The organism is Kitasatospora sp. NPDC057015 (assembly GCF_042673745.1).
Lineage (GTDB): Bacteria > Actinomycetota > Actinomycetes > Streptomycetales > Streptomycetaceae > Kitasatospora.
Map to the genome: position 1 here is coordinate 43,091 of NZ_JBHUSG010000031.1, position 56,155 is coordinate 99,245.

A 56,155-nucleotide genomic window follows, 5' to 3' on the forward strand; every position below is an offset into this window, starting at 1 on the left:
GGGGGGGGGGTGCGCGCCCTGTGTTTTTTGTGTTTTTGTTTTTGTTGTGGCTGGGGCCGGGGGGCCCGCGTGGCGCCCCCCCGGCTCCGGACGACCGCCGTCAGGCGGGCTGGCGGGTCGCGGTGATCCGCTCCGCGCGCAGCGCGTCGTACCAGGTGGTGTCGGCCGGCGGCAGGGCGTTCACGTCCAGCGCCAGCTTGATCAGCATGTCCGCCACGGCGGGGTTGCGGGCCATCACCGGGCCGTGCAGGTAGGTGCCGAAGACGGTGTCCCGCCAGGCGCCCTCGGTGCCGTCGCCGGTGCCGTTGCCGCCGCCCACGCTCACCGTGGCGAGCGGCGAGACGCCCTCGCCGAGGTGGGTGATGCCCTGGTGGTTCTCGAAGCCGGTGAGCTGCGGCAGGGCGAGCCGCGGGTCGACGTCGGCGAGCACGTCGCCGACGTTGCGGGCGCCCTCGCCGCGGGTGCTCCAGACGTCGAGCAGGCCGAGGCCCGGCTCGCGCTCGCCGAGGTCGTTGATGAACTCGTGGCCGAGGATCTGGTAGCCGGCGCAGACCGAGAAGATGATCGCGCCGTTCTCGGAGGCCCGGACCAGGCCGGTGTCCTGGCGCAGGCGCTCGGCCGCCAGCCGCTGCGGACGGTCCTCACCGCCGCCGATCAGGTAGATGTCACCGCTGGTGGGCACCGACTGGTCGGACCGGACGTCGATCCGGGTCACGTTGAGGCCGCGCTGACGGGCCCGGCGCTCCACGACCAGGGCGTTGCCCCGGTCGCCGTAGGTGCTGAGGAGGTCCGGGTAGACCCAGACCAGCCGCAGGCTGCTCTCACTCATCCTCGAAGACCTTCCGTTGGGCGTTCCTGGAGTCGACATCAGCCCGCCACGACCTTCCTGAGCTGCTGGAAAGCGGTGTAGTTGGCGATCGCCTCGATCCGCCCGGGCGGCGCCATCCGGACGGCCTGCTCCAGCGACTCCACCACGTGGAACTGCACCCCGGCCACCTCCAGGCGCACCGCGAGGTCCAGCTTGCGCTGGCCCATCACGAACACCGGGTGCCCGGCGAGGCGCTCGTAGTCCACGTCCCACAGCCACGAGGTGTCGGTGCCGTCGGCGTCCATCGCGTTCACCGAGAGGATCACCGGTGCGGGCGGCGCGTCGATCAGCGAGAAGGTCTCCAGCCAGCCGGCCGGGTTCTTCGCCAGCAGCAGCCGGATGTCGCGGCCCTGGTACTGGACGACGTCGTAGCGCCCCGCCACCGCGGTCACCGACTGCATCCGCTCCAGCGCCACCTGCGGGGCGACCCCGAAGACGGCGGCCACGGCGGCCGAGCTGGTGGCGTTGGCCAGGTTGGCCCGGCCGGGCAGCTGCAGCTGGATCGGCCAGGCGCCGCGCTGCGGGTCCACCACGTGGGTGCCCTGCAGCGCCCAGTGCGGGTTGGGCCGGCGGAAGCCGCAGTCCTGGCAGAACCAGTCGTCCCCGGGGCGCTGCATCACGCCGCCGCAGGCGGGGCAGGACCAGGCGTCCTCCTTCCACGCCTGTCCGGCGGCCACCCAGACCACCTTCTTGCAGGAGGAGGCGGCCCAGGTCACCAGCGGGTCGTCCGCGTTGGCGATGATCACGGCCTCGGAGTCCTTGAGACCCTCGCGCCACTTCTCCGCCATCATCCGGGTCTCAGCCGCGCGGTCGAGCTGGTCGCGGGAGAGGTTGAGCAGGGCGATCGCCTTCGGCCGGGTGTCGCGGGCGACCCCGGCGAGGTACTTCTCGTCGACCTCGATCACGCCGAACCTGGCGTCCGAGCCGCCCGCGAGCGCGGAGGTGATGCCGGCGGGCATGTTGGCGCCGAGCGCGTTGGACACCACCGGGCCGGCGGCCCGCAGTGCCTCGGCGATCAGGCGGGTGGTGGTGGTCTTGCCGTTGGTCGCGCTGACCAGGATGACGTCGAGGTGGTCGGCGAGAGTGGCGAGCAGATCGGGGTCGAGCCTGAGGGCGATCTTGCCGCCGATCACCGAACCGCTGCCGCGTCCGGCCTTGCGCGAGACGGCGGCGGCCACGCGGCCGGCGGTGACGGCGATCTTGGCCCGGGCGGGCAGCGAGCCGTCGCGCGCGCCTGTGGCCTCCGTTTCGGTGCCTGCCATGCTCAGTGGTTCCTCCTTGCTGCGGCACCACCCGGGGCCGGTCAACGGACCGTCGGGCGGCGGGGACGGGGCCAGCCTACCGACTCCGCGCCCCGGGACCGAGTCGCGCACCCCGCGCTGCCTGCCGGGATTGTCGCGATGCGGCCCTGACGGGCCTTCGGAGGGTTCGGGCGGCGGGCGGCGGGACGCGCTGTCCGGTGGGCGGTACGGGGAGTTCCCCTCCCACACCAGGACGGCCCGCGCCCGGGGGCCGGTTCCCGCTCCGGCCCGCCCGGCCCGGGCGGTCGGGGCGCAGCGGTGATCTGCGTCACGGCCGGGGCAGCCCGGGGCGGAAGGCGGGCGGCCCGCCGCCCCGCCCCGGTACGGGGGCGTTGCGACGGGCCGACGGTCCGGTGCGGGCCGGGGAGCGGAGGTCAGCGGCCGGAGCGGCCGGGCCAGGGCGCCGGAAGCTCCGCGGTGGCCTCGGTGAGGTGCGCGGTGATCACCAGGGTGCCCTCCTCGACCTGGTAGTCCAGCGGTGCGGCCAGCTTGCGCATGGTCGCGATCAGCCCGGTGTTGGAGGCCTGGGTGATCGCGTACACGGAGTCGACACCGGCCTCCAGGGCCAGGGCGGACATCCGCCGCATCAGGTCGAGCCCGAGCCCCCGCCGCTGCCAGGCGTCCTCGACCAGGACGGCGACCTCGGCGCTGGCGTCGTCCCACATCAGGTGGCCGAGGGCGACGATCCGCCCGTCCGAGGCCTCCACCGTGAGGGTCTGGCCGTGCCGGGCGTCGAGCAGGTGGTCCAGGTAGCGCTCGGCGTCGCGGACCGGCCCGTGGTAGCGCTTGCGCAGGGTGTCCGTGGAGCAGCGCCGGTGCATGGCCAGCGCGGCCTCCTTGTCGGAGGCGTCGGCCCGGCGCACCGTGAGGTCGGCCCCGGCGGGCAGTGTCAGGTGGGCCTTGACCTGCGGCACGCGGGGGCCCAGCAGGGTGTCCAGCTCCACCAGGGCCTGGGCCCGGGCGAACTCGGTCGGGGTGAAGGGCAGGTGCGGGCGGGCCAGTTCGATGAGGTCGCCCGAGGGTGCGGGCAGCCGCATCACGTGGCCGTCCACCCCGGCGGTGGCGCGCTTGCCGGCGCCGGGGAACTGCCGGATGGTGCACTGCCCGAACAGCTGCCGCAGCGCGACGGGCAGCTCGGCGGCGTCCAGCGCGGTGCGGGTCGCCAGGGCGAGCACGTGGGTGGGGACGTCGACCAGGTCGTGCGCGTCCGCCGGATCGGTCCAGATGTCGTGGCCGCCGGCGGAGGCGACCGTCCGGGTCAGCTCGGCGCGGGTGAGGGAGAGCGGCGCGCGGACGAAGAACTCGTCGACGGTGGCGCCGGTGGGCAGCGGGTGGGACTGCATGGAGATGATGTTGATCCGCTGCCCGGCGAAGGCCGTGCACACCCGCGCCAGACTGCCCGGGGAGTCCTCGACGGTGGTGCGCACCCGCCAGAGCGTGGTCTCCTCGAAGTCGTGCATGGGGCCGGTCAGCTCGGGCGCGCCGGCGCCGGGCGGTGCGGGTGTGTCGGGTGACGGCGGCCCGTGCAGGTGCCGATGGGCCCACCAGGTGTGGAACAGCGCCGTGGCGAGCAGTGCGGTCGCCGAGGCGGCGAGCACCAGCGGCCCCTCGGGGCCGTGCACGACGATCTTGGCCACCAGATCGGCCGCGGTGACCGAGAGGAAGATCGCCGCGAGCTCGACGGTGTCACGGCGCCAGCGATGGATTCTGGCGCCGCGACGCTGTGCGCGGGAGGTCGAAGGGGTGAGGGATCGGCCGTTCGTCAGATCGTCCATGCCACGATGGTGCCGCGCCGGTGTTTCACGATCACGAATCCCCCGTGACCTGTGGGTTAATGTCTCGCCGAATCATTCGTACCCGCATTCCCCCCGCTCGGGCCCGCGCGGGCCCGAGCGGCACGGTCCGTCGGGCTCGCGCGACACGGTCCGTCGGGCCCGCGCGGAACGGTCCGTCAGGCCCGAGTGGCACGGTCCGTCAGCGCGGCGCCGACGGCCCGGACTTCGGCGAGCAGCAGGTCGAGGTCGGCCTCCGTGGTGGCGGCGTTGAGCAGACAGGCCCGCAGCATCTCCCGGCCCGCCAGCTGCGCCCCCGTGACGAAGACCCGGCCGCGCAGCTGGACGGCCACCGGCAGCTCGCGGTTCACGGCGTCCACCGCGGCCTCGTCCAGACCGGCCGCGCGGTGCCGGAACGCCACGATGGAGGTCTGCACCGGTGCGAGCAGCTCCAGCTCGGGGTCGGCCTCGACCAGTTCGCCGAGCCGGCGGGCCAGCGCGGTGCAGCGGGCGATGTCGTCCGAGATGCCCTGCCGGCCGCGGTGCGCGATGGTCGCCCAGACCTTCAGCGAGCGGAACGGGCGGGTCTGCTCGGTGCCGTACTCGGAGAACCAGCCGAGCGAGCCGGCGGCCTCGTCCCGCAGGTAGGAGGGGACGAGACTGAAGGTGCCGCGCAGCTCGTCGGTGTCGCGGACCAGGGCGCAGCCGCAGTCCACCGGGACGCCCAGCCACTTGTGCGGGTCCAGCGCGAGCGAGTCGGCGCGACCGAGGCCCGCGTAGCGGTGCGCGATCGCGGGGTCGAGCACGCCGAAGGCGCCGTACGCGCCGTCCACGTGCAGCCACAGCTCCTCCTCGGCGCAGAGGTCGGCGATCGGGTCGAAGGCGTCCACGGCGCCGGTGCCGACCGTGCCGGCGGAGGCGACCACCAGGAACGGCAGCAGGCCGTCCGCCCGGTCGCGGGCCACGGCGGCGCGCAGCGCGTCGATGTCGAGCTGTCCCTCGGGGCCGCTGGGGACGGTCCGCAGGTGCCTGCTGCCCAGGCCCAGCAGCTCGGCGGCCTTGCGGACGCAGGAGTGGGTCTCGCCGGTGGCGTACGCGACCAGTGGGGGCAGGCCGGCCAGGCCGTCCGCGCGGACGTCCCAGCCGGCGCGGCGGGCGGCGCGGCCCCGGGCGGCGGCCAGGCAGACGATGGTCGCCATCGAGGTGCCGGAGGTGAGCAGCCCGCCGCTGGCCGGGTGCGGGAACCCGACGAGCTCGGCGATCCAGCGCACCACCGCCCGCTCCAGGTGGACGTCCGCGTGGTCGCCGCCGGCCGAGCTGGGGTTCATCGCGGAGGCGGCGAGGGTGGCGAGCACCCCCGCGGGCGCGGGCGCGGAGTTCACCCAGCCGAAGAACCGGGGGTTGCCGTTGCCCATCGGCGCGGGCATCACCCGGGTGCCGACGAAGTCCAGCAGCTCGGCGAGCGGGACGCCGTCCTTCGGCAGCGGGGCCTCCAGCAGCGAGGTCCGGTCGGCGGGGTCCATCGGCTGCCAGACCGGGCGGCCGGGCAGCCCGCCGAGGTAGTCGGCGACCAGGTCGGCGGCGGCGTGGGCGGCGGCGCGGAAGTCGTCCGGAAGGGTGGGGGAGGAGTCCGGGACGGCGGGGGAGGAGTGGGGGCTCATGGTGCGGCTCCAGCAGGTGGGGGGCCTGACGGCGCGGCGTCCTCGGCGCACCTGGATGATCAGATCCTACGGTGCGTATGCTGAGGGGCCCGCGCCGCCCCGGTGCGGTCCGGATCTGCGGGAGGCGCAGGTCGGGACCACGGGCGGCGGGGCCCCGGGCGGGCCGGTGAGGGCCGTCAGTCGAGGGTGGCGGAGAGCCCGGCGGCGGAGCGGCAGTAGCCCTGCATCTCCTTGTTGGTGATCTTGGCGCAGAGCCGGCCGGCCGCGCCGCCGTCGGTGTAGTTGACGGTGTAGTAACTGACCAGACCCTCCGCGCAGGACTTGCGCTGCGAGGCGTCGGCCGCGGTGGCGCACTGCTGGGCGGCCCAGTCCTCCCGGTCCAGGTTGTACTTCATGGTGCGTGAGCCGACCCCCCGGCTGCAGTCGGTCGTCCCGCCGCTGGCCTTGGCGTTGAGGCACCACTTCAGGGCGTCGGCGAAGGCCTCGGGGTGGTTGGCGTAGTCGTGCGAGGAGAGGTAGAAGGTCGGCGCGTAGAAGAAGCACGCGGACTGGAACAGCGCCGGCTGCTCGGGGCACGGGTAGAGCGGCTCGGCGGCGATCTTGTCGGCGGGCAGGTTGGCCTTGGCCTTCTCGTCCTCCTCGTCCGGGCCGAAGAGCTGCATGAACAGGCCCTCGGAGCAGCGGATCTTGTTGGTGTCCCCGGAGAACTTGTTGCACAGCGTGCGGGCCGCGGCCACGTCCTGCTTGGCGACGAACATGGTGCCGTGGCCGACGCCGTGGATGCAGGCGCCCTTGTTGGCCGGCGCGCACAGCTTGAGCAGGTCCACCTCGGGCTGCTTGGAGGCGTTCAGCATCTCCTCGACCGCGCCGTGCAGGTAGCCGGCCGCACAGGTCTCGTGCGGGAAGGAGATGACCTTCTGGAAGTCCTCGTTGTAGCGCTTGACGGCCGCGTGGCCCAGCTCGTGCGCGATCGGGTGGCAGAACCGTACGGTGTACGGCTTCTCCTTGGTGATCTTGTCGAGGTCCGCCAGGGCGACACCGGGGTCGCTCTGCTCCATCTCCGCCATCATCTTGTTCCGCAGCGTGCTGCGGGTCCAGACCGCGGGGTCGCCGGTCGGGGTCGCCGCGGCCGGGGTGCCCGCGGGCGGCGCCGCGCTGCCCGGGGTCGCCGCGCCCGGCAGGCCGGCGGCGACGGTGGCCGGGGTCGGCGTCCAGTCGGTGACGGCCACCGACCCCAGGCCCAGCACCCCGAGCAGGAAGGCGGTGAGAATCGCGAAGACTCGCGGCTGCATGACGAGGATCCCCCGGCGGATCGAGACGGACGGCTTTCGCTCTCCATCCTGGGGGCAGCAGGCGGATAATCCTGGTTTCTGACCACCATTCGGGAGATGTCGGCGACGCTATCGCACATCGCACCGGCTCAACGACGCGGCTCCCGCCCGGTCACCGCAAGGGCTGTCGGCCCGTGCGGGACCCCGCCCGACCGGGCGGCGGGGGCTGGTCCGAACGGCCCTGTCCGGGCGGTTCGCCCGGCCCGCCCGACGGGGCACCCCGGTGCCGGCCCCCCGGGCGTTGAGCTGAATGTCTGAAGATCTGCCCGAATTCGGGCAGGATCTTTGATCCCGGTCCCGGTGGCCGCCTAGGCTCCTCACTCGTGCCCAGCTCGCCTCACCCTCACCCGCACCACCCTCACTCGCCCCACCCGCACGAGGACCTGCTCGCCCACCTCACCCGCATCAGCCCGCTCGGGCCGCGGGAGGCCGCGCGGGTCGTCGCGGAGGTGCTGGCGTACTTCTCGGAGAGCACCGAGGAGTACGTGCGCCGCCGCCACGGCGAGCTCCAGGCACGCGGACTCACCAACGAGAAGATCTTCGCCCGGCTGGCCGAGGAGCTGCCCGCGCGCCGGGTCGCGGCCCCCGAGCTGTCCGCCCGGCAGCTGCGCCGCATCGTCTACGGCTGAGCCCGCGCCCCACCCTGCCCCGCGCAGACTTCCTGCCCACCCACCCACACCCAAGGAGCCGGCGACCCATGTGCGGAATCGTTGCCTACATCGGACCCAAGGACGCGACCCCCTTCCTGCTGGAGGGCCTGCAGCGGCTGGAGTACCGCGGCTACGACTCGGCCGGCGTCGCCGTCAGCGGCCGCACCGGCGGCCTGAAGACCCGCAAGGTCAAGGGCCGGGTCGCCGACCTGGCCGCCGCCGTGCCCGCCCGCTTCAAGGGCACCACCGGCATCGGCCACACCCGCTGGGCCACCCACGGCGTCCCCAGCGACGCCAACGCGCACCCGCACCTGGACAACGCCGAGCGCATCGCCGTCGTCCACAACGGCATCATCGAGAACGCCGACGAGCTGCGCGCCAAGCTCACCGCCGACGGCGCCGTCTTCCTCTCCGAGACCGACACCGAGGTGCTCGCGCACCTGATCGCCGCGCACGCCACCGAGGGCACCGACCTGGAGGACGCCGTCCGCGCGGCCCTCGGCAAGGTCGTCGGCACGTACGGCATCGCCGTCCTCGACGCCGAGCAGCCCGACCGGATCGTGGTCGCCCGCAACGGCAGCCCGATCGTGCTCGGCGTCGGCGAGAAGGAGATGTTCGTCGCCTCGGACGTCTCCGCCCTGGTCCGCTACACCCGCCAGGTCGTCCACCTGGAGGACGGCGAGCTCGCCACCGTGCGCGCCGACGGGTTCCGCACCTTCACCGAGGACGCCCGCACCACCCACCGCCAGCCGTCCACCGTCGACTGGGAGATCGACTCCTACGACACGGCCGGCTACGAGCACTTCCTGCTCAAGGAGATCCACGAGCAGCCCGGCTCGGTCGAGCGCACCCTCAGCGGCCGGCTCGACGAGCGCTTCGCCACCGCGCACCTCGGCGGGCTCAACCTGGACGCCCGCGAGCTGCGCGAGATCCGCCGGGTGAAGATCCTCGGCTGCGGCTCCGCCTACTACGCCGGCGAGATGGGCGCCCAGCTGATCGAGGAGCTCTCCCGGATCCCCGCGCACAGCGAGCCGGCCTCCGAGTTCCGCTACCGCAACCCGGTGATCGAGGCCGACACGCTGTACGTCGCGGTCAGCCAGTCCGGCGAGACCTACGACACGCTGGCCGCCGTCCAGGAGATCAAGCGCAAGGGCGGCCGGGTGCTCGGCGTCGTCAACACCGTCGGCAGCGCCATCGCGCGCGAGTGCGACGGCGGCATCTACCTGCACGCCGGGCCGGAGATCTCGGTCGCCTCCACCAAGGCCTTCACCTCCACCGTCGTCGCCTTCGCCCTGCTCGCCCTGCACTTCGGGCGCATCCACGACCTCTCGCCCGCCGACGGGCGCCGGATCGTGGCCGGCCTCAAGGCCCTGCCCGGCCAGATCCGGGAGATCCTGGAGAACGACGGGCAGATCGCCGAGCTCGCGGCCGAGTACGCCAAGTGCGAGGGGATGATGTTCATCGGTCGCGTCCGCGGCTTCCCGGTCGCCCGGGAGGGTGCCCAGAAGCTGAAGGAGATCAGCTACGTCCACGCCGAGGCGTACCCCGCCAGCGAGCTCAAGCACGGCCCGCTCGCGCTGATCAACCCCGAGCTGCCGACCGTCGCCCTCGTCCCCGACGACGAGCTGCTGGACAAGAACCTCACCACCCTCGGCGAGATCAAGGCCCGCTCCGGCCGGGTCCTGGCGATCGCCCACCGCACGCCCGAGACCAAGCTCGCCGACCACTGCGTGCTCGTCCCCAAGAGCGAGCCCGAGCTCGACCCGCTGCTCCTCAACATCCCGCTGCAGCTGTTCGCCTACCACGCCGCGGTGGCCCTCGGACGGGACGTGGACAAGCCGCGCAACCTGGCCAAGAGCGTCACGGTGGAGTAGCCGCCGGCCCGGCCGCGGGTTCCGCCGCCCGGCGGGACTCGCGGCCCGGTCGCCGGGTCGGTGGTCCTACCCGTTCCGCACTGACGTATCGTCACCCTGCTGTGAGGGACGACGGACGGACAGGAGACGCACGGTGAGATTCGGCATCATCGGTACGGGCACGGTAGGGCGCACGCTGGCGGGCAAGCTGCTCTCCCTCGGGCACGAGGTGACGATCGGTTCGCGGAGCAGGGAGAGCTCGGCCGCCACCAGCTGGGCCGACGAGGCCGGCCCGCGGGGGCACGGCGGCAGCTTCGCCGACGCCGCCGCCTTCGGCGAGATGATCATCAACGCCACGGCAGGGGGCGTCTCGCTCAAGGCGCTGCACGCGGCCGGCGCCGACGCCCTGGCGGGGAAGGTCCTCATCGACGTCTCCAACCCGCTGGTCTTCTCGCCCGAGGGCGAGGTCGGCCTGGACCCGGTGAGCGACGACAGCGTCGGCGAGCGGATCCAGCGCGAGTTCCCGCAGACCCGGGTGGTCAAGGCGCTCAACACGATGAGCGCCCCGGTGATGGTCGAGCCCGGGCGGGTGCCGGGCGAGCACAACGCCTTCGTCGCCGGGAACGATGCCGAGGCCAAGGCGGAGGTCGTCGCCCTGCTCGCCCAGTTCGGCTGGCCGGCCGGGTCGGTGCTGGACCTCGGCGACATCAAGGGGGCCCGGGGGATGGAGATGCTGATGCCGTTCTGGCTCCGGCTGATGGGCCACTTCGGTACGACCGACTTCAACTACTCCCTGCGGTCGGCCGGCTGAACCCGGCCCCTGGCCCGGCTGCCGCCCGACGCCCGACCGCCCGTTCCGGGGCCCTTCCCGGGCCCTTCCCCGGGCCCTTCCCCGGAATTCCTCCCGTCCCGGGCGGCCGGTCGGCAGCACCGGCGCGACCCGCGCGGATCCCGGAGGGAAGATCGTACCCAGGGGTCCCGCAGGGGGACCCGGACGAGGGAGCCGCGCCGATGAACGACCAGCAGCCTGAACCGTTCGAACCGCTGCGCGAGGACTGGCAGACCGCACTCGCGGTCGTCGCGCACCCCGACGACATGGAGTACGGCGCCGCCTCGGCGGTCGCCCGCTGGACCTCGCAGGGCAAGCGGATCGTCTACGTGATGGTCACCAGCGGCGAGGCCGGCATCGACTCGATGAGCCCGGCCGAGTGCCGCCCCGTACGGGAGGCCGAGCAGGTCGCCTCGGCGGCGCTGGTGGGCGTCGACGTGGTGGAGTTCCTCGGGCACGCCGACGGCGTCCTGGAGTACGGCCTCACGCTGCGCCGCGACATCGCCCGGACGATCCGCCGGCACCGTCCGGAGATCGTCATCACCACCAACTTCCGCGACACCTACGGCGGGGTCATGCCCAACCAGGCCGACCACATCGCCACCGGCCGGGCCACCCTGGACGCGGTGCGCGACGCCGCCAACCGCTGGGTCTTCCCCGACCTCGTCGACGAGGGCCACCAGCCGTGGGGCGGGGTCCGGGAGCTCTGGGCGGCCGGCTCGCCCGACGCCCGGCACGCCGTGGACACCACCGAGCACTTCGACGACGGCGTCGCCTCGCTGAAGGCGCACAAGGCCTACCTGGCCGGGCTCGGCGGCGACATGGCGAACGCCGGCGAGTTCCTGGAGGCTTCGCCCGGGCCACCGGCAGCCGGCTCGGCGTCCGGTACGCCTCCTCGTTCGAGGTGCTGCAACTGTCCTTCGGCTGAGCCCCGGCGCCCCGGTGCGGCGGGCGCTCGGGGCGCCGGGCGGGAGGCCCGCCGGGAGGCCCGCGTTCAGCGTCGGGCGCGGCGGTACCGGCGGACCAGCTGGTGGAGCAGCAGGGCGAGCAGCACGGCGCCCAGCGCGACCAGCAGCCACAGCTGGTAGCGGACCGCGCGCTCGTAGACGGCGCCGATGTTGCTGCCCGCCAGGTAGCCGAAGGCGGACCAGACGCCGACCCAGAGCACCGCGCCGAGGACGTTGAAGACGGTGAAGCGGCGGGCCTCCATACCGGTCGTCCCGGCGATGATGCCGCTGGTCTGCCGCAGCCCGTCCACGAAGCGCGCCACCGTGACGACCTTGCCGCCGTGGCGGTCGAAGAAGCCCTCCGCGCGGGCCATCCGGGCGGGTGTGAGGAGGACGTACGGGCCCCAGCGGTGGACGAAGGCGCGCCCGCCCGTGCGCCCGATCAGGTAGCCGAGACTGTTGCCGAGGATCGCCGCCGCCAGGGCGATGGCGATCACGGCGGCGAGGCTGAGGTTTCCGGTGCCCGCGTACACGGCGGCCAGCACGAGCACGGTCTGGCCGGGTGCGGGGACGCCGCAGTTGTCGAGCAGCACCAGGACGGCCACCGCCAGGTAGCCGTAGTCCTCCAGGAGGGGCGCCAGGCCGGCCAGCGGGCCGGGCAGGGGCGCGGCGGACACGTCAGAGGTCCGCCCCGCGCCGGGCGGGCACGGGACGGACGGCGCGCGTCAGCTGTTCTTCTTGCTGTGCTCGACGATGCTGTCGGGGCCCGGGTAGACGAGTCCCTCGTGGCCGTCCTCGAAGCGCACCAGGTACGGCGGCTGGCCGTTGGCTCCGTGTACCTCGGTGATCTCACCCGTGCGGTCCACCATGCCAACGGACCTGCTGTGGATGTGGAGCTGGTCACCTACCGCTGCATGCACGATCTGCTCCTTAGGTAGTGACGGCTGTCGTGGTGCCGACAGGTCGGCTGCCGTGCTCCGGGCAGCTGTCCTGCTTCCACTGTGCTGCCGGGCGGGTGGGGCCGCAACGGTTCGCGGGGGCGTGTCGCGCGCGGGTCGGGTGACCGGGGCCCGGGGCTCAAGGCGCCGCCGCGCGGGGGCGGGTGCTCAGGGTGCGGCGGGCTCCGGACGGGGGTCGGGGTCCGCGGGGGAGGGCGGGACCTCGGTGAGGTAGCGGCGCAGCAGGCGCTTGCACTCGGCGATGAGCACGGGGTCCCCGTCGGGGTCGGTGCGGAAGGCCAGCTTGAGCACGGCGTCGGCGGCCTCCAGGGCGACCCTCAGCGCCAGGGTGAAGCCGGGCCGGACGGAGCTCCGGGCTTCGGGGCCCCCGGCTCCGGGGACCTGCGCTTCTTCGGGACCCTGAGCTGCACGGCCCTGAGCTGCACGGTCCTGAGGTGCAGGGCCCTGAGCTGCGAGGCCTCGGGCTCCGGGGTTCTGGGCTCCGAGGCCCTGCCTGCCGGTGAAGAGGTCACCGCCGAGGGCCTGCAGGCGCAGGGCGACCGTCGCGTTGTTGTCCAGCGCGGTGTCGAGCAGGTGCTCGCTGTCGCGGATGCCGGGCGGCGTGCGGTCGACCAGGCCGAAGTCGACCTGCCCGAACCCCGGCACGGCCCGCTTCATGGCGACGAACTCCTCCACCGCGAGGTTGACGAAGCCGGCCACCCCCGGCGGGTCCCCGGCTTCGAGTCGGCGGGCCAGGCGGTCGAGGTAGCGGTCCAGGTTCCGGGCGGCGAGGGCGGCGAGCAGGCTCTCCTTGCCGGAGAAGAACTGGTAGAGGGTCCCGATCGGGACCCGGGCGCGCTGGGCGACCGCCTTGGTCGTCAGCGCGGTGGCGCCGACCTCGTCCAACAGGGACGCGCAGGCGTCGACCAGGCGCTCGTACCGCTCCTGGCTGCGCTGCTGCACCGGCCGCCGGCGCGGTTCGCCGACCGGTCCCACCGGCTCCCGGCGCGCGATCCCCGTGCCCGCTCCCCTCCGGCCCGGTCCCGAGCTGTCGGGTCCCGCGTCGACGGGTCCCGCGTCCTTCGGTCCGGCGTCCGTCGGTCCCGCGTCGACGGGCCCTGCCTCGATGGGTCCCGCCTCCGCCTTCATGGGCCCACTCTGCCGCATCCGGCGTTCCCCCGGCGAATCACCAACATGAGCAGTACTCACACGCTCGGGGCGGCCACCGGCCGGCCCGCTCCCGTGCCACCGCCCCGTTCGGGCCGCCGACTTCCGGGCAGGCGGCGCCGTTTCCGGGCAGGTGGCGCCGTCCCGCCCCCTGCCGGTGGCGCCGTCCGAGGAGCACACTGGGAACGGCCCGTCGACGGCGGGGGCCGTCCGGGTCTCCGGGGAGAGCAGCCGTGGCGGGGAGGCCCGACATGCCCGACAGCAGACCGGTGATCGAGTGCCGGTCCCTCACCAAACGGTACGGACGCGCGGTCGGCATCGACGGGCTCGACATCGAGATCGGCGCCGGCGAGGTGTTCGGCCTGCTCGGGCCGAACGGCGCGGGGAAGACCACCACGCTGCGGTGTCTGGTCGGACTCCTGCGACCGACGTCCGGAACGGTGCGACTGCTGGGCCTGGATCCCGTCGCGGACCACGGCCGGCTGGCCCGCTCCATCGGCTACCTCCCCGGTGAGCTGCGGTTCTACCCGGAACTCACCGGGCGGCAGACCCTCGATCTGCTGGCCGCCGTCCAGGGCGCGGCCGTACCCCGGCAGTCCGAGCTCTGCGCCCGGCTGGACCTCTCGCCGAACGACCTGGGCCGGGCGGTGGGGGAGTACTCCCGCGGCATGAAGCAGAAGCTGGGCCTCGTCCAGGCGTTCCAGCACCGGCCCGCGCTGGCGGTGCTCGACGAACCGACCGAGGGCCTGGACCCGCTCGTCCAGGAGGCGTTCTTCGAGCTGCTCGCCGAGGAGACGGCCGCCGGCCGTACCGTCCTGCTCTCCAGCCACGTGCTGCCCGAGGTCCAACGGGCCTGCGCCCGGGTGGCGATCGTCCGGCAGGGGCGGCTGGTCACCGTACGGTCCGTGGCCGGACTGCGGCAGGACCGGGCCCGCAGGGTCCGGCTGACCTTCGGCGACGGTCGGGGTGCCCGGCCGCTGGGTCCGGCGCAGCGCTGGTCGCCCCGGTGGGAGGGCGGGCGGGTCGAACTGCTGGTGCCGCCGGACGAGGTGGTGGCCGCCGTGCGCGGCCTGCTCGCCGACCACCCGGTCACCGACCTGACCGTCGAGGAGGCGGGGCTGGACGAGGCGTTCCTCGACCTCTACCGGACCTCCGGTGACGGGTCGGCCGGTGACGGGACTTCCAGCGACGGGTCGGCTGGCGACGGGTCGGCCGGCCACCGGACATCCGACCACCGGACATCCGGCCACCGGGCATCCGGCGGAGCGGGCCCGGACTCCGGAGCGGAGGTCCGGCCGTGAGCCGGGGCACGGTGAGCCGCCGCCTCCCGCTGGCCTGGCTCGCGCTGCACCGCCGCCGCAGGATGCTGCTCGCGCTGACCCTCGGCATGGTCGTCTTCGAGACCCTGATCGTGGTGATCACCAGCACCATCCCGCCCACCCAGATCTTCGGAGCGGAGGGCCGGACCCCGCCCGGTGCCTTCCGGGCGTTCAGCGGCTCCAACGGGGACGTCTCCATCGCCAGCTACCCCGGACTGCTCGGCGCCGGTCTGACCCACCCGTTCTGGATCGCGATGCAGCTCACCCTGATCGGCTCGCTGGGCGCGGCAGCCGTCGCGGCCGACGTCGAGTCCGGCACCATCGAACTGCTGATGACCCGCCCGATCACCCGCACCCGCCTGCTGGCCGAACGGACCGCGGCCCTCGCCGCAGCCGCGGTGCTGCTCAACGCCGCCGCCACCCTCACCATCGCCACCGGCGTGGCCCTGTCGCCGAAACTGCGCGACGCCGTCCCGATCGGCGGGGTCCTCGCCGCCGGCCTGCTGGGCTGCGCCTTCGCGCTCTGCCTGATCGGGCCGGTGCTGGCCCTCTCGGCGGCGGGCCGCCACCGGGCCCCGGTGATCGGCGCGACGGTCGCCCTCGGCGCGGTCGGCTTCGCGCTGAACTTCGTCGCCCTCGCCTGGTCACCGGCCGCGCCGCTGCGCTTCCTCAGCCCGTTCCACTACTACGCACCCGGCGACGCCCTCGCCCACGGCAGCGTGCCGTGGACGTCGTTCGCCGTGCTCACGGCCGTCGGCCTGGCCGGAATCGCCGCCGCCTTCCGGCTGCTCGCCCACCGCGACCTGGCTCCCTGACCTCCTCTCCCGAAGAACCGGAGCTTTGGGGATCACCTCTGGTGTTTCGGCGACGGCGCACTAACATGAGTTCTCCTCACGTTTTTGGGCTCGTCCATCGCCGTCGTCAGCTGGGAGTCAGGCCATGCCGAACCGACTCGACCTCCCCGCGGGCTTCCGCTGGGGTGTCTCCACCGCCTCCTACCAGATCGAGGGGGCGGTCGAGGAGGACGGCCGCGGCCCCTCGATCTGGGACACGTTCGCCGCACGCCCCGGCGCCGTCCGCGACGGCCACACGGGCGCCGTGGCCTGCGACCACTACCACCGCTACGCCGAGGACGTCGCCCTGATGCAGGGCCTCGGGCTGGACGGCTACCGGTTCTCGATCGCCTGGCCCCGCATCCAGCCCACCGGCGCCGGCCCCGCCAACCCCGCCGGCCTCGACTTCTACGACCGCCTGGTGGACGCCCTGCTCACCGCCGGGATCACCCCGCTGCCCACCCTCTTCCACTGGGACCTCCCACAGGCCCTGGAAGACGCGGGCGGCTGGCTGAACCGGGACACCGCGTACCGCTTCGCCGAGTACACGGCCGTGGTCGCGGACCGGCTGGGCGACCGCGTCCCCGCCTGGATCACGCTCAACGAGCCCTTCGTGCACATGGTCTACGGCTACGCCCTGGGCATCCACGCCCCAGGCCGCGCCCTGATGCTCGACGCCCTGCCCGCCGCCCACCACCAGCTGCTGGGCCACGGGCTGGCGGCATCCGTGCTGCGCGAGCGCGGGCTCGACGTGATGATCGCCAACAACCTCACCCCGGTCCGCCCGGCGAGCTCCTCGGAAGCCGACCGGGCTGCCGCGGCGGCCTACGACGCCCTGCACAACCGGCTGTTCACCGACCCGATCCTGCTCGGGAACTACCCCGACCTGTCGGCCTTCGGCGTCGGCCCCGACCTCGGCGGCAGCGTCCGCGACGGCGACCTCAAACTCATCGCCGCCACGCCGCTCGACGGCCTCGGCGTCAACTACTACAACCCCACCCGCATCGCCGCCCCCACCGACCCCGCCCTCCCCTTCACCGAAGCCCCGATCGAGGGCGTCCCCCGCACCGCCTTCGACTGGCCCGTCGTCCCCGACGGCCTGCGCGAACTCCTCACCGGCCTCCGCGACCGCTACGGCGCCGCCCTCCCGCCCGTCACCATCACCGAGAACGGCTGCTCGGTCGCCGACGAACCCGCCGCCGACGGCACCGTCGCCGACCCGGACCGGATCGCCTACCTCGCCGGCCACCTCGACGCACTCGCCACCGCCGTCGCCGAAGGCGTCGACGTCCGCGGCTACTTCACCTGGTCGTTGCTCGACAACTTCGAGTGGGCCGAAGCCCGTCGAACGTACTGTCATTCGACGGCCGCGCCCAATCGCGGTCCTCCCGGAGGATCCGGTCCATGCCTACGTACAACTACGAACCACCCGTCAAGAGCTCGTCGGAGGACCCTGCCGACTGGCCCGAGGCAGATCTCTACCTTCGCAAGTCCAAGGTCGTACGGGATGGCGACAAGCGGGACATCACGTCGATCCGTGCGCAGGAGGCGGAGGGCCGGGAGTGGGCAGCGAGGAACCACTACCGTGTCCGGAGGGTCTGGGTCGACAACCTGTCCGCCTGGTCCGACGTAGCCCGACCCGGATTCGACAGCGCCCTCGCCGCGGTGCTCGACGATCAGGTCCCCGCGCTGTGGTGTTTCGCGCTCGACCGCTTCACTCGTAAAGGCATCGACGACATCGGGCCGGTACTGGGCAAGGCCCGGGTCATCTTCCACTGGGAGAGGCTCGACAGCTCCGACCCCAACGACCGCCGGTGGATTATCGACCGGGCCGAGCAGGCGCGGGAGTACTCAGAGCGGCTCAGCTACAACATCCGCGTCACGAAGAAGAACCAGCTGAAGAACGGCCAGTGGTCGAGCCGGCCGCCGTACGGCACCGAGGCGACCAAGGACCGCAAGCTGACGAACGGGACCTACTGGCCGGTCGTCCTGCACATCTTCCGAAGCCTGGCCGACGGCATCAGCGCGCGACTGCTCTGCAAGGCGCTGAACTCCGGTCCGAGGCCGGTCCTGTCACCCAAGGGTGGTGAGTGGGGTGTATCGACGATCTCCTACATGATCCACAACCCCGTCTACGAGGGCTGGCAGACGGTAAAGCACCCGAACGATCCCCGAAGCCCCATCCCATACCGGGATCAGAACGGGGATCGCGTGGGAGTCTGGGTCGGCAGCGCCGAGCCCGTCCCACGCGAACTGGCGGAGAGGGCACGGCGGATGCTCACCGCGGGCAACTTCCCGAACCGGGATGCCGTTGACAATCGCAAGCGCCACCTGCTAACCGACATTACACGGTGCGCCGGCTGCCGTGGGGCCGCTTCGGCGGACGGTCGGAACCATCTCTGCAACCGCCACAAGGCCGGGCAGAGCTGCCCAGAGCCGGTCTCCGCGAGTCGACAGCTCCTGGAGGAGTGGGTCGTGGAGGCCTGGTTCTCCAGGCTGAACGGTGCCGACATCGACGACCCTCTGTTGGTCATCGCGGCCGAGCGGTGGTCTGGTTATCAGCAGCCGGACAATGCCACGAAGCTTGCTGACGCCGTCGCTGGCCTCGCGGCGGCGGAGGGCGCCGTCCGCCGCCTGGCCAAGCAGCAGGCCGACGGATTCTTCGATCCGCCCTTCGACGCTCACCTTCCCAAGCTGCAGGCGGAGGCCAGGGCAGCACTCCTCACGGCAAAGGAGAAGGTGGCCGCGGCCACACCGAAGCAGCTCGACGTCACCTGGCTGCTCGAAGACGCAAGCATCCGTGAAGCCTGGCAAGCCGCCGGCCACGAGCTACGCAGGGAGTTGATCAGGCTTCTCGTGCGACGCGTGGTTGTGTCGAAGGGGTATCGAGGAGGCCAGTTCGACGGCGGGGCCCGCATCGAGACCCACTGGCTGGATGAACCGGACCCCTGGGCAGTCGAGGACGAGACGCCTTCGAGTGTTGGGGCAGACGGCAGTCATGTCATTCCTGACCAGGAGGCCGACAGGGTGCCTGGCCATGGTGGCGGTGATCGCGTTGCTCTGCGGTCTGAACTTGACTCTGTCGGGGATCTTGGTAGTTGGCTGCCCTGCGACCGTGATGGTGCGTCAGTCTTGCAAGTGTAGAGACCCGTGTGACTGGCGAGGAGTGGGTGATATCGGTACGTCCCCGTCCGGGTGCCGAGGTGCCGGAGCTGACCGCGAGGATGGCGCGTGCCAGTAACCCCGTTGGCACGACGGCGATGTGGGTGCGGGACCACCTCGACGGTCTGTGGAGCGACGAGGACTTCGCCGACTGGTACTCGCGTGATGGACGTCCCGGGCTTTCGCCCGCACAGTTGGCTACGGTGAGCGTGCTGCAGTTCCTGCTCGGGCTCTCCGATCGCGACGCCGCCGAGGCCGTGCACTGCCGCATCGACTTCAAGTACTCGCGTCTCGACCTCGACGACCCCGGCTTCCACCACAGCGTGCTCACCGACTTCCGTGACCGCCTGCTGGATGACGGCCGGGCGGACCGCCTCCTCGACCTCGCCCTGGCCCGTCTGAAAGCCGCCGGACTGGTCCGCGAGCGCACCACCCAGCGCACCGACTCCACCCACGTCCTGGCTGCCGTGCGCGACCTGACCCGCCTGGAGCTGGTCACCGAGGCCGTGCGCGCGGCCCTGGAGGAACTCGCCCGCACCGCCGGCCACGCGCTGGCCGACGTGGTCGAGGAGGACAGGGGCCGCCGCTACGGCCGCCCCGTGCGCCTGGGCAAGAACCCCACCCGGCCCAAGACCAGGATCAACACCACTGGGGCATATGCCCGCCGACTGCTCGAACACCTCGCCCAGAACCATCCCGGCCTGCTGAACAGCCCCCAGGTGCGGGCCCTGCGGCAGATCCTCGTTCAGAACTACCACTGGGACACCGCCGGCCGCCTGCGCTGGCGTGACGATGCCGACGACAGCGGCTTGCCGCCCTCCGCGCGCCGAATCGTCCCGCCCTACGATCCGACAGCCCGACATGCCCGCCGAGGACAGGTCACCCGCTGGACGGGATCCCTCGCGCACGTGACCGAGACCTGCTCCGACGACGGCCCCAACGTGATCACTGACGTGGCCACCATGCCGTCCGCCAGCGCCGACACCGAAGTCCTGCCCGGCATCCACACCCGCCTGGAACACCGGGAACTGCGGCCCGACCAGCACCTGGTTGACGGCGGTTACACCTCCCTGCCCCACCTGGAGCAGGCCGAGCGCGAGCACCGGATCACCGTCGTCGGACCACTGCCGGGCAACCCCACCCACCAACACCGCCGGGGCGAGGGCTTCGCCCGCGACGACTTCCGCATCGACTTCGACCGCCAGGAGGTCACCTGCCCGCAGGGCCAGGTAAGCAGCGGCTGGCACGGCCCGTACCCGAACTCCTCACCGACCGCCCCACTGATCGTGGCCCGCTTCACCAGGAGCCAGCCCCGTCCAGCCCAGCCCGAACCAAGTGCACCACTGCTCGTGACGCCGGGCGCAACGTGGGTTTCCCACCACGTGAGCTGCTCGACCTGCAGATACGCAACCGTGCCGACCAGCAGGAACCCGACTGGCACAAGCGCTACGCGGTCCGGTCCGGCATCGAGGGCACCACCTGCGAGGTCCCCCATGGCCACGGCATGCGCCACTGCCGATAGCGCGGGCAGGCCAAAACCCACCTGCAGCACGTACTCACCGCCATCGCCGTCAACATCGAACGCCTCAGCCGACAGTCGCCGGGCAAACGCACGCCCCTACGACCACCGACAGCCTTTCAGGACCACCTCGACCAGCAAGGCATCCGGTGCCTGCGTTCCTGGCGAGCTGTCAGCTGACGCCGGAGCGAACAAGATCCCCGAAAGGGTCAACTGACTGTCGGTCGGGGCAGGGCTGATCTACCAGTGAAATCCGGTCACGCCAAGATCCGGATTCTCCGGATCATGCGGGAGCCCTATTTCGCGGATCCTCGGAGGTCTCAGTGTCTGGTGCTCCCTCGGCTATACAGGCAGTTCCTGGCATGGTTGGCACAGGCGATGCCGACACTCACAGCCTTGGACCCGCCATCGGGCGGTTCCACTTGGGTGGACCGGCACGCAACCTGGCCGCCGCCGTAGAGGAAGGTTGGCGAGTCTCCACAGCGTCATTGGAGATAGCAATGATCTTGGGGCGGCTGTTCGACGCAGACCCGGTGGGGACCTTGTCGAGCGTTGAGGAGCCCTATGAGGTATTCACCCGTCAGGGCGAGCTCCCAATCTTGCTCATCGGACCTCAGGCCCTGTCCTTGAAGTTGGTCAGGTGCGGGCGCGATGCGTCGCATGCTTGTGATGGGGCACGTCTCATGGATGCGGCGTGCGGCTGCCCGTCCACGTGGAGGCAACGCCGTGCAGCATCTGGGGCGGGACGGGGGCCGAAGCCGGAGGTCAGTGTGAGGTTCCGATTGGCAGCTGCGCCGACAGTCGGGCTATTTGACCTGTTGTCGTCTTCTTGGACGTTGATGGAGGACGTTGCGGCGATTGCCGACAGGCTGAGTGTGGGCGGTCGGTCGGCGATGGGTTGCCTGCGGGTGGAGCGATTGGCGTTCACTACAGCGAAGGGCGTGGGCGTCACTGGCCGGCGCCCCAGGCTCGATCTACTGCACCTGGCTTCGTGATGTCCGGAGGTCGGCGGCGCAGGCGGCTTCACGATCCTAGAGGTTCAGCCACTGTTCTCCACGATTCGCATGTCTCATGAGACGTCGTCCTCGTGGCTGGCTCCGGCATCGTTGACGCTTCTAGGCCCTCTCCCGGCCGTCCTGAGACATCCATCTGTTGGCAACGGGTGAAACGAGGTTCTGGATCACTTTCCCAGAACCCGTTTTCAGCCGTCGCCGACAGGCATCCCCGTCTGCGCGGGGACGAGCCGCAGTAGTCGACGGCCACAAACTCTGGGTCCGGAGCATCCCCGTCTGCGCGGGGAGGACCTCGCGGGCGACTTCCGTGTGCTTACTCACCACGGAGTAACCCTGTCTGCGCAGGGAGGACTTCGCCCCCGCCTTCGCCACCCTCAGCGACACCGGAGGATCCCCGTCTGCGTGGGGAGGACGACAGTGCCTTGTCACCCGCGAAGGTCTCCAGCGGAGCATCCCCGTCTGTACGGGGAGGAGTCGGCCACGGTCGCCGCCCAGACCATGAACACCGGAGCATCCCCGTCTGCGCGGGGAGGACTGATGCACGTCGTCCGCCTCGACTACGGGCCACGGAGCATCCCCGTCTGCGCGGGGAGGACATTGTGGGCCCGGCCGGGATCGTCCAGTCAGCCGGGGCAGCCCCGGCTGCGCGGGGAGCACTTCGGCAGTGGCGTGGTGGCCACGGTCAAGGGCGGAGCATCCCCGGCCGTGCGGGGAGGACTTCGTCTGCCCCGGTCCAGTCGTCGCGCCAGAGCGGAGCATCCCCGTCTGTGCGGGGAGGACGCCATCAAGGCCGCCGTCGAGGGCAACCCCAACGGAGCATCCTCGTCTGCGCGGGGAGGAGCGGTCGACCCCATCGCAGGGCAGAGCCTGGGCCAGAGCATCCCCGTCTGCGCAGGGAGGAGGACGGCGTACCAGCGAGGTAAACGGTGTCGGCCGGAGCATCCCCGTCTGCGCGGGGAGGACAAGCACATGATCCTCGACCAGATGCTGGCCGACGGAGCATCCCCGTCTGCGCGGGGAGGACGTCTGGGCGGTCGCGGCGAGGGCGTCCTGGTACGGAGCATCCCCGTCTGCGCGGGGAGGACAGGCGCACTGTGGTGCTGGTCAGCACCGCGACCGGAGCATCCCCGTCTGCGCGGGGAGGACTTCGCGAGCTCGTCCGCGAAGATCGCGGCCAGCGGAGCATCCCCGTCTGCGCGGGGAGGACACGGGGTCATGAAGGTGGCGAGCGCCGGGAGCTGGAGCATCCCCGTCTGCGCGGGGAGGACGTCTCCGCGCGGGCCTCCAGACTCTGGCGGACCGGAGCATCCCCGTCTGCGCGGGGAGGACCCTTTCCGACCTGGGGTGATTCGGGGGCTTTGCGGTTTCTTTGCTGTTGTCAAGGAGCTTTTGACTGGGTGGGGTTACAGGGTAGCGGCGATGGTGAGGAGGCCGGCGCCGAAGGCTTTGCCACGGCCGATGCCGGTGAGCATGGCGGTGCGGAGAGCGTCGGGGTTGGTGATGGTGGCGGTGCCGTCGTAGCGGGTGAGGACGAGGCGGAAGCCGGGCTTGCGTTCGCGGGTTCCGGTGATGGCGGGAAGTTGGAGGGTAGCTGTGGTGTCGATGTCGAGTCCGGTGTCGGGGGCGCGGCGGGTCCACCAGGTGGTGATCTCCTCGCCCTTGCAGGGGATGCGGTTGGGCAGGGGCAGGCCGGTGATCTCGTCGAAGGCGAAGCGGACGGAGTTGCCGGCGAGGCGGTAGCGGACCTTCTGGCCGGTGGTGAGCCGGTCGAGGTGCTTGTCGAGGGGGAGGGTGCGGGTGGGGCCGTAGTGGTCGGGGAGGGTGGTGGGGTCAGGCTTGTCGGCGGACTGGATGAGAAGGCGCAGGCCGTTGTTGAAGGTGTCGAGTCGCCACAGGAGGCGGGAGTCGCCGCTGCTGGTGTCGGTGTTGGTGAGGCGTGCGGTGCGGTGGTGGAAGCCGTAGCCGCCGTTCCTGAGGTCGGCCTGGACCTCGCGGGATCGGGTGTTGAGGCGGATTTCGGTGAAGTAGGCGCTGGTCATCGGTTTTCCTTCGCGGCCCCGGCGTGCGGGGATTCATTGGCTAATTGGTCTGGTTGTAGCGGTAGTTGTGGAGCTGTTCGTAGCGCAGGTTGGGGTCGTTGCCGAGGCAGAGGCTGGCGGGGAGGGTGAGGGTGCTGCGGGCCAGGGTGCGTTGGCTGAACCGGCGCTGGCCGTGGGGGTTGTCGTTGATGGTGTGGGTTGCTGTGGGGTCGTCGTGGGTGACGGTGGTGATGGTGTCGACGGTGATAGTGGTTTTGCCGGTGGGGGCGGTGCGGTCGAGTGGTGCGGTGGCGAGTGCTGTGGTGGTGTCGCCGAGGTGGATGCCGAGGTTGTAGGGGGCGGCGGGTGGGCAGGCCCGCCGGCCGAGGTAGGGGGTGTAGGCGGGCTGGTCGAGGGCGTCGCTGGCTTGTTGCAGGAGGCTGCTGGGGCCGGTGAGGGCGATGGTGAAGGCGGCGTCGGCAAGGTAGGCGCGGCGGGTGAGGATGGCTCCGCGGCGTCGGCTGCCATCGGCGGAGGGGACTACCTGGGTGGCGGACTGGCCGCCGATGGTGTGGAAGTCCTCCATGGGCGTGCCTGGCCTGTCGATGCGGATGGCGAGGTCGAGTTGGGTGAGGTCGCCGGGTTCGGAGCCGCGGGGGTGGCCGAGGGCGCAGGCGAGCAGGCCCAGCACGCCGGAGCGGGTGGGGTGGTCGGTGCTGTCGCGGTAGTCGTTGAATGCTGCGCGGGTGCCCCACGACTGCATGGGCGCGGCTAGGCGCAGGACGAGGGTGTGGCCGGTCATTGCTGGGTTCCGAAGGCGGCGTCGAGGATGGTGTCGGTGGCCTGCTCGTAGCTGTCGGCAGGCTTGCCGAGGCCGGGCAGCTTGTCGGTGCCGGTGTGGGCGTGGACGGCGTGGACGAGGCCGCGGCCGGCGGTGAGGCGCTGGATGGTGGCGGCGTATTCGGCCAGGCGCTCGGTGGAGGGGGTGGCGTGGCCGGTGTGGCCGCCGCGGATCGGTTTGTCGAAGGCGGTGGACAGGTTGACGGGCCGGTCGCTGCGGGCGGCGAGGTGGACGAGGTCGGGGAGGGTCCAGGCGGCGGCGTTGGTCTGGCCGGAGTTGGGCAGGGTGTTGATGAAGCCGTCGATGAAGGCTCGGGTGAGTCGGCGGGAGAGGTCGGTGTCGCCGTTGTTGGCGGTGATGAGGGCCTGCAGGTTGATGGTGGCGTAGCGGTAGAAGGTGCCGGCGGTGTGTTGGCTGTCGCCCATCTGTCCGACGTCGGGGATGCCGGGGGTGGCGGCGGCGTAGTCGTCGACGGCCACGAAGAAGTCGACTTCGATGACGGCTTCGTGGGTGGTGAAGGCGGAGGACACCTGGACGCAGGCGTCGCGTTCGGCGCCGTCGACCTCCATGAGGGTGCGGCCGAGCAGGGCGATGGAGCCGTTCGCTTCGGCGAGCCAGCCCTTCATGTCCTTCGGGTCGGCGAGTGTGGTGGGCTCGTCCTTCTTGGCTTTCCCGCGGGCCTTGGGCTTCCCGCCGTTGCCGGAGACTTCCTTGTACGCCGTCTCGTACTCGGCCTTCAGGTCGGCTGCCACTTCGGCGAGACGGGAGGCGGTGCTCGCGGGGGTGTAGATCAGGGCGGCGGTGGCGAGGGGGTCCTTGGCCTTGGCGCCCTCGGCGGCTTCCTCGACGCTGCCGACCTTCATGCCGCCGGAGGCGGCGGCGAAGACGTCCAGGGCGGCGAAGGTCGCGAGCTCTTCCTCGTCGGGGGTTGGCAGGTCGGGCTCTTCCGGCGTCCAGTGGTCGCGCAGGAGGATGTCGCGGATCTCGTGGACGAGTCGGCGGGTACGGACGGCGGCTTCCTCGGGGAGGGCCTTCTCGATGTGCAGGCGTACGGGGCGTTTGACGGCCTGGGGGCTGATCCTGGCGCGGGTGACGCCGCCGATCACCACGGACTTGGGGTTGCCGTCCCCGTCACGGTTGAGTGCCGAGAGGGGGAGGGTCTGGATGATGTGCAGGTCCAGGAAGGTGGCGGGGATGGTGGTGGTCATGGCTCACTCGCTGTCGTTCGTGGTGTTGGTGGGGCGGGGCTGGGTCGTGCGGTAGTAGTCCTGTTGCCACTGGGTGCAGGTGCGGCGGCCGGTGAAGTACCAGGAGTCGAGTTCACGCAGCAGCCGCTCCCAGTCCAGGACGGCGCCGCCAGCGCCGGTCAGTCGTACGGCGCCACGCAGGTGGGTGTAGGGGCCGGCGGTGGTGTAGGTGGTCAGGCGTCGCAGGGAGGATTCGGTGGTGGTGGCCGATACGGTGCGGGACGCATGCGCGAGCGCGTCGCCGATGCTGGCGCCTGTGCCGATGCCTGTGCGGCTGGTTGTGGTCATCAGCGCAGCGACGGTGTAGAACGCGCGTTCGCGTTGCGGGTGTAGGCCGCCGGGCAGCCAGGGCGCGACGAAGGGGTGCATGCCGCTTTGGGGCTCACCGTTCCAGGGGCGCAGGCCGGTGGCCAGGGCTCGGCGGGCGGCGCCGTTGTCGCGCAGGAGCGAGTCGATGCGTTCGACGAAGCGGCGGGCGTGGGATTGCGGCCCGTCCTGCGGGCTGGTGGTGAGGTCGGTCACGGGGTGGATTCCTTGCGGGGCAGAGGGAGCAGCGCGCGGGCCTGTGCGACTCGGCGGGTCGAGGAGGGGCTGCGGGCCAGGGCGGTGGTGAGGTGGTCGAAGGCGTCCAGGGCCGCGTGGCGCATGCGGGGTTGGGCGTCGGTGAGCCGACCGGTGTTGTAGAGCTGCCAGAAGGCGGTGTCGGCGCGGGGCCAGTAGTGGACGGCGGTGCGGGTCTTGCGGTTGGCGGTGTCGGTCTTGTCCTTGGGGCGGTCGTTGAACGCGGCTGCGAGGGCGAGGTCGAGCCGCCAGGCGGCGGTGTCTGCTTCCTTGACTGCGTTCTCGACGAACTCGGCGGTGTCCGGGTCGTGCTGGGCGCTGTGGGCGAGCAGTGGGGGCGTGGTGGTGGTCCACCACTGGCTGTCCCTGTTCTGGGCGCGGTCCTGTTGGGCGCCGACGACGCGCAGGCGCAGGGTGTCCAGGACTTGGTCCGGCAGCTTGTCGCAGCCGGCCAGGACGAGCGGGCGGGTGGGGGCGTTGCGCCTGGTGTCGGGGCGGTTGTCGGGGTCGCGCAGGAGGACGTCGAGGTCGCGGAACAGGTGCCTTCCGCCGTCGGCCTCCACGGCGGCGCCGGGGCGCTGGGTCTTGGGCGAGCGCCGGTAGGACAGGTAGGGGTCGGGGTGGGCTTCGACGAACTCGGTCTTCTCACCGCCGGGTGTTTTCGGAGGGTTGCGGGCGCCCCAGGTGATGGTGCAGTCGATGGCCCACCGGGCGTCGGGGCTGGGGGTCAGCAGGATGGCGTGGCGCATGCGGCCGGCCAGCAGGGAGACGGGGCCGTCCGGCTCGGGGGCCGTCCGGGTGGGGTCGGGGCGCCGGTCGCGTTCCCACATCGCCTCGTCGGGGCGGTCCTCGCCCTCGGGCGTGTCGGGTGGGGTGAGGTGGGCGAGGAGCGTGGTGTGCAGGGTGTCACCGAGGGGGTGGTAGCCGACGGTGCCGCGGGCCGGTGCGGCCTGGCAGCCGGTCTGAGTGGTGATGCCACCGTGGGAGCGGGTGGTCACCGTGCCGCCGGAGCCGTAGTAGGCCCACATCGCCAGTTGCAGGGCTGCGTCTGCGGAGGGCAGGGGCCGCTGGGTGCGGTCGCCGTGTTTGCCGGCGAACCAGGGCCGGGCGCTGCCGGATGCTCCGCCGATGACCAGCTTGTTGATGCCGGAGGTGTCTTTGCAGTCCGTGGCCAGGCGCGGGTCCTGCAGGAACGGCCGGACTGGGTGGTAAAGGCCGAAGCGGTCGTGGCGTTCCGTGAAGTACTGCTGTGTGGCGGCGGGGTCGAAGGCTGTGCCGAAGTGGCGGTTGCGGCGCCGGTGCCAGCCTTCGGCGCTCTCGGCGTCCTGTCGCCGGTCGAGGCCGGTGATGCGGTAGGCCATGGCGGCGAGCAGCCGGTAGAGCGCGCCGTAGGCCGCAGGGTAGGGCAGGGCGAGGTCGACGATCCGGTGCGCATCCAGGATGGCCTGCTGGAATCCGGTGCGGCGTACGGAGCCGTCGGTGTAGAGGCAGTCGATCCATGGTTCGCGGGCCAGGCTGAAGTCGGTTGAGGCGTTCACATTTTACTCCTGGGCAACGGGCGCCTGGACGATGAGGCCCAGGCGGCTGTCGTAGGACACTGTGAACCCTCCCACTGACAATTCCCCTTGACCGCAAGGATGTTCGAGAATTAGGACGTCGTGGAGCCTGCGGTCGCCTGCCCAGTCGGGCAGGCGTTCGGCCAGGGTTGGAAGTGTGCGCTGCCAGGGCTCGCGCCGTACGGACAGCAGGCGCTCGCGGATCGGGCGTAGGTCGGCGTGCGGCTGCTCGGGAAGAACGAGGCCGCCGTGGCTCTCCAGGCCAAGGCCGCCGCCGGGCAGTTCCCAGACGGGCAGCACGGTGATGCTGTCGAGGTTGTAGCGGGTCGCGGCCTGCTCCTCGGTCATGGACAGGTCGGTGAGGTCGAACAGGTCGACCACGTCACGCGGGTGGGGGATCATGACCGGTTTCGCAGCGTTCTCCATCGCCTGCTCCCCCGCGAGGTGGGCGCGGATGTCCCGGTCCGGCATGTCGGTGTCCCAGCCGGCGCAGACCGCGTCCACGAGCTTCTGAACGTCCCCGGGAACGGCGATCGGGCCGTGACCGGTGAGGAGTTCACGGGTGGAGCGCATCAGAGCCCGCCCGTAGATCGTCTTCCAGCGGCCGTCGTCCGGCCTGCAGTCCTTTCCGTGGGGCACGAGGACGGAAACAGGTACACGGACATCCTCGCCCTGGTCATGGCGGCGACCCCGGCCCGCGCGCTGGATGAGCTGCGCGATCGGCGCGAGGTCGGTCACCACGTGGTCCAGGCTCAGGTCCAGCGACTGCTCGCACACCTGCGTGCTGACCAGCACGGCGCGAGCAGGCCGCTTGGCCCGGTTCTTGCCGAACGCTTCCTCGACACGAACCGTGTGTCCCCGCCGGTCCAGGACCCGGTAGCGGGCATGGACCAGGAACACCTCCACACCCTCGTCGAGGAGCCGGTCCAGGGCGGTGACGGTGTGTTGCGCGGAGCGGACCGTGTTGCACACCACCAGCGTGCAGAAGTCGCCGCTCTGCTTGCGCATCAGCTCGGTGACGAGCCGGGCACGGGCCTCGTCCGCCGCCGGGATGCCACCGGCCCGCTCCGGCTTGTTCGAACCGTGGAGCGCCACCAGGTTGACGTCCAGCGCGCGGGGCCGGCTCGTCGTAATCCGGCCGGACATCGTCGCCTCGCCGGTCCTCCCGTTCACATACAGCCATCCCGGGTACACCGGCTCGATCTCGGGCACCGACACGCTCGGGGCCGATCCGGAGAGGTAGGCGACAGCCAGTGAACGGGCCACCGCGGCCGGCACGGTCGCCGACATCAACACCACCGGCACACCCATGGCACCCCACCACGCCAAGGCGCGGCGCAGCAGCGACTGCATGTACGGGTCGTAGGCGTGGCACTCGTCCACGAGCAGCACCTTCCGGGTCAGACCCCCGATCCGCAGGGCGTTGTGGCGAACCCTCAGGACTGCCGTGAGAATCTGGTCGATCGTGGAGACGCTGACCCCTGCGAGAATCGCCCGGCCGCGGCCTTCCAGCCACGCCGAGGAGGAAGTGTCCGTCCCGCTCTCATGGGTCAGCACGCGCGATGCATCACGGTTCCAGCCGGCCTGGCTGTGTACCAGTGTGACCGGGGAGGATGCGGCCAAGGCCCGTCCGGCCCATGCTTCGACGCGGCGGTGTGAGGCGTCCGTCGTGGCCATGGTCGGCAGTGCGACCTGCACCCCGATGCCGGGGCCGCCCAGCCATCTCGCACCCCACAGGCCGCCTTCGGTCTTGCCGCTGCCGGTCTCCGACATGATGATCAACAGCCCGGCGGCGCCGGGCTCGGCGCAGCGCGGCAAGCCTTTGAGAAGTGAAGCCTGCATCGGGTTGGGGTCGAATCCGAACCAGTCCCGGAACGTCACGTGAGCGGGGTTTCCTTCCACTGCGGCGCTTCCAGGCCGGCATCGCCGATCAGCGCGGGTGCGGCTTTCAGTGCACGGCCCCATTGGCCTGCCAGGGGACCCGCTCCGGCGGCTTTCATCGCGCGCAGCTGGGCTTCGACATGGTGTTCCTGGGATGCCAGCCAGTCGGAGAGCACCACCACCTCGGTCGCCAAGACCGCCGCCTCGACCGAGAACATCGGCGGCGCCACGGCACAACCCGTTGCTTCGGCCACCACCGCCAGGTGCAGCAGACGCTGCCTCTCCCACTCACCGCCACCCAGTTCCCGGTCCCGGATCGCTGCGGAACGCAAGGCACGACGGGAAGGCGGCGCCGGGTAGCGGCCGTGGTGGCCGGCAAGCATCTGCGCGACCCTGCGGGCTGGCGACGCCAACGCCAGACCATCGCCATCGGCCTCGTAGCCAAGGCCAGGCAGCGCATGGGCGAGGAAGAGATGGGTCACATGGCTGTGCGACGACACCACGCCAGCATCAAGCGGGTCGTACCCGCGAAGGAGCTCGTACGCGGCGGAGTCCTTGCACTGGAAGCCGCCGATCTTCCCCACGTCGTGCCAGCCGGCCCAACAGGCAATCAACGCCCGAGCGCGCTCACGGTCCTCGACGTTGCCAGGGTCCAGCCCCATACCGGACACGAGAGCACGGCGCTGCAGTTCCACTAGGTGAAGGTCCCAGGCCCACCAGGCCACCGCGGCCACATCCAGCAGATGACCCATCAGTGGATACACCACCCCGGGCGGAAGGCCGTCCGATTTCCCCCACAACGCACAATCAAGGCCGCTGCACAGCTGAGACCCGAGCAAGGCAGTAAGGTCAACTTCCACGCGGCGGATCCTAGACCAAGCCGCCGACAGTAGTCCGAAGCAGCAATATTGACTGACTATCACATGGCAGCAGGGCAAAGATCTTTCCGGGTTGCAGGGCGGCTGGGCAACGCAGCCTCTACCCTGTACTCCAACGCATGTGCAGCTCCTTGACAAGGTAAAGTAAAAGCAAAGCTGCCACAGCGCCGCAGGTCACAAAGTCTCCTCCCCGCGCAGACGGGGATGCTCCGGCCGACGGCCGGCTGCTGATCACGTGCCGTGCCTCCTCCCCGCGCAGACGGGGATGCTCCGGAGGACGTCGAGATCGACGGCCTCGGACTCCTCTCCTCCCCGCGCAGACGGGGATGCTCCGAACGAGCCGATCACGCTTGCGGTCTGCCGGCCCTCCTCCCCGCGCAGACGGGGATGCTCCGACGCAGACGTCCTACCAGTTCAGCAACGTGTCCTCCCTCCCCGCGCAGTCGGGGATGCTCCGACCATCGGGCTGAAGCCGTGCTCGCCCCTTTTGCCGAAGGATGGCCGCGCCTGAGGGATCATGGTTAGCGGCGCGGGGGCGTGCTGCTTGAAGGAGCCGCGCCCATGGCCCGCCCCACCCGGGCGCAGCGTGCTGCCATCGCGCGCCGCCGCGCTGACGCCGTCGAGCTGAGGCTTGCCGGAGCTGACCCGCTGGCGGTCGGCCGGAAGCTCGCTGCCGATCCCTCGTGGGACCGCGTACCCCTGCGGGTACGGCCACGAGCTGTACGCAAAGGGCCGTCCCGCGCCGGATGCCGAAGTGCTGGTTCGCCAGGTCAACCGAGACGTTGCCGAGGCGCTGGAACATCGCATTAACGTCTCCCCGGCTGATTTCGAGGAGCTGCGGGCGCTGGAGGATGCCCGGCTCGACTGCATGTTCACCGTGGCCTACCGGCGGGCAATCCGCACCGAGATCACCGGTCACGACGGCGGTCCGCTCGAGGTCGACACCACCGCCGACGAGCTGGCCACGCTCATCGCGACCACCGACCCGGCCGGCGCGGCGGCCGGCGGTGAGCGGTGACCGGGCCGGGTGACCTGGTTGAGCAGTATCGCCGGCTGCCCGCCGAGCGGCGCCGCGAGATCGCCGAGCGGGCGTCCCCGAAGCTGCGGATCAAGCTGGCGGGGGTGGAGCGGGACATCGCTCTGCGGCATTCGCCGGGTTCCCTGGCGGCGCTGCTCACCGGCGGCCGGGAGATGCAGGCCGGGCACCTGGACCTGATCGACGACGCATTCCGCCGGATCGCGGCGGGGGAGACGGTCCGGCTGCTGCTGACCATGCCGCCGCGGCAAGGCAAGAGCCGGCGGGCCGCCCGGTGGGCGCCGCTGTGGTATCTGCTCCAGCGGCCGGATCACCGGATCATGATCGCGTCGTACTCGGCGGACCTCGCCGACGATCACGGCCGGTGGATCCGGGATGCGATCACGACGTGGGGCGAGCAGCTGGGCCTCCAGCTGCACCCGGGCAGCAAGGCAGCGAATCGCTTCGACATCCTCGGCCGGGAGGGCGGCCTGATCGCGGCTGGCGTCGGTGGTGGCCTGACCGGTAAGGGCGCCCACTTGGCGATCGTCGACGACCCGATCAAGGACGATGCCGACGCCCAGTCGCCGACCATGCAACGGCGACTGTGGGAGTGGTGGCAGTCCGTGCTGCTGACCCGCGTCGAGCCGAGCGGCTCGGTGATCGTCATCCAGACCCGATGGCACGAAGATGATCTCGCCGGTCGTCTCCTCGTCGGGGAGACGGCCTCCGACTGGACGATCATTGACCTGCTCGCCATCGCGGACAACGAGACGACGCGCTCGGCCGGGAGGCCGGTGAGCCGCTGTGGCCGGCCCGGTACGGGAGGAAGGCCCTTGCCGCGCTGCGCCGTGCCGTTGGCGAGCGGGTGTGGTGGTCGCTGTACATGCAGAAGCCGCGGCCGGTCGAGGGCGGGGTGTGGCGACGCGCGTGGATCGACGCCGGCCGCATCACCCCGGTCCAGTTCAGCGGCCTCGACATGGCCAGGACCGTCGTCGCGGTTGACCCCTCGGTGGCGGCTCCGAGATCAACGACGAGACCGGCATCGTCGGGCTCGCCCGCGGCTACGACGATCGCTTGTACGTCCTGGCGGACTCCTCCGGCACGCGCGGCCCGAACGACTGGGGTTTGTGGGCCTGACAGTTGGCCCTGGACCTGATAGCCGACGCGATCGTGGTCGAGGCCAACTACGGCGGGGCAATGGCCAGCCAGATCGTCAGCCAGGCGTGGGAGCAGATGTCCCGCGACGGGAAGACGCGGGGCGTGCTGATGCCGATGATCGTGGAGGTCAACGCGAAGGTCGGCAAGTGGTTGTGCGCGGAGCCGGTGGCGCAGCTGTACGAGCAGGGCCTGGTCCACCACGTCGGGAACTACCCGGAGCTGGAGGGGCAGATGGGACCTGGGTGGCCATGATGGACAGCCTGGATTGTCGTCAGCGCAGCAAGGCGAAGCACAGGGCCGCGGTGCCGCCCAGTGCGGTACCCGCGAGAACCTGTCCGATCGTGTGGGCCTTGAGGACGATTCGCGACCAGCCGATCGCGGCGGCGCCGAGGACGGTGGGGAGCATCCACGGGCCGAAGACCAGGAGGAGGATCATGACGCTGCCTCCTGCGACGGAGTTGTGGATGGAGATCTGCCATCCGATCGTGACGAGCAGGGACGACACGAGGCCGACGAGCATGGCGACCACGAGGGCGGAGACGTCGGCGGGGGCGCCCAGGACGTACAGCAGGGTGATGCCGGCGGCCACCGAGACCAGGCTCAGGGACATCGGTACGACGCGCTGACGTCGCACCCGGATGTGCTTGTCGGTCAGTTCACCGCGCTTCACGCCGAACAGGACGATGCTGATGGGAATGACACCGCAGAAGAGTGCGGCCAGCAGGCCCCAGCCAAGGCCGGACCAGGACCGTGTGCTGTGCCAGCCGACGAGCAGCAGCAGAGCGATCACGAGGTTCGCCGGCGCCAGGACGTCCGTGGTGATTCTGGCGGCCTTCTGCGCCGGGGTGCAGTCGGCGAGGGCGGGCGGTGCGGGCGGGGAGAACGTCATGAGGTGGCTCCGGAGACAGAATTGGTGAGTCGTTCGAGGTGGGCCTGGGCGAAGGAAGTCGCGAGGTCGGAGAAGTAGGCGTCGGACAGTTGCAGCAGGAGGGCGGCCTCCGAATCGAGGTCGGCGCCGGACTGCGCCGGTGGCTCGGGGCTGCCAGCAGTCGTGAGTCCTGCCGAGTGGGCCCCGCGGGCGGCTCTGATCCAGCAGGCTTCGGTGGCGGTGACGGCGGCCGGCCCGGTGAGCCCGGCGTCCTCCACGAAGTCGGCCGCGCGCAGGCGGACCGATACAGGGGCGTCCCCGTTGAGGATGAGGATCGCGTCGCGGATCTCGATCGACCGTCGGTAGAGGCGGTCACGGGACCCGCGGACGCTGAGGAACTCCCTGAACGGGTGTGGCTTGTGGCCGTAGCGGATGTGTGGGGCGGCCTCACTCAGGTGGTCCCACAAGGGGTAGAGCTTGACCAGGTAGCGGTGGTACCGCAGGGCGGTGCGGGCCTTCGGGTAGGCCGGCATGGTGCTGCCGACCGAGATGAGCAGGAGCGAGACGAGGGCCAGCAGGCCGTTGAGCACCGTGTCTGTCTCGGGTGAGACCGCCTGGACGTCGAATCGGCCGAGGAAGATCATCGAGGCGCGATGGATCGTGTAGACAAGGCCGATGCTCGTTCCCGCGCAGATCAGCGTCAGTCCACGGCGAAGCGAGGCAGGCCCTGGGCGCCGCGACCACTGCCACGAGAGCCTTGACACCGTCACCATGGCCCAGCCGAAGTAGGTCGTCCAGACAAGTGCGTAGGCGAGGATCCAGGGGTCGTTCGGCGAGGCGAGAAGTAGATCGACGGCCTCGTGGGGGCGGTCGGCGATCACGAAGAGGGTGATCATCACGGCGATGGTGGCCACCGGGACGAACACCCTGGTAGGCCGTGGTGCCTTGCCCGACGGAGCCGCCGCCGAAGTCGCCACGGTGTCGGCGAGGAATGCCAGCACGAAGGCGGCTGCCGTCACGGCTGAGATGTGCTTGAGGAGCGCAGCGACACTGTTTATTCCGGTGGTGTGGTCGATCCACCTGGTCGCAGGGTCGTTGGAAAAGCACATTTCCACGGCCAGCACGAAGAAGGCCGCCCACAGCGAACGCTTCTCCTTGTGTCGCCAAGCGCCGGGCGCCCGCCAGACTGTGATGGCCCATAGCGCGATGCAGACGGTCAGATTGATTATGGGCATTTCGTCTACTCGGTCAGGGCGTTCATGAGATGACTGGACAGCGGATCTGCGGGGCGTCTCGCGGCTTCCTCGGCGTCGCGGATACGTCGCGCGATGAGACCGGCAAGTCCTTCGGCGGATTTCTCGTCGGCATGGGTGTAGCTGGTGCGGCCGAGAAGGCTGACGATCCGGTTCAGCGGGAATCCGGCCCACTCCTCGGCGCTGAGCACCTCCGCGAGGGCACGGCGTCGTCCGTCGCCGGTCGCGAGCGGCTCGTGCTCGTCCGTGGGGAGGCATGAATGCCCGAGGAGCATGTGGCACAGCTCGTGCAGGATGATGTGGGAGCGATGCAGCGGGCTGGTCGCGTCTTCCACGAAGATGTGGTCGGACAGCTCAAGGGCTATCCATGCGCCGCACGGTGCCCCGTTGGAAGAGCCGCTGTGCTCCATGGAATGGATGTGAATCGGCCGACCGCGCATCTCGGCAATCCTTGCGCACAACTGCTCAATGCTGAAGGGGACCGGAATGTCGAGATCTTCCAGTATGGCGGCAGAATCGTCCCCCTGGCCCTTCCTGCGCCAGCTATGCATGCTTCTTTCCCGTTCCGAAATGCCTTTCATGGCCCCTGATCACGAGGTCAAAGCATAGGACAGTCGCGGGCGAGGGGGAGGAGTCGAGTTAACCGGTGCCACTGGCGGGACTGCGGAGAGTTAGCGCTTGCGCGTGCAGCACCGGGGGAGCGGTCCCTCCTGGCATCCGCAGGATTACTTAAGGTGACTTTCGACGTTATCGAAAGTTGATCTGACTACGAATGAGATGATCACGCGGGCATGGCTTGTCCAGTGCTCAACTATTCGGGCGTGGGGCCTTCTCCGAGTCCTTCGAGGTCCCGGGCCCGCTCGATGAGGATGGCGATCGTCTCGAGAGTCGCCTGGGACAGTCCGTCGGCGCGCAGGGCAAGGTTTCGGACGGCCGCGTCCTTGACGAGCCGTTCGAGGTCCTCGGGGGCAGCTGGCGCGGAGGGTGCCGGGCCAGGCGTCGGCTCGTCGTCGATGAAGTAGCTGGCGCGCACCTCGAAGGCCTTGGCGAGCGCCTTGAGGGTCGACGCCGTTGGGTTGTCCTTTGCGCCACTGCGGAGCTTCTGGATCAGGCTGGCGCTGACCCCCGACGCAGGGTCGCCCGAATCGGCGGCCTGCCTGAGTGTCCTGTCGGCCACCTCTTGGTTCGTCAGCTGCCGTCCCGAAGGATGCGGACAGGTGTCGAAGAGGTGGTTGAGTCTGAGCTGGATGGCTCCCATGGTTGCTCCATCAAGGGTGCGGCGATCTGCACACTCTAGTCCGTCGCGATCGCCGAACGGGACGCCCGGCGGACTCTGGTCTCCTCGTCTGGCGTACTTTGGTGTACGTTGATCGCGATCGGGATGCACACCAAAGTCCGTCCGTCCTGGTCAGGGGGATGAACGGGGTGGAGAAGCAGCCCCTGCTAGCCCCATGGTCCTGGTCCGCCGAGACAGCCGGCGGCAGCGAGAGGGGAGACGACTGCTGGTACGCGCAACGGCTTGAAACGAGACCGGCGCCCCGGAGCTACCAACTCCTGGACGCCGGGCGGGCGCCTTGAGGGGCGCCGATTCACAACCACGCGAGCGGCGGGACTTCCTTGCACGAGAGACCACCGCGCGCGCTCCTACGAATCACGGAGTATCGCATGCCCACCATGCCGGAAGAAACCCGCAACGGCCCGAGGTGCCACTGCCCGCACTCCTGTGCGGCCGTGGCGAACGCCGAAATCGAACGGACCCAGGCGAACCGGACGGTCAGGAGCGGGGGCCGACGGGTGCGCGTTCTCGGCGACGGCCCCGCCGCCGGCCGCGGGGGACGCTGACGTGTCGCGGATCCGACCGGTCAAGCCGGAGGCCTACACGTCCGAGACGCTCGCCGAGCTGACCATCTACGCCGAGCGCACCTTCTTCGGCCTGGCCACCGAGTGCGACGACCGAGGCCGCCACAAGGACCACGCGGCCATCATCTACGGGAAGCTCTGGGTGGTGCGCGCCGACCAGTCCCCTGTCGACGTGGAGGACCACCTCATGCAGATGGAGCGGTCCGGCCTGATCCACCGATACACCGGCTGCGACGGCAAGCGGTACCTCCACTACATCACCTGGGACCGCCACCAGAAGATCGACAAGCCGAGCCTGTCCCGGCTGCCCTCCTGCCCGCACTGCGTGCCGGAGCGATGCGGCCCCTGCAAGGGCCCGTGCATCCAGCAGGCCGTCGCTTCCCCCGGCGGCCCCGCCGGCATCGGGGCCCCATCGGCGCACTACCCCCGAGGATTCGACGAGGCTTCGGCGAACACTCCGGGAGCCCTCACCCGATCCGTCGAGCCCGCATCCGAGCCCTCCATCCCCACCCCGGGTGCTGCTGAGGCCGCACCCGAAACCCTGATCACCCGCCGAGGCGAGTCCGTCGGCACCCAGGAGAAAATCGCAGGTCAGGCGACAATCGCCGAGGATTCGCCGAAGGATCCCCGAACCCTCCTGGAGCCCTCGGGCCCTGGATCTAGGATCTTGGATCCTGGATCTTCCTTCCCTACGGGGCGCGAGGCGCCCGACGCCACCGTCTCGGCCAACCAGCTCGTCGGCGAGTACGTCGCCGCCTGCTCGGAACGGCCCCCCGGGACCGTGATCGGCCACCTCGGCAAGGTCACCAAGGCGCTGCTCGCCGAGGGCATCTCACCGGATCACGTCCGGGCCGGGCTGCGGCGGTTCGCCGAGATCCAGGGTCACCCCTCCCGGCTGCCGAGCCTCGTCAACGACGCCATGAACTCACGGTCCGCCGGTTTGGTGCGGCCGGGACTGCGGCCTAACGTGCCCGCCCACCAGGCGTGGACCAACCCGGTCGACGCCGCCACCGCCTACGCCGAGGAGCTGTGATGCGCTCCAGTCGTGACCCGCAGACCCTCGCCGACGGCACCACGGTCCTCGACCGGATGGCCCGGATCCTCGCCACCCGGGGCATCGACCAGTCCGCCGTCGATGCTCTGCCCGACAACGTCGAGCCGAACTCGGCGCTGGAGGCCCTGTCCACCGGGATGCTGCCGCGCTACCGGGATGCCGTGGCCCAGCACCCGCAGGTCCTTGCCTGGGTACGGCAGGTTGCCGGGCAGTCCGTAGCCCCGAGCATCGGGGCCCGCCGACAACTGGCCACCGGCCCGAGCCTGCTGATGGCCGGCGTCGTCGGCGCTGGCAAGACGCACGAGGCCTATGGTGCGGTTCGCGCCCTGGTACAGGCCGGCATCGGTGTGCGCTGGCGCGCCACCACCGCCGCCGACCTCTACGCCGAACTCCGGCCCAGCTCCGGCACCGACAGCGAACGAGTGCTGGCGGCCTACGGCCGGGTGCCCCTGCTGATCCTCGACGACCTCGGCGCGGCCAAGTCGAGCGAGTTCGTCGAAGAGCAGACCTACCGGCTGATCAACCGCCGGTACAACCACATGCTCCCGACCTTGATCACCACCAACCTGCCGATCGGTGCACTCCGTGCCTACCTCGGCGACCGTGTCGCCTCCCGCCTCCGGCAGATGACCACGCGGGTCGAGTTCGAACCGGTCGACCGCAGACGTCTCCAGCACGCCGCCTGACCCTTCGTCGGCCCGCTCGCGCGCCCCGGTGCGCCGCCTCACCTTCACTGACCCAGCGCACCTCTCCGCCGACGCCGCCCTGCGCGCGGAGAGCGATCGGAGTATCCGCATGACCACCACGACCACCCCCGCCCGCTACCGGTCGCTCGGCGACCACACCTGGCAGGACCAGGCAGTCTGCCACCCGAGTGAGTACAACCCCGTCGACCCGGAGGTGTTCTTCCCGGGGCCCGACGAGACCGAGAAGATCGCCACCGCGCTGACGCTGTGTGGGCAGTGCCCCGTCCGTCTCGCGTGCCTCGACGCCGCCCTGGAAGGCGGCGAGACCCACGGGATCCGGGGTGGCCTGACACAGGAGGAACGAGCACCCCTGCACGAGAAGATCGCCAAGCGCCTGGACTACGCCCGCGTCAACGCGACCCTGGCGGGGCGGGACATCCACCTCACCAACGCCGAGCGCCGTGCCGTGGTCCTTGCCGGATACCGCCAGGGCATCACGGTCGAGCGCCTTGCCCGACTCCTGAAGATCACTGAGGAACATGCACTGAAGCTGTACCGGGAGACCCGCCGCGCCATCCGCAACCGCGAGCTGCACCAGACGGCGCGTACGGCACGGAGGCCATGGACGGACGAGGACGGCCTGGGCCGCGATGCCTTCGGGACAGCCGCATGAGTCCGGTCACCACACCGGCCACCGCGCGAGTCACCCCCTGGGACCGGGGCGTCGTGATCGCCCTCGGTGGTGCCGGGTGCGCGCTGTCCTACGACGCACTGCAGCAGATGGCTGTCGCCATCCACGTCAGAGGCCTTCTCACCTACCTCTTCCCGCTGGTGATCGACGGGTTCATCGCCTACGGGGTGCGCGCCCTGCTGGTGATGCGCGACGCACCCTACCGGGCGCGGGCCTACTGCTGGACGCTCTTCGGTGCGGCCACCGCCGCGAGCCTGTGGGCGAACGCCCTGCACGCGGTCAGGCTCAACCAGCAGGGCGCAACTGCCGGCGGACTGCGGTTGGGCGACACCGTGGTGGCGGTCCTGTCCACCATCGCCCCACTCGCACTGGCCGGCGCCGTCCACCTCTACATCCTCATTGCCCGGGAGCCGGTCACCCAGGCTGACCGGGACAGCTGCGCCGACCAGGACAGCCGAGGCGACCTCGGTCAGGTCAGCATTCCCGCTGACCGCGGTGAGCGGGTGACCGCGCTGACCGGCGGGCCGGACAAGGGGCAGGTGACCGCCGGTCACCCCGGCGCCGGCAAGCCGGTCAGCTATCCGGTCACCTCCTGGACTGACCGACCGCGGCCGACCCTGACCAAGCTGGCCCCCGCGACACAACGCGCTGACCTGGGCGGTCAGCCGGACAGTCCGTCGAAGGGCAGTGACCGACCGGCCGGAAGGATGCAGGCCGCTGTCCTACCGGGTAGACCTGCGGCCACCTCGGCCACCTCGGTCAGTGACTGTCCTGACCGGGTGACCGGTCATCGGCGAGCTGACCCGGACACCGAGGAGCTGCTGCAGATCGCCCGCGAGGCGGTCAAGGCGGAGGGGAAGCTGGCCCGCCGGGTGGTCGCCCAGGCGATCCGCGGTCAGAGGATCCCGCTGTCCAGCGACACCCTGACCCAGCTGATGACCCAGCTCCGCGAACCGCACGGTCACTCGGTCACCGCCGACCGAAGGTGACCAGAACCGATTGGCCGGGGTGGCCGGGCCAGGTCACCCCGGCCGGTCACCCACCCACCTTCGACGCCCCATCCAATACCCCTGCGAACGGGAGACCCCGCCATGCGCAGCACCCCCGCCACCTGGACCGAGGCGGACTCCTGGCTGGCCGTCCTGCACAGGCACGGGCACGTCCACCACATCGAAAGCAGCCTTGACGGCACCCGGACCGTTCAGCGAAGCCGCCACAGCCGTCCATGGACCCTCCATCACCCGGTCCTTGCCATCGACTGGATCGAGGATCTCGTCCGCGACATCCAGCAGCGGGACACGGAGACGAGCCGGTGACCGGCACCGACTGTGCGGCGAGCACCCCCGGACCGGAGAGCGACCGCGATCAGGCTCCTGGCGGAGCAAGTTGTGGGGTAAGGAGTCCTTACCCCGTCTCCGCCCCGAGCGGGGCGGAGACCCCCCGGTCGTCGGCAGACCCAGGGGGGCCTGCCGACGACCGGGGAGTCGGCCCGGGGGTGCCGGCGACGGGGGAGAAGCAGCAGAACCCGCCGGCCGCCGAAGCCGTCCGCGCAGCCACCCGGCGCCGCCTGCGCCACAGCGTGCCGCGCACCAACCGCGTCTGCCCCCGTTTCAGCGACACCGAGTGGACGCTCCTCCAGCGCGCCGCCGACGAGGCCGGCCTTGCCCCCGGCGGCTACACCGCCGCCGCCACCCTGGCTGCCGCCACGAGCACCGACCCCAACGCCGCCATCGCCGACTACCGGCGTGGCATCCAGGAACTCATGGAGTCCAACCGGCAGCTCGGCGCCGTCGGCAACAACCTCAACCAGGTGGCCCACTTCCTCAACTCGGGCGGCCAGCCCGCCGCCGACCTACGCCGGCTCCTGCACCAGATCGAAGCCTCCATCGGCGCGGTCGACGAGGCGGTCACCTGGATGGTCCGCCGGTGATCCCCAAGATCCGCACCGGCACCGGCGGTACCTACGGCCTCATCCGCTACCTGTTCGGACCGGGCAAGCACGACGAACACACCGACCAGCACCTCGTGGCCAGTTGGAACAGCTTCGCCCCCGACCCGGGCCGCAACCCCCGCCACACCATCGCCCAGCTCGCCGCCCAGCTCGACCAGCCCGTCAAGGCCGTCGGCGACCGCGCCCCGGCCACCACCATCTGGCACTGCTCGGTACGCGCCGACCCCGGCGACCGCCACCTCGACGACAAGGAGTGGGCCGTCATCGCCCGCCGCATCGTCCACGCCACCGGCATCGCCCCCGAAGGCGACACCACCGCCTGCCGCTGGGTCGCCGTCCGCCACGCCGACGATCACATCCACATCGCCGCCACCCTGGTCCGCCAGGACGGCCGCCTCGCAGGCCTCAGCTTCGACCGCCGTAAGGCCCAGGCCGAGGCCCGCCTCATCGAGAAGGAGTATGGCCTGCGACAACTCACCCCCGGCGACGGCACCGCCGCAAAGACCCCCACCAGCCAGGAACGCTTCAAGGCCGAGCGCACCGGCCGCACCGAGACCCCGCGCGAGACCCTGCGCGAGGCCGTCCGCCGAGCCGTCGCCGGAGCCGCAAGCGAGCAGGAGTTCCTCACCCGCCTGCACGAGGCCGGCCTTCGGGTGAAGCTCCGTCACGCCCCCTCCGGCGACATCCTCGGCTACAACGTCGCCCTCCCCGGCGACCGGAACCGCGACCGGGAACCCGTCTGGTTCGCCGGGAGCACCCTCGCCCCCGACCTCTCCCTCCCGCGGATCCGCCGCCGGCTCGAAACCGGACCCGCCACCGACAGCCCTGAGCCCGACGGCCGGACCGCGCGGGCCGACCGCTCCGCACCCGCGCGTCGCCGGCGCGATGCCGCCAGCACGGCCGAACGCGCCGCGGCCGTCCTCGACCAGGACGACGACGAGGCCGCCGGCCAGCTCGTCGGCGCGGGCGAACTCCTCGACGCCCTGGCCCAGACCTCCCCGGCCGCCACCCGCGCCGAACTGCGAGAAGCCGCCCGCGCCTTCGAACGCGCCACCCGCAGCCACGTCCGCGCGGAGAACGCCGACATCCGGGCCCTGCGCTCGGCCGCCCGCGGCATCGTCCACGCCGGCGGCGCGCTCGGCCGGGGCGAGGACGGTGGTGCCACCGCCATGCTCCTGTCCACCCTCGTGCTGGTCGCCCTGGCCGCCGCCCGCTGGCACTCCGCCCGAAGCCACACCCAGCAGGCCGCCGCCTCCCGCCAGGCCGCCGAACATCTGCGTGCCGCCTACCAGCAGGCCGCGGCCGCACCGATGCGAGCGATGCGCGAGGCGGGGCGAGCCCTGCCGGTGGACGAGCGTCGCCGCTACGACACCGCAATCCGCACCGTCCTCGCCAGCAAGCAGGTGTCGCCAGCAGCGAGCCGTGAGCACGATGCCCTGGCTGCTGTGCTGGCCGAAGCGGAGAAGGCCGGCCACAACCCGAAGGCCCTCCTTGGAGAAGCTTCCTCATGGCGGGAACTCGATACGGCGCGCAACGCAGATGACGTCCTGGTGTGGCGTATCCGCCGCATCGCCGATCTACCCGCCAATCCCCAATCGCCGCGAACGAGTTCGGCCACTGTCAGTAGGAGCGGTACGAAGCCGGGCCGAGCGCTGCCGGGCGTTGACCAGCCCGCGACCGAAAGGCGCCGTCCGGGCCCGCGCCGCTGACGAACCGACCGGCGAGCACTGGCAGAGCCCAAGCCTCAGCACGCGAAACCACTCGACAGCCGTGTCCACCAGGCGTTACGCAAGAACCCGAGCAAGCGAAAGAGAGCCCGTGACCAGAATCGCAGAGCAGATCAGCACCCATGCCCCCACCACCAAGCAGACGCCTGAGGCCTCCGACCCCCTCCTGCAACTGGAGTACCTGACGCAGCCACCAAGCGGCCCGGACGCGGTACGCCTTGCAGGATGCCCCACCGAACTGGCACTACGCGGCATCCCAGTGACTTGCTCCGCCTGCCGGGCCCGCCGCGACTGGCTGCTGATCAACCACCGCCGCCATGTCTGGATCGGCTGCCGCTGCGGGGCCGAGTGGCTGGAGCCGGAGATCACCCGTGGTGACCTCGACGCCATGCTCGCCAACCCGACCTGGACGCACTACCGCAGCCTTGACGAGGCCCAGGTCGCCCTGGGGTTCGACGGAATCTTTGCCGGGCTCTACTTCGCCTGACGAGCGATATTGCATCCGATGCATCATTCACCGGATGCCGCGAACGGCCTTGACCTGGAACTTCATCAAGGGGGGCTGGCTGAAGCCAGCCCCCCTTGTCGCGTTCTCCACCTGGAGAGGCACATCCAGTGCAACGGCGTTGCGCTGGTGTGACTGAGCGTTTTAGTTGGCGGGTGAGCGCTGTACTTATCGAGTTGAGCACTGGCGGCCGAGGTCGGCTTCCCGGCTGAGGCCGATACGCCTACGTCGGTTCGCGGAATTCACGAACCAGTAACCGTGGCAGTGGACACCGCTGAAAGGCAAGCCGTTCCTCAACGCCCAGACCGAGGCGGACGCCCAGTGGTACCCGGCCCGCGCCGGACCAAGGGCGGCGTCCTCCAGCTTGGCGCTGAGGAGCCTGGGTGGCCCAGGCTGTTCGGCACCTGCGCCGAGGACGACGGCCAGGAGCAGGAAGATCCTGAGCTCTGGTGCTGAGCATCACTGGGCCGGACGGCGCGCGTCCCTGCGAGCGTGGCCCGGATCCGCTACTGCGCGAACTGCGGCGCCCGATTCCCTCTTCGCGCGTCGGCCTGGCGCCGGTACTGCGACGACGCCTGCCGCTCAGCCAGCGGGCGAGCGCCGGATTCAAGACCTTTCTGCGCCTCTACGCCCTCCCAGCGCAGTTTGCCGATCCGCTCGCCGGGAAAAGTCACCGAGAGTTCACAATCTCCGAAGTCACCGCATCCCTTTCTGAACGTGCGTCCATATGTGGATCGCGCGCGAGTTCCTCGCCTGTTGGGTGTCGCTGCCGAAATGACAAACCGCTGGAGGATTGATGATTCAGATCTACCTCAAGAGCATCCACTGCCATGAGGAGACGGACGGCCTTCTGGAGGGTCCGGACGAGCCGTATGTCCTGGTGACTTCGGTCGACCTGGCGTCCAAGGCCCCGGCGTTCGATGTGACGCTCTACGAGTTCCGAGACGTGGAGGAGGGGGAGACCCACGAGGCTCCGGGCCCGTCCCAGTCGTTCTGGGGGGTGAACGGAGCCCCGGCCCCTCTTGTTGATCCCGGCAGTGCGATCTTCGTGGCGACCTTGATGGAGAACGACGACGGCAACCAATCCGCGCTACGTGGCCTGGTCAAGGGGATCGCCAGCAGTTCACTGCTCGGCACGCTCTCGGCGACGCGGGCCGACAGGATTGCAGCGCTGATCCGGGACATCGACTCCACGACGGGCACCCCAATCGGATTTCCCAATCTAGACCAGGAGATCGGCGGCTCGCAGGAACTCGCTTTCACCAGAACGGAACTGGCACGGGTCGAATCTGGCGGGATTGTCTCGAAATCCCTCAATTTCCAAGGGGACGGCGGTCGCTATGAGCTGACGTTCGCGGCGAAGAAGGCATTCCCTGCGGTGGCGGCCAACCCGGTGGACCGGTGGGTCTTTCTGATGGGTGACCGCATCGTCGTGATCACCAACGACGGCCGGGTGTACGCCCACCAGGTGACCGGCAGCGCCATCAAGCCCGCCTACCAGCTGGCGGGTCCTGCGGTGGCGGCCAACCCGGTGGACCGGTGGGTCCTTCCGGAGGGCGACCGCATCGTCGTGATCACCAACGACGGCCGGGTGTACGCTCACCAGGTGACGGCGACCGGCAACACCATCAACCCCGCCTACCAGTTGACCTGAGCCGGACTACCGTCCCCGCTACTGCTGGTCGGAATCCTTTCCTATCGGTCCCGCAGATGGAGGGCCCCGCCCACTCCAGCTCCCGGGCACGCCTCTGGGGGACTTGATGTGACTGAGCGTTTAGTTGGCGGGTGAGCGCCGTACTTGGCGGGTTGAGCACTGGCGGTCGAGGGCGGCCTCCAGTCGTCGGGCGTAGGCGTCGAGTTGCTTCTTGAGCACGATGTAGTGCGGACGGTACTGTGTCTGTTTGATGTAGCTGCAGACGTTCACGAGGCCCTCTCTCCAGACTGCTTGCCGCCTGTCGTCGTTGCTGATCTCGGCGGGCACGGGAGCGAAGATGTGCTCACCGTGCGTGACCTTGGCCCAGGCGTAGGCTGAGGCCGCGAGTCGCTTTCGGTCGCCTACTGAGCCGCGGTTGAGTTCTGGGCAGAGGATCTCTGTCTGCCCGGTCTGCGGCGGGATGGTCCAGTTGCTCAGCAGTCTTCGCCGTTGGTGGTAGTCGGTGTGATGGTGGCTGAGTTCCTCGTGTTCGATGGAGTCCAGTGCGCTGTCGAACGCGAGGTTCAGTCCTCTGTCTCACAGACGGTTGGCGAGGATTCCGTTGAAGCGCGTGGAAACGCGGGGCCGGATGCCGAGGTAGTGTGCGGCGTCGATCATGGACCCGCCCAGGGCTCGCCTGACAAGGACGACGGCCCCACCGCGTCGAAGCGGCCAGGTAGGGATGCCTGAGAACGCGGACAAGTGGCGTTCGACCCAGTCCTCACGCAGGATCGCGGGAACGACTATTCCGCGCCCCGCGATCAGGCAGTCCGGACACAGCGGCCAGCCTTGGGCATCGCGGGTGGCGGGCTCGCGCCGGGCGCCGCAACATGAGCCTTCTTCAATACGGGACTTGGGGCTGCAGTTGCGGGAGACCTACTGGCCGTTGAGGGGTGTGTCGATCCGGACGACGCGTCGGCAGCGGGGGCAGGGCGGCTGGACGACGGCCGCGCCTCGGGACTGCCTTCGTAGTCCTGCAGGTGCGGATGGTGTTCCACTCGTGGAGGATCGCCAGGGGGAAGCGCCGAAGGCCGGTCTGTTTTGGGGGAACTGCGGGAATGGATCGGTGCACCCTGTTGCTACAGCAGGGTTACGGCAGCGGGGCCGTACAGAGGCATGAGGGGGACGGCGTTGGAGCCGAGCAGAAGTTGGGACCTGGCCGCGCTGGAGCACAAGATTCGAAGCACGGGTCGGGCATGGGCGATAGGTGACGTCGTGATGATCAGCGACGGCCAATGGGCCGTGCACTCGACGAGTCACGTCGAGCGGACACAGGACGAGTTGGCCGAGAGTCGGTTGGTGGACGGTCAGCGGGTGGAGCTGACCTTGGAGGAGTTGGCCCGAACGGTGGGTGCCACCGATCCCGGCATCTGCGGCGACCAGGCTGCGGACTGAGTGGCCGCTACGGTCGATTCGCCGCCGCCAACGATGCGCGATTCGCTGCCGCCGACGGTGCGGGAGGGGCAGTGGGCAGGTCCAACGGGCGGCGAGTCTGAGCGGGGCGGGCCGTGGCAGCCCGGACCTGAACGGCGCGAGGACCTGGCCCGGCTGGGGGCTTCGCGGGCGCTGATGACATGGCGGATCGCTTGCAGGGCAGTGTTGCTTTCGGCATAGGCGGTCCGCAGGGCGCTCGCGGTGTCGGTGATCCGGTCAAGGTCGTAGAACGCGGGGGTGTGGCCCGGCCGGCTGAGGGCGTGCAACCGGGCCTGGTGCACGGCGACGGCATTGCACACCACGACCAGGTGCCTCCTCGTCTGCATGGCCGCGTCCAGCAGCGGGTCCTCGACGGATCGGCGGACCGTGGCCTTCTCCAGTTCGGCCATAGGGAGGCCCCAGGCCTTCTCGATCATCGCGTCCACGTTGTCGAGGGCGGTGGTGTCGGGCACGGCGTCCTCCAAGTTGTGGGTGGGCGCGTTCAGTGTGGGCGGCGGGGGAGTGTCGGCTGGGGGAGCGTTGCTGGCCGGGTCGCGGTGGTGTAGGCGAGTGCGGAGGCAGTGGTACCGGTCGGCGAAGCCGAGCGGGAGGTCGCCGCATGGACACGCGCCACCTCCAGGGGGGTCGGTGCCGTCGGCGTCGCGGTGGCTGCGGCAGGAAGGTGTTCCAGGTCGATGCGTCGCAGGTGACGGTGGACCGGGGCCGGGTTGATGACGGCGGCGGTCATGGCCTTGAGCAGGTGCTCGGGCACGAACGTGGAGGCGGTGGCGTACCAGACACCTCGGGGCGGCCCGACCTCGAACAGCCAGCGCTCGGTGTCGCCGGCCATCTCGTCCGTGTGCTTGAGGGGGTTGTCCCGGCGATGGAGCCGGATGTGGCCGTCAGGGGACTGGTGGGTGAGGAAGGGCTTGGTGGGACCGAGGTTCCAGCCGTCGGCGAGGAGTTGGAGGGTCACGTCCACGCCGCCGCTCCGGCGGCCGCCGTTCAGGTAGGCATCGGGACCGCGGGTGCAGGCGGCGGCGAGTGCGGTGGTGAAGTCGGTGACGATTTCCGGCGGGGTGTGGTGGTCGAAGGTCACCAGCCAGTCCGGTGGCGCGAAGGCATCCGGACCTGCACTGATCTTCCAGAGCGTGGAGTCTTCGCCTTCCGGCAGAAAGGCCAGGCGGGCCCGGAGATCCGGAGCGACGACGAAGGTGTTCGCCAGTTCGTCGCGGCTGAGAGCCCAGCCCACGTCCAGCAGCTGCCGGATAGCGGGGGACACATCGGCGTCGGAGTTGGCGAGGTAGCGGGGCGTGATCCGGTACTCACGAGGCTTCTCAGGGCTGTTCGGCATCGGCGGTCCTGGGGAGATCAGCGGTGGTGCGGCGGCATGGACGGTTCGGGAAACGGCAGGGCGGCGGACTGGGCCCCGACGATGCCGGAGACGACCCGGGATGCTTCAACGAACAGTCAGGCGAGCTCGGAGCTCGGAGAGAGTGGTGCGGCGGTCGTCATCGCGCCTTTCGTGGGGCGATGTTGGGGGTGTAGGCGGCTGAGGAGGCGGTGTAGGTGACCCCGGTGCGGGCAGCGGATGTGGGGCGGACGGAGCGGGCGCGAGCGGCTTGGACGCGTGCTTCCTCGATGGGGCCGGCACTCGGCGCTACGTTGAGACCGATGCGGCCGAGACGGTTCTGGGCCGAGCGGTAGACCTGGTAGTCGAGCCGAGGGCCGGCCGCGACGAGGTAGACCTCGCGTGAGAACTTCGAGGCGGCCGGAGCGTCGCGGAACTGCACGACCAGGCGGTGGCTGGCCCACTGATCCCCGACACCGAGGTAGATCTTGTGGCAGCCCTCCAGCCGGCCTTCGAGGCGCTTGGCGACGCGCTCGCCGTGGACGATGTCCTGGAGGTGCAGCAGGGCCTGGTCGCGAATGGCGTCGGGCAACTGCCGCAGGTCGGCGATGGCGTCAGGGTGGGAAGCGAAGCCGAACTTGGCGCGGGTCATCGGGTCTGCCCCCGATCGGACTGCGCGGAGAGGGCCACTGTGGGTGCGGCGGCCAGGACGGTGGAGGCATCGGGAGCGACCCGTATGGTGATGAGGGCGACCACGGCACAGGTGTGGGTGGTCCCCGGGACGAGCTCCTGAGGCGCTATCGGTGGCGGGCCGGACCGCCTGTGCAGCCACTCATCAGCGGCGTCCGCGGTAGAGAAGGCGCCCTCGCGCAGGGAGCAGGTGTCTTGGTCGGGCTGGATGTCTGCGAGGAACAGGTGCAGGGGCAGCACGTCGGCGTTCAAGCGGTCGAACTGGACGTCGAGCTCGGGCATCACGTGGCGAGTCCCAGCATGTCAGGAGTGGTCAGGAGGCGGTGGGCGGGCCGACCTGGACTTGTGGTGCAAGCGGCAAACGGGCCGTCCGGCGCCCGGAGTTGGAGGAGGGTGTGGTCGAGGTGATCGCGATGCCACGTCGAGGGACCGGCGTGACCGGCCTCGGCAACGGTGAGCTGCTGCCAGGCGAGCCACAGGCCGTGGAGGCGCGCGACGGCCTCGGGGTGCTCGTGCCACTTCGCGCACCACGGGCGGATGGAGCCGATCTCCCGGCCGTAGATGGGCAGCAGGATGTGGGTGACCCAGAACGACAGCTCTGCCAGCTCGGCTTCGTACTGCGCGCCACCCATCGCGAGGATGAACATCGGTGCAACGGCATCGGGTTCGTCAGTGGGCTCGGTGGGTGGAGCCGCGGAGCCGCCCTCCGGCTCGTGTCCGGTGTCGGAACCGAGGCGGTCGAGGATGACGCCGTGCTGGCGGACCTCGGCCATGGTTGCGTGGAGGGCACTGACGAGGTCGTCGAGGTCGTCGTCAGGAATGCGGATCGGCTCGGGCTCGGGGGCGCCCGGGATCGGGTTGGACATCGCACATCCAGGAGATTGAGGCGGACGGAGACAGGGCGGTGGGTCCTGGTCGAGTCACGACAGGGCTCCCGTGAAGCCGGCTGGGTGTAGAGGATCCGCAGGATCGGCGGCTTGGTAGGGCCGCCAACTCCTGCTAGAGGCGGCTCGGATGGTGGGTTCGAAACGTATTAACGGGCCCGGTGTGCAGCACCTCTGGTTGCCAAAGACCAGATCAAGGCTCGCTGGGGCGGGGGCGCACCGGCGCCACGCCAGAGCTGCTCTCCGGTAAGGAGCGGGCGACTCTTGGGCTGGGTCGCCTCGATGTGCTGTGTCGCGACCGAGTGGGTGATGTGCTTACGGATGGTTCCTGGGTGAGGCAGTGGCGGGGCCGCGGCCCTGGTGTGGTGCCGCCTCGGTGGCCATGGCGGACCGCAATGAAGGCAGGGCGCGGATGGTTGCTTGTGCTGTGCTGCGGGTGAGCGCGGCGTGGACCCGGGTGGAGTGGTCGGGTTCGGGCTGCGACTCTGGCGTTGGCTGGCGTACGGCCCTGCTCCAGCGGGCTCGTACGTCGTCGACAGGGCCAAGGGCGTGCAGTGCCTGGTTGATCAGCTGGCCGGGAGCCAGTCGGTCATCGTCAGTCTGGGCGACGATCTGCTGGGCGGCAGCGGAGGCGGTGCGGTTGACGGACCCGCTCAGGACCTGCTCGCCGAGCCACTCGGCCGAGCCGGCCACGCCGCTGCCGAGTACGAACGCGAGGTGTTCCTCGGTGAGGGCGCCTTGGGCGAGCAGCCCCCGTCGTTGCACCTCCCACAGCGTGGTGACCGGGTCGATCGGCTCGCCCCGGTGGTGTAGCGCCCCGAGGCAGCGGTAGAGCTGGCCGTGGCGAGGGTCGGCGAAGTCGCCGGGCCGCAGCCAGTCGAAGACCCCTTCGATCGCCCCGTCCTGGTGGACGAGCAGCGCCAGCAGGAACTGTTCGTCCTCCTGAGCCGGCGTCGGTGGGGGAGCGATGACGGCCGGCGGAGAGGCGGGGGGCGCCTGTGGTCGGGGGTGGGTGCCCCAGCGTCGGGCGAGGTCAGCCAGGACGCCCGCCAGGATGTCGGCTTGGGCGATGGTGCCCTCTGCTGTGTGCTGCCGGGCGCCTTCGTCGGCGACCGAGAGCAGGCGGGTGGCGTGCTCGGCGACGGTGCGGTGGATGGAGCCTTCGAGCACCATCCGGCCGTAGATGGGCGCGCGGGCGGGTTGGGGGCAGGCCGCGATCAGGGTGTGCTGGTAGGAGGCGGTGAGCCCGCGCACGTGCTTGCCGGCCTCGGTGAACGTGTCGGTCAGCCAGGCCAGCGGCACCTCCCCCTCGGCGGTGAGCGTCGGGAGCCCGACGGCGCGGAGGGTGCGCATCGCTGCGAAGATCGCCTGGTGGGCGGGGCGGTAGAAGTCACGGGGCTCCAGCCAGTCGAGGTACCCCAGCTGGGGAGGGTCTAGCAGGACGGCGCCGAGTACAGCCTGCTCTCCCCTGAGCAGCGGGTCCATCAGGCCTTTCCGTTGCGCCGGGCCCGCAGGTGTGCGACGTCGCGGTCGGCGGCGGCCCTGGCGGCGGCGAAGCGGTCCAGCTCGCCGGTGAAGGTGGGGTCGGTGGCGAGGAAAGATCCGTCACCGGCGACCAGCCACCAGTGACTGCCGCGGCGGACCACCGGTGTGCCGGGCAACGGGGTGATCGCGCGCATGCGCTTGGACAGGTTCAGATCGGGCATACAGAACTCCCTTGAAAAGATGGTCACTTACGCGGTCAGGTCGAATTCGGAGGCGACGGGTGCGCCGGAGCGGCAGGACCAGGGCGAGCAGCCGTCGGGGTCGCCGGACTCCAGCTCGGCATCGGCGAGGGCGTCGAAGACGTCGATCTGTCGGCTTGCCCACTCGTGGGCGGTGACGCGGTCGATCGGTGCCTCGTCCAGCGGGCGCCGGCTTCGGTGCAGGTACACCTGACCGAGGAGCGGCGTGCCCTCCACGGTCGCCCGAGCATTGCCGCTGCGAATCGCGCGGTCGAATGCGACGACGTCCGCCCACTCCCCGGGTGAGCCGTCCCGCAGCGCTCGCCATTGGCTGTTGCCGTGGCAGGGGCGTCCCAGGCAACTGGACTTGGGGGTGCGGTCCAGGCCGCGCGAGCGCAGCAGCCGTAGGCAGTTCGTACGGGAGAAGCCCTTTTCGATCAGGGGGAATCGGTTCGTCATGTAGGCGTCGTCGGCGTCCTTCGCTCGGTGGACCTCGTCCGTGGAGATGCCGATCCACTGCTCGACGAAGATGCCGGAGGCTACCGGCTGCGGGTGGGGGTGGCCGAGGAGCTCGCGGACTTTTGCTTGATCGGTCGGATCTTGTATTGGCCCGTGCTTCTCTGTACTTCACCCGATCGGGGTGATCGGAGTCGCTAGGGTCGATGTACCGTCGGCCGTGAAACCCTGTGGATCGGTGACTGGTGCCCGTGATCGACTGAGGGCATGAGCTTGTCAGTGAAGGCGTTCGTCGTTGGTGAAGACGGCAAGAGGAATCTGTTGGATGTTCCGGAGGGCAGTGCCGACCTCGCGGGCTTCGAGCGCTGGCGTACTTCCGTATGGGGGTCCGAGTCTGTGCGCTCGTTGGGCGCGACCTTCTTCCCGGTCCTGGCCAGCAGTGACCTCACGGTGATGCCGGACCAGGTGGCGGACTTCCTGGACGAATGTGCCTTGATCCGGAGCAACCTCGGACTCGTCGCGCCCAGCGCCGACCCGGCGAAGTCGCATGCGGAGTACGTTCGGCAGATCTCCGAGCGCCTGCGGAACGTCGAGGACGCCGCCGCGCGTGCGCAGGGGGTCATGGGCGGTGTGATCATCTGGTAGGACGTCCGTTCTGGACTAATCCGGTAGGAGGGAAGGCCGCGGTCGACAGTCGCCTTGTCGCGGCCGGGCCGTGTGGTCAAGCCGAGCGAGTGAAGTCGTCGCTGCCGGCCTCGGTTTTTGCGATCGCCCGCTCGGTGATGGCCTTGGCGGCGCGGGCGGAAGCCGGGCCGATCTCCTTGGCGGAGCGCTCCTTGTACCAGGGCCTGAGGTCGAGCATGGCCACCCGCATGCCGGTGGCGAAGAGGAGGATCTTCCCCTTGGGGAGTGCACGGATCTGGTCTGGGGGCAGGATCCGCTCGGTGCGCATCGAGACCGAAGTTGACTTGCCACTGTCGGAGTTGGAGACGGAGACGGTCTGCACGTCGTGCTCGCCGATCTGTCGGGAGAGCCGGTCGGCGAAGTCGGCGTCGTCGATTCCGCTTCCGATCACCTTGACGGTGGCCGCGGACCAGAGTGCGTCCATTCCGGCTTCGCCCCAGCAGCGCTGTCCCTGCCGGTACGACTGCAGGATCGTGATCGGGATGACCCCTCGGCTGCCCAGGTGCGAGTAGAGATCGGGTAGGTCGGAGATTCGGCAGACGTTTGCCGCTTCGTCGAGGACGCACAGGGCCGGCGGGTCGAGCCGGCCGCCGCTGCGCTCGGCGACGATGACGGCGGCGCGCATCACCGCATCGGCGGCCGCCGCGATGATTGCCGATGCGGAGCCGCCGCCGTCCTTGCTGAGCAGGAACAGCGTGTCCCGGGACGAGGCGAAGTCGAACGGCTTGAACTCCGGCAGGCCAGGTGCAGGGGTGACCCACGCGGCGATCTCCGGGTCCAGCAGACAGCTGGCGTACTGCCTCGCTGTCTCGTAGATGCCGTCCCGGGTTTCGGTGGCGCCGGTGACGGTGCCCTGGAGCTGGGCGGCGACGGCGTCATGGCCGGCGTCGGCGAGCAGGTCGACGGGAGTGCGGTCGGCCGGGGAGGCGAGCCAGGCGAGCACCTCGGTGATCGGACGGTGGTGGCTCGCAGCTGCCAGGAACAGAGCGCCGAGTGTGTTGCTGGCCGCGGTCGACCAGAAGTCGCTGCCGCTGGACTCGTCCACGGACGCCGCGACGAAGTGCCCGGCGAGGCGCTTGGCTCCGGCGAGGTCGCGGGCGTCGGCGAGGATGTCCCACCACATTTCGCGCGGGTGGTGGGCGATCTGCTGCGGATCCAGGGTCCAGGTCTTCCCGACCTTCGCGCGAGCGTCGATGCAGGTGGTGAAGGCGTCGTTCGCTGCCTTGTTGGAGGTCAGCAGGACGGGGCCGGGGGCGGCGAGGATCGCCGGGATGGCGATGCCGGAGGTTTTCCCGGACCGGGGTGCCATGATCGCGACCATCACGTCCTCCCAGGAGGCACGGACTTCGGCTCGGCCGGGGGACAGCGTGCCGACGAGGATGCCGCGGTCGGCCGGACCGATCTCCTTCTGCTCCTGGAGGCTCGGGCGCAGGCTTCGGGCCTTGGCGGTGATCTGCTTGTCGAGCAGCGGGGCGAGTTCCGCTTTGCCTGCCAGACCGCTCCTGGATCCGGCTCGATGGCGCAGCCACAGGGTGAGCAGGGTGGTGGCGAGGGCGAGCGTGAGTGCGCCGGGCAGGATGCGAGCGCTGACCAGGAGGGCCGACGGGCTCAGTGCCGGCCACAGCTGTTCGGGGTGGAGCAAGGCGGCAGTGGGCTGGAACGGCGCCCAGGATCCGGAGCCAACGAACGAGTTGGTGAGGTTGCCGGTCAGCCAGGCGAGGGTGCCGAAGCCCAGGCCGACGCCGAGGACGCCGAAGAGGAGGTGGAGGAGCGCGTCGGACCCGCTGGTCGTCGACGGTGCGTTGGGGCGGGGGGAGGGCAAAGGAGAGTCCCAAAGGGTGCGGGCGGGTGAGGGAGGGGCGCGCTCGGCTCTGCTGCGGGTCATGGGGCGGCTCTCTGGCGAGGGGAGGGCGAGACGTTCAGCGAGTCCGGCCGTCCGGCCGTGCCGGGGTCTTGGGAGCAGGCAGCTGGGTGGAGGCGGTGGTGTCGGCGCGCAGGCCGAGAGCCTGCACGGCGGGTGAGACGGCGCGGGCTGCGCTGGTCGCGGCCGTCGAGTAGAAGGCGGCGATCTGCGCCTGGTAACTGTGCGCGGGCAGCTCGGGCGCTGGGCCGACCGCGCGGAGGTGGACCACGGCGTCTTCGAGCTCGGACTCGGCGTTGCTGATCCACTCGGTGGCCGCGGAGAAGCGGTCGGAGAGCTCGTGCTGGTCCGGGTCCAGGTCGGTCACTTGCTCGGCCGCTGCCTCCAAGGCCTCGCGCAGCCGGGGGATGACCCCGTCCTCGGGGGCGAGCAGTTGGTCGAGGGCATCGGCGGCCTGGGCACCGGTACTGGCGCCACGGATGTGGTCGGTCAGCCGAAGGACCTGCTGGCCGATGACGCGCAAGCCGTGGGGGTCAGTCGGGGTGGTCAGGCGGTCGGTGTCGAGGTCCGGGTCGAGGTCGACGGTGAACCCGGCGGTCCGCAGCATCGTCGCCGCGTGGGTGGCTCGATCGGCGCGCTCGCGGGGCGGGGTGGTGCTCGGCAGCCGGTGTCGGCGTCCGTACCAGTCCTGGATCTGCTGGAATCCGGCGATCTTGAGCAGACCGGCGGTGAGGTCGTCGTCGACACCTCGGGCGGTGACGGCGCCGCTGGGCTCGATGCCGATGGTGATGAAGGGGACGGGCATCTGGCGCTCCTCGTGAAGGGGGTGGTGGTGGGTGGCAGCTGAGCTGCGCAACACGCGAGCTGGCGAAGAGGATCTGATGGATCAGGGGTTTGGCCTCGCCGCGTCCTCGTGGTACGGATCCGCCGCCGGGCCTCCCCGTGCGGTCAGGGCGGTCGGGACCGTCCGAGGGCAGCGGGCAAGAAGCCCGGCGGTGGGGAGTGGTCCGGCTCAGACGAAGGGGTTCTCGGTGGGCCGGTCGCTCTCGGTGGCCGCGTCGAGAAGCTCAGCCAGATCTTCCGGGGCGGAGGCACGTTGGTCGATCCACCACCCGGCACGGCTGACGGAGCGAGCCGCCTCCACGAGCTGCTCCCACTCGGCCTCGGACATCGTGCCCTCCAGAACCAGCACGGTGTAGGCAGCAGCGAGGACCTGGTGGCGGCAGCGTACGCCCCAGGCGGTACCTCGCTCGGTACCCGCCAGCGGCGGCATTCGGTACTGGTCTGACCAGGCTTCCGACTCGGCCTGCTCGGTGGCGCGCTTGGCCTCAAGCCAAGCTGCCCGGTCCGTCTCGTCGTCCTGGGCTGCACGCCAGCAGTCGGTGCATTCCTGCTTGGCGAGCCACTCGGCGAAGCCTGCGCGGCGGTCGGCAGGGCGGTTGCTGAGGTCGCGTTCCGCCTCGTGGCCGCAGGCGTGGGTGATCGTCCAGACCTTCTTCACAGCCATGTCGTCTGCTCCTCGATCGTGGGGGTGGCTCAGCGGTGGTGGGTGCCATAGATGTAGGTGGGCGTTGGTGCGGCGGCCGGCCGGGGAGCGTGCCCCCGATCGTCGGTGGCCGGGAACACCGGGGCGCTTGTGTGCTCGCGGGTGTGCAGGCGGCGAGTCAGGACGGCGGTCGCGAGGGCTGGTTCCACGGCGACGACGTACCGGTCCTGACGGAGGAGGACGGTCGCCTCTGCGACGGCGTCGAGGCCGCCGGGGGGAGCGGCGTAGACGTCGAGGTGCGGGAGGTGTTGCCACCCGGCCTTGGTGAGGAACCCTGCCGGGTCGGTGGGCAGGTGGTCGGTGACGGCGGCGAGGATCCCCAGTTGCGGGTGGACGGCGAAGGCCACGTCCGGCTGCCCGGAGTGGGGAAGAGTTCCGGGCGCATCGGGATGTTCGAGGCGGCGGAAGGTTGTCACGTCGCCGCTCTGGGGGACCACAGTAGACAAGGGGACGCTCCTTAACGTGTTCTGCTTGCAAGGGGGTTGGTCAACGGACGCGGGCGAAGGCGATGCGGGGGTCGACGGCCGTCGGCGGCCGGCTGTCGACGAGCGCGGTGGATGCCGTGTCAGGAACGGGATGGCGGGCCGGTTCCTTGGCGATTGCTGTCTCGTCGACGCTGAACTTGCGGGTGGTGAACGCCGAGTCGTTCGACGCGTAGTGGGTGGCGATCTCGTCTGCGAGCTGGGGCTCTACTGCCACCTGGTAGTTCGCCCGCTGCAATGCCGCGGTGGTCCGGGCGACCGCGTCCAGTGACTCCGTCCGGGTGGCGGCCGCCGGGAAGTAGACGTCAAGGGCCGGGTGGTGACGCCAGCCGTCGGTCTCCAGGGCCACGGCTGGGCCGAGTGGAGCGGCGCCGCCGAGAGCGGCGATCAGCCCCAGCCGGGGGTGTTCGGCGAAGACGACGTCCGGATCCAGCTCGCGGTCCGGGCCGCGCTCC

The 56,155-nt window shown here is 70.5% G+C and carries 54 protein-coding genes, 2 pseudogenes and 2 CRISPR repeat arrays (1 of these 58 only partly in view); of the genes and pseudogenes, 23 read left to right on the forward strand and 33 right to left on the reverse strand.

Annotated elements, in window-relative coordinates; all coding sequences use genetic code 11:
- Positions 1-100: 100 nt before the first annotated feature.
- The 5 genes from ACFTWP_RS25655 to ACFTWP_RS25675 form a co-directional block, all read right to left on the reverse strand.
- Positions 101-829, reverse strand: coding sequence for a type 1 glutamine amidotransferase (locus tag ACFTWP_RS25655; protein WP_380267139.1), 729 nt, complete (start codon positions 827-829; stop codon positions 101-103).
- Between the two features lie 38 nt (positions 830-867).
- Positions 868-2,130: a MurT ligase domain-containing protein gene (locus ACFTWP_RS25660; protein ID WP_380267141.1), complete on the reverse strand. Its 1,263-nt coding sequence runs from the start codon at positions 2,128-2,130 to the stop codon at positions 868-870.
- Positions 2,131-2,543: 413 nt separating this feature from the next.
- Entirely contained in the window at positions 2,544-3,944 is a 1,401-nt protein-coding gene (locus ACFTWP_RS25665; protein ID WP_380267143.1) for a GNAT family N-acetyltransferase, read from the reverse strand.
- 176 nt (positions 3,945-4,120) lie between these two features.
- Positions 4,121-5,602: a pyridoxal phosphate-dependent decarboxylase family protein gene (locus ACFTWP_RS25670; protein WP_380267144.1), complete on the reverse strand. Its 1,482-nt coding sequence runs from the start codon at positions 5,600-5,602 to the stop codon at positions 4,121-4,123.
- Between the two features lie 176 nt (positions 5,603-5,778).
- The gene (locus ACFTWP_RS25675; protein ID WP_380267146.1) at positions 5,779-6,894 is read right to left on the reverse strand and encodes a hypothetical protein; all 1,116 of its coding nucleotides are present in this window, start codon (positions 6,892-6,894) and stop codon (positions 5,779-5,781) included.
- A 362-nt stretch (positions 6,895-7,256) separates the two neighbouring features.
- Between ACFTWP_RS25675 and ACFTWP_RS25680 the strand changes: the two genes are divergently transcribed.
- The 4 genes from ACFTWP_RS25680 to ACFTWP_RS25695 all read left to right on the forward strand — a co-directional run bounded on the left by ACFTWP_RS25680 (position 7,257) and on the right by ACFTWP_RS25695 (position 11,353).
- On the forward strand, positions 7,257-7,562 hold the full coding sequence (locus ACFTWP_RS25680; RefSeq protein WP_380267147.1) for a hypothetical protein: 306 nt from the start codon (positions 7,257-7,259) through the stop codon (positions 7,560-7,562).
- A gap of 68 nt (positions 7,563-7,630) precedes the next feature.
- Positions 7,631-9,457 (forward strand): glutamine--fructose-6-phosphate transaminase (isomerizing), encoded by a 1,827-nt coding sequence (gene glmS, locus ACFTWP_RS25685; RefSeq protein ID WP_380267150.1) that lies wholly within the window; start codon positions 7,631-7,633, stop codon positions 9,455-9,457.
- Positions 9,458-9,590: 133 nt separating this feature from the next.
- On the forward strand, positions 9,591-10,247 hold the full coding sequence (locus tag ACFTWP_RS25690) for an NADPH-dependent F420 reductase (protein ID WP_380267151.1): 657 nt from the start codon (positions 9,591-9,593) through the stop codon (positions 10,245-10,247).
- Between the two features lie 200 nt (positions 10,248-10,447).
- On the forward strand, positions 10,448-11,353 hold the full coding sequence (locus tag ACFTWP_RS25695; protein ID WP_380267152.1) for a PIG-L deacetylase family protein: 906 nt from the start codon (positions 10,448-10,450) through the stop codon (positions 11,351-11,353).
- Here ACFTWP_RS25695 and ACFTWP_RS25700 read toward each other — a convergent pair.
- The 3 genes from ACFTWP_RS25700 to ACFTWP_RS25710 form a co-directional block, all read right to left on the reverse strand.
- Positions 11,260-11,889, reverse strand: coding sequence for a DedA family protein (locus tag ACFTWP_RS25700; protein ID WP_380267153.1), 630 nt, complete (start codon positions 11,887-11,889; stop codon positions 11,260-11,262). The genes ACFTWP_RS25695 and ACFTWP_RS25700 overlap by 94 nt on opposite strands.
- A gap of 48 nt (positions 11,890-11,937) precedes the next feature.
- Positions 11,938-12,132, reverse strand: a complete 195-nt coding sequence (locus tag ACFTWP_RS25705) for a DUF1918 domain-containing protein (protein WP_380267154.1) — start codon at positions 12,130-12,132, stop codon at positions 11,938-11,940.
- A gap of 186 nt (positions 12,133-12,318) precedes the next feature.
- The gene (locus ACFTWP_RS25710) at positions 12,319-13,113 is read right to left on the reverse strand and encodes a TetR family transcriptional regulator (protein ID WP_380267155.1); all 795 of its coding nucleotides are present in this window, start codon (positions 13,111-13,113) and stop codon (positions 12,319-12,321) included.
- Positions 13,114-13,568: 455 nt separating this feature from the next.
- Here ACFTWP_RS25710 and ACFTWP_RS25715 point away from each other — a divergent pair, with 455 nt between their 5' ends.
- The 6 genes and pseudogenes from ACFTWP_RS25715 to ACFTWP_RS25740 all read left to right on the forward strand — a co-directional run bounded on the left by ACFTWP_RS25715 (position 13,569) and on the right by ACFTWP_RS25740 (position 20,153).
- Positions 13,569-14,618 carry an ABC transporter ATP-binding protein gene (locus ACFTWP_RS25715; protein WP_380267156.1) on the forward strand — a complete coding sequence of 350 codons (1,050 nt, stop codon included), beginning with the start codon at positions 13,569-13,571 and terminating at the stop codon, positions 14,616-14,618.
- On the forward strand, positions 14,615-15,451 hold the full coding sequence (locus tag ACFTWP_RS25720) for an ABC transporter permease subunit (protein ID WP_380267157.1): 837 nt from the start codon (positions 14,615-14,617) through the stop codon (positions 15,449-15,451). Before ACFTWP_RS25715 ends, ACFTWP_RS25720 begins: the two co-directional genes overlap by 4 nt.
- Positions 15,452-15,575: 124 nt before the next feature.
- Positions 15,576-17,102, forward strand: a complete 1,527-nt coding sequence (locus ACFTWP_RS25725) for a GH1 family beta-glucosidase (RefSeq protein WP_380267158.1) — start codon at positions 15,576-15,578, stop codon at positions 17,100-17,102.
- Positions 17,003-18,613, forward strand: a complete 1,611-nt coding sequence (locus tag ACFTWP_RS25730; protein ID WP_380267222.1) for a recombinase family protein — start codon at positions 17,003-17,005, stop codon at positions 18,611-18,613. The genes ACFTWP_RS25725 and ACFTWP_RS25730 overlap by 100 nt, the downstream gene beginning before the upstream one ends.
- A gap of 116 nt (positions 18,614-18,729) precedes the next feature.
- Positions 18,730-18,951 (forward strand): annotated as a pseudogene (locus ACFTWP_RS25735) (transposase); the annotation flags it as partial.
- 1,046 nt (positions 18,952-19,997) lie between these two features.
- Positions 19,998-20,153, forward strand: a complete 156-nt coding sequence (locus ACFTWP_RS25740) for a hypothetical protein (RefSeq protein ID WP_380267223.1) — start codon at positions 19,998-20,000, stop codon at positions 20,151-20,153.
- 1,211 nt (positions 20,154-21,364) lie between these two features.
- A CRISPR array of direct repeats spans positions 21,365-22,492; the repeat unit is 28 nt; unit sequence CGGAGCATCCCCGTCTGCGCGGGGAGGA.
- Between the two features lie 74 nt (positions 22,493-22,566).
- On the opposite strand, the gene ACFTWP_RS25745 is transcribed toward ACFTWP_RS25740, so the two are convergent.
- The 7 genes from ACFTWP_RS25745 to ACFTWP_RS25775 are packed head-to-tail and all read right to left on the reverse strand — an operon-like array spanning position 22,567 to position 30,190.
- Positions 22,567-23,202, reverse strand: a complete 636-nt coding sequence (locus ACFTWP_RS25745) for a type I-E CRISPR-associated protein Cas6/Cse3/CasE (RefSeq protein WP_380267159.1) — start codon at positions 23,200-23,202, stop codon at positions 22,567-22,569.
- Between the two features lie 40 nt (positions 23,203-23,242).
- Positions 23,243-23,983: a type I-E CRISPR-associated protein Cas5/CasD gene (gene cas5e, locus ACFTWP_RS25750; RefSeq protein WP_380267160.1), complete on the reverse strand. Its 741-nt coding sequence runs from the start codon at positions 23,981-23,983 to the stop codon at positions 23,243-23,245.
- On the reverse strand, positions 23,980-25,230 hold the full coding sequence (gene cas7e / locus ACFTWP_RS25755; RefSeq protein ID WP_380267161.1) for a type I-E CRISPR-associated protein Cas7/Cse4/CasC: 1,251 nt from the start codon (positions 25,228-25,230) through the stop codon (positions 23,980-23,982). The genes cas5e and cas7e overlap by 4 nt, the downstream gene beginning before the upstream one ends.
- Positions 25,231-25,233: 3 nt before the next feature.
- Positions 25,234-25,791 carry a type I-E CRISPR-associated protein Cse2/CasB gene (gene casB / locus ACFTWP_RS25760; protein WP_380267162.1) on the reverse strand — a complete coding sequence of 186 codons (558 nt, stop codon included), beginning with the start codon at positions 25,789-25,791 and terminating at the stop codon, positions 25,234-25,236.
- Positions 25,788-27,368 carry a type I-E CRISPR-associated protein Cse1/CasA gene (gene casA / locus ACFTWP_RS25765; protein WP_380267163.1) on the reverse strand — a complete coding sequence of 527 codons (1,581 nt, stop codon included), beginning with the start codon at positions 27,366-27,368 and terminating at the stop codon, positions 25,788-25,790. The genes casB and casA overlap by 4 nt, the downstream gene beginning before the upstream one ends.
- Before the next feature lie 3 nt (positions 27,369-27,371).
- Positions 27,372-29,267: a CRISPR-associated helicase Cas3' gene (cas3, locus tag ACFTWP_RS25770; RefSeq protein WP_380267164.1), complete on the reverse strand. Its 1,896-nt coding sequence runs from the start codon at positions 29,265-29,267 to the stop codon at positions 27,372-27,374.
- On the reverse strand, positions 29,264-30,190 hold the full coding sequence (locus ACFTWP_RS25775) for a CRISPR-associated endonuclease Cas3'' (protein WP_380267165.1): 927 nt from the start codon (positions 30,188-30,190) through the stop codon (positions 29,264-29,266). Before ACFTWP_RS25775 ends, cas3 begins: the two co-directional genes overlap by 4 nt.
- 138 nt (positions 30,191-30,328) lie before the next feature.
- A CRISPR array of direct repeats spans positions 30,329-30,602; the repeat unit is 29 nt; unit sequence CTCCTCCCCGCGCAGACGGGGATGCTCCG.
- Positions 30,603-30,776: 174 nt separating this feature from the next.
- On the opposite strand from ACFTWP_RS25775, the gene ACFTWP_RS25780 reads away from it, so the two are divergent.
- The 3 genes and pseudogenes from ACFTWP_RS25780 (at position 30,777) to ACFTWP_RS25790 (ending at position 32,573) form a co-directional block, all read left to right on the forward strand.
- Positions 30,777-31,163: a hypothetical protein gene (locus tag ACFTWP_RS25780; protein ID WP_380267166.1), complete on the forward strand. Its 387-nt coding sequence runs from the start codon at positions 30,777-30,779 to the stop codon at positions 31,161-31,163.
- A 254-nt stretch (positions 31,164-31,417) separates the two neighbouring features.
- A pseudogene (locus ACFTWP_RS25785) lies at positions 31,418-31,849 on the forward strand (terminase large subunit domain-containing protein); the annotation flags it as partial.
- A 511-nt stretch (positions 31,850-32,360) separates the two neighbouring features.
- On the forward strand, positions 32,361-32,573 hold the full coding sequence (locus ACFTWP_RS25790; RefSeq protein WP_380267167.1) for a hypothetical protein: 213 nt from the start codon (positions 32,361-32,363) through the stop codon (positions 32,571-32,573).
- Between the two features lie 19 nt (positions 32,574-32,592).
- Here the strand turns inward: ACFTWP_RS25790 and ACFTWP_RS25795 are convergent, their stop codons facing one another.
- The 4 genes from ACFTWP_RS25795 to ACFTWP_RS25810 all read right to left on the reverse strand — a co-directional run bounded on the left by ACFTWP_RS25795 (position 32,593) and on the right by ACFTWP_RS25810 (position 35,700).
- Entirely contained in the window at positions 32,593-33,210 is a 618-nt protein-coding gene (locus ACFTWP_RS25795) for a hypothetical protein (protein WP_380267168.1), read from the reverse strand.
- Positions 33,207-34,424 (reverse strand): MAB_1171c family putative transporter, encoded by a 1,218-nt coding sequence (locus ACFTWP_RS25800; RefSeq protein ID WP_380267169.1) that lies wholly within the window; start codon positions 34,422-34,424, stop codon positions 33,207-33,209. Before ACFTWP_RS25800 ends, ACFTWP_RS25795 begins: the two co-directional genes overlap by 4 nt.
- Positions 34,425-34,429: 5 nt before the next feature.
- Positions 34,430-34,993, reverse strand: a complete 564-nt coding sequence (locus ACFTWP_RS25805; RefSeq protein WP_380267170.1) for a hypothetical protein — start codon at positions 34,991-34,993, stop codon at positions 34,430-34,432.
- Between the two features lie 260 nt (positions 34,994-35,253).
- Positions 35,254-35,700, reverse strand: coding sequence for a helix-turn-helix domain-containing protein (locus ACFTWP_RS25810; protein WP_380267171.1), 447 nt, complete (start codon positions 35,698-35,700; stop codon positions 35,254-35,256).
- Positions 35,701-36,285: 585 nt separating this feature from the next.
- Between ACFTWP_RS25810 and ACFTWP_RS25815 the strand changes: the two genes are divergently transcribed.
- From ACFTWP_RS25815 to ACFTWP_RS25855, 9 genes are all read left to right on the forward strand, one after another.
- Positions 36,286-37,335, forward strand: a complete 1,050-nt coding sequence (locus ACFTWP_RS25815; protein WP_380267172.1) for a hypothetical protein — start codon at positions 36,286-36,288, stop codon at positions 37,333-37,335.
- Positions 37,335-38,042, forward strand: a complete 708-nt coding sequence (locus ACFTWP_RS25820) for an ATP-binding protein (protein ID WP_380267173.1) — start codon at positions 37,335-37,337, stop codon at positions 38,040-38,042. Before ACFTWP_RS25815 ends, ACFTWP_RS25820 begins: the two co-directional genes overlap by 1 nt.
- A 109-nt stretch (positions 38,043-38,151) precedes the next feature.
- Entirely contained in the window at positions 38,152-38,715 is a 564-nt protein-coding gene (locus ACFTWP_RS25825; RefSeq protein ID WP_380267174.1) for a WhiB family transcriptional regulator, read from the forward strand.
- The gene (locus ACFTWP_RS25830) at positions 38,712-39,722 is read left to right on the forward strand and encodes a DUF2637 domain-containing protein (RefSeq protein ID WP_380267175.1); all 1,011 of its coding nucleotides are present in this window, start codon (positions 38,712-38,714) and stop codon (positions 39,720-39,722) included. The genes ACFTWP_RS25825 and ACFTWP_RS25830 overlap by 4 nt, the downstream gene beginning before the upstream one ends.
- Positions 39,723-39,824: 102 nt before the next feature.
- Positions 39,825-40,049 (forward strand): hypothetical protein, encoded by a 225-nt coding sequence (locus ACFTWP_RS25835; RefSeq protein ID WP_380267176.1) that lies wholly within the window; start codon positions 39,825-39,827, stop codon positions 40,047-40,049.
- A 179-nt stretch (positions 40,050-40,228) separates the two neighbouring features.
- On the forward strand, positions 40,229-40,663 hold the full coding sequence (locus ACFTWP_RS25840; protein ID WP_380267177.1) for a MobC family plasmid mobilization relaxosome protein: 435 nt from the start codon (positions 40,229-40,231) through the stop codon (positions 40,661-40,663).
- On the forward strand, positions 40,660-42,393 hold the full coding sequence (locus tag ACFTWP_RS25845) for a relaxase/mobilization nuclease domain-containing protein (RefSeq protein WP_380267178.1): 1,734 nt from the start codon (positions 40,660-40,662) through the stop codon (positions 42,391-42,393). The genes ACFTWP_RS25840 and ACFTWP_RS25845 overlap by 4 nt, the downstream gene beginning before the upstream one ends.
- 109 nt (positions 42,394-42,502) lie before the next feature.
- Positions 42,503-42,898, forward strand: a complete 396-nt coding sequence (locus tag ACFTWP_RS25850; RefSeq protein ID WP_380267179.1) for a hypothetical protein — start codon at positions 42,503-42,505, stop codon at positions 42,896-42,898.
- A gap of 814 nt (positions 42,899-43,712) precedes the next feature.
- Positions 43,713-44,570 (forward strand): hypothetical protein, encoded by an 858-nt coding sequence (locus ACFTWP_RS25855; protein WP_380267180.1) that lies wholly within the window; start codon positions 43,713-43,715, stop codon positions 44,568-44,570.
- Positions 44,571-44,690: 120 nt separating this feature from the next.
- Here ACFTWP_RS25855 and ACFTWP_RS25860 read toward each other — a convergent pair whose 3' ends face one another.
- From ACFTWP_RS25860 to ACFTWP_RS25900, 9 genes are all read right to left on the reverse strand, one after another.
- Complete coding sequence (locus ACFTWP_RS25860) at positions 44,691-44,840, reverse strand: hypothetical protein (RefSeq protein ID WP_380267181.1); 150 nt, start codon at positions 44,838-44,840, stop codon at positions 44,691-44,693.
- Between the two features lie 1,076 nt (positions 44,841-45,916).
- Entirely contained in the window at positions 45,917-46,495 is a 579-nt protein-coding gene (locus ACFTWP_RS25865) for a hypothetical protein (protein ID WP_380267182.1), read from the reverse strand.
- 29 nt (positions 46,496-46,524) lie between these two features.
- Entirely contained in the window at positions 46,525-47,376 is an 852-nt protein-coding gene (locus ACFTWP_RS25870) for a DUF317 domain-containing protein (RefSeq protein WP_380267183.1), read from the reverse strand.
- Between the two features lie 157 nt (positions 47,377-47,533).
- Entirely contained in the window at positions 47,534-48,025 is a 492-nt protein-coding gene (locus ACFTWP_RS25875) for a hypothetical protein (RefSeq protein ID WP_380267184.1), read from the reverse strand.
- The gene (locus ACFTWP_RS25880; protein ID WP_380267185.1) at positions 48,022-48,348 is read right to left on the reverse strand and encodes a hypothetical protein; all 327 of its coding nucleotides are present in this window, start codon (positions 48,346-48,348) and stop codon (positions 48,022-48,024) included. The genes ACFTWP_RS25875 and ACFTWP_RS25880 overlap by 4 nt, the downstream gene beginning before the upstream one ends.
- Positions 48,345-48,929 carry a DUF4913 domain-containing protein gene (locus ACFTWP_RS25885; protein ID WP_380267186.1) on the reverse strand — a complete coding sequence of 195 codons (585 nt, stop codon included), beginning with the start codon at positions 48,927-48,929 and terminating at the stop codon, positions 48,345-48,347. The genes ACFTWP_RS25880 and ACFTWP_RS25885 overlap by 4 nt, the downstream gene beginning before the upstream one ends.
- A 333-nt stretch (positions 48,930-49,262) precedes the next feature.
- Entirely contained in the window at positions 49,263-50,432 is a 1,170-nt protein-coding gene (locus ACFTWP_RS25890) for a DnaB-like helicase N-terminal domain-containing protein (protein WP_380267187.1), read from the reverse strand.
- Positions 50,432-50,653, reverse strand: coding sequence for a hypothetical protein (locus tag ACFTWP_RS25895; RefSeq protein ID WP_380267188.1), 222 nt, complete (start codon positions 50,651-50,653; stop codon positions 50,432-50,434). Before ACFTWP_RS25895 ends, ACFTWP_RS25890 begins: the two co-directional genes overlap by 1 nt.
- Before the next feature lie 27 nt (positions 50,654-50,680).
- Positions 50,681-51,130 (reverse strand): hypothetical protein, encoded by a 450-nt coding sequence (locus ACFTWP_RS25900; protein ID WP_380267189.1) that lies wholly within the window; start codon positions 51,128-51,130, stop codon positions 50,681-50,683.
- A gap of 264 nt (positions 51,131-51,394) precedes the next feature.
- On the opposite strand from ACFTWP_RS25900, the gene ACFTWP_RS25905 reads away from it, so the two are divergent.
- Entirely contained in the window at positions 51,395-51,772 is a 378-nt protein-coding gene (locus ACFTWP_RS25905) for a hypothetical protein (RefSeq protein WP_380267191.1), read from the forward strand.
- Positions 51,773-51,848: 76 nt separating this feature from the next.
- On the opposite strand, the gene ACFTWP_RS25910 is transcribed toward ACFTWP_RS25905, so the two are convergent.
- From ACFTWP_RS25910 to ACFTWP_RS25930, 5 genes are all read right to left on the reverse strand, one after another.
- On the reverse strand, positions 51,849-53,633 hold the full coding sequence (locus tag ACFTWP_RS25910) for a type IV secretory system conjugative DNA transfer family protein (protein ID WP_380267192.1): 1,785 nt from the start codon (positions 53,631-53,633) through the stop codon (positions 51,849-51,851).
- 97 nt (positions 53,634-53,730) lie between these two features.
- The gene (locus ACFTWP_RS25915; protein WP_380267194.1) at positions 53,731-54,477 is read right to left on the reverse strand and encodes a hypothetical protein; all 747 of its coding nucleotides are present in this window, start codon (positions 54,475-54,477) and stop codon (positions 53,731-53,733) included.
- A 207-nt stretch (positions 54,478-54,684) separates the two neighbouring features.
- Positions 54,685-55,179 carry a hypothetical protein gene (locus ACFTWP_RS25920; protein ID WP_380267196.1) on the reverse strand — a complete coding sequence of 165 codons (495 nt, stop codon included), beginning with the start codon at positions 55,177-55,179 and terminating at the stop codon, positions 54,685-54,687.
- Positions 55,180-55,208: 29 nt separating this feature from the next.
- On the reverse strand, positions 55,209-55,664 hold the full coding sequence (locus ACFTWP_RS25925; RefSeq protein ID WP_380267198.1) for a hypothetical protein: 456 nt from the start codon (positions 55,662-55,664) through the stop codon (positions 55,209-55,211).
- Positions 55,665-55,704: 40 nt separating this feature from the next.
- A protein-coding gene (locus ACFTWP_RS25930; protein WP_380267200.1) for a hypothetical protein crosses the window boundary here: on the reverse strand, positions 55,705-56,155 show its 3' portion. 311 nt of this gene lie beyond the right edge of the window; only the last 451 of its 762 coding nucleotides appear in the window; the start codon falls outside the window, past its right edge; the stop codon is at positions 55,705-55,707.

Excerpts from the sequence above, each read along its gene's own strand:
- ACFTWP_RS25795 (WP_380267168.1), bottom strand. The coding sequence starts at position 33,210 with ATGACGTTCTCCCCGCCCGCACCGCCCGCCCTCGCCGACTGCACCCCG.
- cas5e (WP_380267160.1), bottom strand. The coding sequence starts at position 23,983 with ATGACCGGCCACACCCTCGTCCTGCGCCTAGCCGCGCCCATGCAGTCG.
- ACFTWP_RS25920 (WP_380267196.1), bottom strand. The coding sequence starts at position 55,179 with ATGGCTGTGAAGAAGGTCTGGACGATCACCCACGCCTGCGGCCACGAG.
- ACFTWP_RS25665 (WP_380267143.1), bottom strand. The coding sequence starts at position 3,944 with ATGGACGATCTGACGAACGGCCGATCCCTCACCCCTTCGACCTCCCGC.
- ACFTWP_RS25660 (WP_380267141.1), bottom strand. The coding sequence starts at position 2,130 with ATGGCAGGCACCGAAACGGAGGCCACAGGCGCGCGCGACGGCTCGCTG.
- ACFTWP_RS25895 (WP_380267188.1), bottom strand. The coding sequence starts at position 50,653 with ATGCCCGATCTGAACCTGTCCAAGCGCATGCGCGCGATCACCCCGTTG.
- ACFTWP_RS25830 (WP_380267175.1), top strand. The coding sequence starts at position 38,712 with ATGAGTCCGGTCACCACACCGGCCACCGCGCGAGTCACCCCCTGGGAC.
- ACFTWP_RS25790 (WP_380267167.1), top strand. The coding sequence starts at position 32,361 with ATGGCCAGCCAGATCGTCAGCCAGGCGTGGGAGCAGATGTCCCGCGAC.
- ACFTWP_RS25855 (WP_380267180.1), top strand. The coding sequence starts at position 43,713 with ATGATTCAGATCTACCTCAAGAGCATCCACTGCCATGAGGAGACGGAC.
- cas7e (WP_380267161.1), bottom strand. The coding sequence starts at position 25,230 with ATGACCACCACCATCCCCGCCACCTTCCTGGACCTGCACATCATCCAG.
- ACFTWP_RS25900 (WP_380267189.1), bottom strand. The coding sequence starts at position 51,130 with ATGACGAACCGATTCCCCCTGATCGAAAAGGGCTTCTCCCGTACGAAC.
- ACFTWP_RS25835 (WP_380267176.1), top strand. The coding sequence starts at position 39,825 with ATGCGCAGCACCCCCGCCACCTGGACCGAGGCGGACTCCTGGCTGGCC.
- ACFTWP_RS25820 (WP_380267173.1), top strand. The coding sequence starts at position 37,335 with ATGCGCTCCAGTCGTGACCCGCAGACCCTCGCCGACGGCACCACGGTC.
- ACFTWP_RS25715 (WP_380267156.1), top strand. The coding sequence starts at position 13,569 with ATGCCCGACAGCAGACCGGTGATCGAGTGCCGGTCCCTCACCAAACGG.
- glmS (WP_380267150.1), top strand. The coding sequence starts at position 7,631 with ATGTGCGGAATCGTTGCCTACATCGGACCCAAGGACGCGACCCCCTTC.
- ACFTWP_RS25675 (WP_380267146.1), bottom strand. The coding sequence starts at position 6,894 with ATGCAGCCGCGAGTCTTCGCGATTCTCACCGCCTTCCTGCTCGGGGTG.
- ACFTWP_RS25805 (WP_380267170.1), bottom strand. The coding sequence starts at position 34,993 with ATGCATAGCTGGCGCAGGAAGGGCCAGGGGGACGATTCTGCCGCCATA.
- ACFTWP_RS25825 (WP_380267174.1), top strand. The coding sequence starts at position 38,152 with ATGACCACCACGACCACCCCCGCCCGCTACCGGTCGCTCGGCGACCAC.
- ACFTWP_RS25915 (WP_380267194.1), bottom strand. The coding sequence starts at position 54,477 with ATGCCCGTCCCCTTCATCACCATCGGCATCGAGCCCAGCGGCGCCGTC.
- ACFTWP_RS25725 (WP_380267158.1), top strand. The coding sequence starts at position 15,576 with ATGCCGAACCGACTCGACCTCCCCGCGGGCTTCCGCTGGGGTGTCTCC.
- ACFTWP_RS25670 (WP_380267144.1), bottom strand. The coding sequence starts at position 5,602 with ATGAGCCCCCACTCCTCCCCCGCCGTCCCGGACTCCTCCCCCACCCTT.
- ACFTWP_RS25695 (WP_380267152.1), top strand. The coding sequence starts at position 10,448 with ATGAACGACCAGCAGCCTGAACCGTTCGAACCGCTGCGCGAGGACTGG.
- ACFTWP_RS25885 (WP_380267186.1), bottom strand. The coding sequence starts at position 48,929 with ATGTCCAACCCGATCCCGGGCGCCCCCGAGCCCGAGCCGATCCGCATT.
- ACFTWP_RS25870 (WP_380267183.1), bottom strand. The coding sequence starts at position 47,376 with ATGCCGAACAGCCCTGAGAAGCCTCGTGAGTACCGGATCACGCCCCGC.
- ACFTWP_RS25745 (WP_380267159.1), bottom strand. The coding sequence starts at position 23,202 with ATGACCAGCGCCTACTTCACCGAAATCCGCCTCAACACCCGATCCCGC.
- ACFTWP_RS25810 (WP_380267171.1), bottom strand. The coding sequence starts at position 35,700 with ATGGGAGCCATCCAGCTCAGACTCAACCACCTCTTCGACACCTGTCCG.
- ACFTWP_RS25800 (WP_380267169.1), bottom strand. The coding sequence starts at position 34,424 with ATGCCCATAATCAATCTGACCGTCTGCATCGCGCTATGGGCCATCACA.
- ACFTWP_RS25875 (WP_380267184.1), bottom strand. The coding sequence starts at position 48,025 with ATGACCCGCGCCAAGTTCGGCTTCGCTTCCCACCCTGACGCCATCGCC.
- ACFTWP_RS25655 (WP_380267139.1), bottom strand. The coding sequence starts at position 829 with ATGAGTGAGAGCAGCCTGCGGCTGGTCTGGGTCTACCCGGACCTCCTC.
- ACFTWP_RS25905 (WP_380267191.1), top strand. The coding sequence starts at position 51,395 with ATGAGCTTGTCAGTGAAGGCGTTCGTCGTTGGTGAAGACGGCAAGAGG.
- ACFTWP_RS25890 (WP_380267187.1), bottom strand. The coding sequence starts at position 50,432 with ATGGACCCGCTGCTCAGGGGAGAGCAGGCTGTACTCGGCGCCGTCCTG.